At 40.6% G+C, this 57,671-nt stretch carries 53 protein-coding genes and 2 riboswitches (1 of these 55 running past the window's edge); of the genes, 19 read left to right on the top strand and 34 right to left on the bottom strand.

Translation table 11 applies throughout. From position 1 onward, the window contains the following. A protein-coding gene (locus ICL16_RS34250; protein WP_190836046.1) for an MFS transporter crosses the window boundary here: on the bottom strand, window positions 1–3,015 show its 5' portion. 117 nt of this gene lie to the left of the window's left edge; 3,015 of the gene's 3,132 nt are visible here — the first part of the coding sequence; the start codon lies at window positions 3,013–3,015; the stop codon falls past the left edge of the window. A 497-nt stretch (window positions 3,016–3,512) separates the two neighbouring features. Here ICL16_RS34250 and ICL16_RS34245 point away from each other — a divergent pair, with 497 nt between their 5' ends. Further along, a complete protein-coding gene (locus tag ICL16_RS34245; RefSeq protein ID WP_190836045.1) occupies window positions 3,513–3,713 on the top strand; it encodes a chlorophyll a/b-binding protein in 201 nt (66 codons plus the stop codon). A 32-nt stretch (window positions 3,714–3,745) separates the two neighbouring features. Further along, window positions 3,746–3,949: a chlorophyll a/b-binding protein gene (locus ICL16_RS34240; protein WP_190836044.1), complete on the top strand. Its 204-nt coding sequence runs from the start codon at window positions 3,746–3,748 to the stop codon at window positions 3,947–3,949. Between the two features lie 27 nt (window positions 3,950–3,976). Here the strand turns inward: ICL16_RS34240 and ICL16_RS34235 are convergent, their stop codons facing one another. The 9 genes from ICL16_RS34235 to ntrB all read right to left on the bottom strand — a co-directional run bounded on the left by ICL16_RS34235 (window position 3,977) and on the right by ntrB (window position 12,843). Further along, complete coding sequence (locus tag ICL16_RS34235) at window positions 3,977–5,092, bottom strand: sensor histidine kinase (protein ID WP_190836043.1); 1,116 nt, start codon at window positions 5,090–5,092, stop codon at window positions 3,977–3,979. 11 nt (window positions 5,093–5,103) lie between these two features. Continuing rightward, window positions 5,104–5,499, bottom strand: a complete 396-nt coding sequence (locus ICL16_RS34230) for a hypothetical protein (RefSeq protein WP_190836042.1) — start codon at window positions 5,497–5,499, stop codon at window positions 5,104–5,106. After that, window positions 5,500–5,997, bottom strand: a complete 498-nt coding sequence (locus ICL16_RS34225) for a Rab family GTPase (RefSeq protein ID WP_190836041.1) — start codon at window positions 5,995–5,997, stop codon at window positions 5,500–5,502. A gap of 22 nt (window positions 5,998–6,019) precedes the next feature. Next, window positions 6,020–7,753 (bottom strand): OmpA family protein, encoded by a 1,734-nt coding sequence (locus ICL16_RS34220; RefSeq protein WP_190836040.1) that lies wholly within the window; start codon window positions 7,751–7,753, stop codon window positions 6,020–6,022. Between the two features lie 6 nt (window positions 7,754–7,759). Beyond that, window positions 7,760–8,359 (bottom strand): hypothetical protein, encoded by a 600-nt coding sequence (locus ICL16_RS34215; RefSeq protein ID WP_190836039.1) that lies wholly within the window; start codon window positions 8,357–8,359, stop codon window positions 7,760–7,762. A 279-nt stretch (window positions 8,360–8,638) separates the two neighbouring features. Further along, entirely contained in the window at window positions 8,639–9,328 is a 690-nt protein-coding gene (locus ICL16_RS34210; RefSeq protein ID WP_337907183.1) for a universal stress protein, read from the bottom strand. 158 nt (window positions 9,329–9,486) lie between these two features. Then, window positions 9,487–9,629: riboswitch (cyclic di-AMP (ydaO/yuaA leader) on the bottom strand. 17 nt (window positions 9,630–9,646) lie between these two features. Continuing rightward, complete coding sequence (locus ICL16_RS34205) at window positions 9,647–10,486, bottom strand: ABC transporter ATP-binding protein (RefSeq protein ID WP_190836038.1); 840 nt, start codon at window positions 10,484–10,486, stop codon at window positions 9,647–9,649. A 48-nt stretch (window positions 10,487–10,534) separates the two neighbouring features. Continuing rightward, window positions 10,535–11,962 carry an ABC transporter substrate-binding protein gene (locus ICL16_RS34200; protein ID WP_190836037.1) on the bottom strand — a complete coding sequence of 476 codons (1,428 nt, stop codon included), beginning with the start codon at window positions 11,960–11,962 and terminating at the stop codon, window positions 10,535–10,537. 29 nt (window positions 11,963–11,991) lie between these two features. Continuing rightward, entirely contained in the window at window positions 11,992–12,843 is an 852-nt protein-coding gene (ntrB, locus tag ICL16_RS34195) for a nitrate ABC transporter permease (protein ID WP_190836036.1), read from the bottom strand. A 131-nt stretch (window positions 12,844–12,974) separates the two neighbouring features. Continuing rightward, a riboswitch (cyclic di-AMP (ydaO/yuaA leader) is annotated at window positions 12,975–13,161 on the bottom strand. A 651-nt stretch (window positions 13,162–13,812) separates the two neighbouring features. Between ntrB and ICL16_RS46305 the strand changes: the two genes are divergently transcribed. Both ICL16_RS46305 and ICL16_RS34190 read left to right on the top strand, forming a co-directional pair. After that, the gene (locus tag ICL16_RS46305; protein ID WP_238361081.1) at window positions 13,813–14,037 is read left to right on the top strand and encodes an FAD/NAD(P)-binding protein; all 225 of its coding nucleotides are present in this window, start codon (window positions 13,813–13,815) and stop codon (window positions 14,035–14,037) included. A 21-nt stretch (window positions 14,038–14,058) separates the two neighbouring features. Continuing rightward, window positions 14,059–15,309 carry an MBL fold metallo-hydrolase gene (locus ICL16_RS34190; protein WP_238361080.1) on the top strand — a complete coding sequence of 417 codons (1,251 nt, stop codon included), beginning with the start codon at window positions 14,059–14,061 and terminating at the stop codon, window positions 15,307–15,309. Window positions 15,310–15,362: 53 nt separating this feature from the next. Here ICL16_RS34190 and ICL16_RS34185 read toward each other — a convergent pair whose 3' ends face one another. Next, window positions 15,363–15,665: an acylphosphatase gene (locus tag ICL16_RS34185; RefSeq protein WP_190836035.1), complete on the bottom strand. Its 303-nt coding sequence runs from the start codon at window positions 15,663–15,665 to the stop codon at window positions 15,363–15,365. A gap of 70 nt (window positions 15,666–15,735) precedes the next feature. Here ICL16_RS34185 and ICL16_RS34180 point away from each other — a divergent pair, with 70 nt between their 5' ends. The 4 genes from ICL16_RS34180 to ICL16_RS34165 all read left to right on the top strand — a co-directional run bounded on the left by ICL16_RS34180 (window position 15,736) and on the right by ICL16_RS34165 (window position 23,051). Further along, entirely contained in the window at window positions 15,736–16,107 is a 372-nt protein-coding gene (locus ICL16_RS34180; RefSeq protein WP_190836034.1) for a DUF1823 family protein, read from the top strand. A 254-nt stretch (window positions 16,108–16,361) separates the two neighbouring features. After that, window positions 16,362–18,017 carry an alpha-amylase family glycosyl hydrolase gene (locus ICL16_RS34175; RefSeq protein WP_190836033.1) on the top strand — a complete coding sequence of 552 codons (1,656 nt, stop codon included), beginning with the start codon at window positions 16,362–16,364 and terminating at the stop codon, window positions 18,015–18,017. A 426-nt stretch (window positions 18,018–18,443) separates the two neighbouring features. Further along, window positions 18,444–22,049 (top strand): pyruvate:ferredoxin (flavodoxin) oxidoreductase, encoded by a 3,606-nt coding sequence (nifJ, locus tag ICL16_RS34170; RefSeq protein WP_190836032.1) that lies wholly within the window; start codon window positions 18,444–18,446, stop codon window positions 22,047–22,049. Between the two features lie 108 nt (window positions 22,050–22,157). Then, window positions 22,158–23,051, top strand: a complete 894-nt coding sequence (locus ICL16_RS34165) for a hypothetical protein (RefSeq protein WP_190836031.1) — start codon at window positions 22,158–22,160, stop codon at window positions 23,049–23,051. A 51-nt stretch (window positions 23,052–23,102) separates the two neighbouring features. Here the strand turns inward: ICL16_RS34165 and aroF are convergent, their stop codons facing one another. The 4 genes from aroF to ICL16_RS34145 all read right to left on the bottom strand — a co-directional run bounded on the left by aroF (window position 23,103) and on the right by ICL16_RS34145 (window position 27,429). Beyond that, on the bottom strand, window positions 23,103–24,161 hold the full coding sequence (gene aroF, locus ICL16_RS34160; RefSeq protein WP_190836030.1) for a 3-deoxy-7-phosphoheptulonate synthase: 1,059 nt from the start codon (window positions 24,159–24,161) through the stop codon (window positions 23,103–23,105). A gap of 222 nt (window positions 24,162–24,383) precedes the next feature. After that, window positions 24,384–24,851 (bottom strand): PAM68 family protein, encoded by a 468-nt coding sequence (locus tag ICL16_RS34155; protein WP_190836029.1) that lies wholly within the window; start codon window positions 24,849–24,851, stop codon window positions 24,384–24,386. An 11-nt stretch (window positions 24,852–24,862) separates the two neighbouring features. Further along, window positions 24,863–25,129, bottom strand: a complete 267-nt coding sequence (rpsO, locus tag ICL16_RS34150) for a 30S ribosomal protein S15 (RefSeq protein WP_190836028.1) — start codon at window positions 25,127–25,129, stop codon at window positions 24,863–24,865. A 1,016-nt stretch (window positions 25,130–26,145) separates the two neighbouring features. Further along, window positions 26,146–27,429, bottom strand: a complete 1,284-nt coding sequence (locus ICL16_RS34145) for a purple acid phosphatase family protein (RefSeq protein WP_190836027.1) — start codon at window positions 27,427–27,429, stop codon at window positions 26,146–26,148. 85 nt (window positions 27,430–27,514) lie between these two features. On the opposite strand from ICL16_RS34145, the gene ICL16_RS34140 reads away from it, so the two are divergent. Genes ICL16_RS34140 through ICL16_RS34130 form a run of 3 tightly spaced genes read left to right on the top strand, consistent with a single transcriptional unit; the run spans window position 27,515 to window position 31,702 of the window. Then, on the top strand, window positions 27,515–29,026 hold the full coding sequence (locus ICL16_RS34140) for a thymidylate synthase (protein ID WP_190836063.1): 1,512 nt from the start codon (window positions 27,515–27,517) through the stop codon (window positions 29,024–29,026). 43 nt (window positions 29,027–29,069) lie between these two features. Beyond that, window positions 29,070–31,202, top strand: coding sequence for a GNAT family N-acetyltransferase (locus ICL16_RS34135; RefSeq protein WP_190836026.1), 2,133 nt, complete (start codon window positions 29,070–29,072; stop codon window positions 31,200–31,202). 5 nt (window positions 31,203–31,207) lie between these two features. Beyond that, on the top strand, window positions 31,208–31,702 hold the full coding sequence (locus ICL16_RS34130; protein WP_190836025.1) for an ASCH domain-containing protein: 495 nt from the start codon (window positions 31,208–31,210) through the stop codon (window positions 31,700–31,702). A gap of 31 nt (window positions 31,703–31,733) precedes the next feature. Here the strand turns inward: ICL16_RS34130 and ICL16_RS34125 are convergent, their stop codons facing one another. From ICL16_RS34125 to ICL16_RS34105, 5 genes are all read right to left on the bottom strand, one after another. After that, complete coding sequence (locus ICL16_RS34125; RefSeq protein WP_202895857.1) at window positions 31,734–32,618, bottom strand: restriction endonuclease; 885 nt, start codon at window positions 32,616–32,618, stop codon at window positions 31,734–31,736. Window positions 32,619–32,706: 88 nt separating this feature from the next. Next, window positions 32,707–33,186 (bottom strand): dUTP diphosphatase, encoded by a 480-nt coding sequence (dut, locus tag ICL16_RS34120; RefSeq protein WP_202895856.1) that lies wholly within the window; start codon window positions 33,184–33,186, stop codon window positions 32,707–32,709. Between the two features lie 60 nt (window positions 33,187–33,246). Continuing rightward, window positions 33,247–34,932, bottom strand: a complete 1,686-nt coding sequence (locus tag ICL16_RS34115) for an alpha-amylase family glycosyl hydrolase (protein WP_190836024.1) — start codon at window positions 34,930–34,932, stop codon at window positions 33,247–33,249. Between the two features lie 112 nt (window positions 34,933–35,044). Continuing rightward, window positions 35,045–35,899: a cyanophycinase gene (locus ICL16_RS34110; protein ID WP_190836023.1), complete on the bottom strand. Its 855-nt coding sequence runs from the start codon at window positions 35,897–35,899 to the stop codon at window positions 35,045–35,047. A 351-nt stretch (window positions 35,900–36,250) separates the two neighbouring features. Then, window positions 36,251–36,466, bottom strand: a complete 216-nt coding sequence (locus tag ICL16_RS34105; RefSeq protein WP_190836022.1) for a hypothetical protein — start codon at window positions 36,464–36,466, stop codon at window positions 36,251–36,253. A gap of 379 nt (window positions 36,467–36,845) precedes the next feature. Here ICL16_RS34105 and ICL16_RS34100 point away from each other — a divergent pair, with 379 nt between their 5' ends. Further along, complete coding sequence (locus ICL16_RS34100) at window positions 36,846–38,756, top strand: acetate--CoA ligase family protein (protein ID WP_190836021.1); 1,911 nt, start codon at window positions 36,846–36,848, stop codon at window positions 38,754–38,756. 113 nt (window positions 38,757–38,869) lie between these two features. Here the strand turns inward: ICL16_RS34100 and ICL16_RS34095 are convergent, their stop codons facing one another. Beyond that, window positions 38,870–40,456 (bottom strand): FAD-dependent oxidoreductase, encoded by a 1,587-nt coding sequence (locus tag ICL16_RS34095; RefSeq protein WP_190836020.1) that lies wholly within the window; start codon window positions 40,454–40,456, stop codon window positions 38,870–38,872. Window positions 40,457–40,687: 231 nt separating this feature from the next. Continuing rightward, the gene (locus tag ICL16_RS34090) at window positions 40,688–41,266 is read right to left on the bottom strand and encodes a pentapeptide repeat-containing protein (protein ID WP_190836019.1); all 579 of its coding nucleotides are present in this window, start codon (window positions 41,264–41,266) and stop codon (window positions 40,688–40,690) included. A gap of 349 nt (window positions 41,267–41,615) precedes the next feature. Between ICL16_RS34090 and ICL16_RS34085 the strand changes: the two genes are divergently transcribed. Continuing rightward, window positions 41,616–41,918, top strand: coding sequence for an RNA recognition motif domain-containing protein (locus ICL16_RS34085; protein ID WP_190836018.1), 303 nt, complete (start codon window positions 41,616–41,618; stop codon window positions 41,916–41,918). 238 nt (window positions 41,919–42,156) lie between these two features. Then, window positions 42,157–42,519: a pentapeptide repeat-containing protein gene (locus ICL16_RS34080; protein ID WP_190836017.1), complete on the top strand. Its 363-nt coding sequence runs from the start codon at window positions 42,157–42,159 to the stop codon at window positions 42,517–42,519. A 168-nt stretch (window positions 42,520–42,687) separates the two neighbouring features. Here ICL16_RS34080 and ICL16_RS34075 read toward each other — a convergent pair whose 3' ends face one another. From ICL16_RS34075 to ICL16_RS34065, 3 genes are read right to left on the bottom strand one after another with little or no spacing between them, the layout of a single operon-like run. Further along, window positions 42,688–44,088 (bottom strand): toprim domain-containing protein, encoded by a 1,401-nt coding sequence (locus ICL16_RS34075; protein ID WP_337907182.1) that lies wholly within the window; start codon window positions 44,086–44,088, stop codon window positions 42,688–42,690. Further along, entirely contained in the window at window positions 44,058–45,788 is a 1,731-nt protein-coding gene (locus tag ICL16_RS34070; protein ID WP_190836016.1) for an asparagine synthetase B family protein, read from the bottom strand. The genes ICL16_RS34075 and ICL16_RS34070 overlap by 31 nt, the downstream gene beginning before the upstream one ends. Before the next feature lie 5 nt (window positions 45,789–45,793). After that, window positions 45,794–46,417, bottom strand: coding sequence for a DUF3859 domain-containing protein (locus ICL16_RS34065; RefSeq protein ID WP_190836015.1), 624 nt, complete (start codon window positions 46,415–46,417; stop codon window positions 45,794–45,796). A gap of 186 nt (window positions 46,418–46,603) precedes the next feature. Between ICL16_RS34065 and ICL16_RS34060 the strand changes: the two genes are divergently transcribed. After that, window positions 46,604–47,635: a VOC family protein gene (locus ICL16_RS34060; RefSeq protein ID WP_190836014.1), complete on the top strand. Its 1,032-nt coding sequence runs from the start codon at window positions 46,604–46,606 to the stop codon at window positions 47,633–47,635. 55 nt (window positions 47,636–47,690) lie between these two features. Here the strand turns inward: ICL16_RS34060 and ICL16_RS34055 are convergent, their stop codons facing one another. From ICL16_RS34055 to ICL16_RS34035, 5 genes are all read right to left on the bottom strand, one after another. Beyond that, window positions 47,691–48,503: a DUF1838 domain-containing protein gene (locus ICL16_RS34055; RefSeq protein ID WP_190836013.1), complete on the bottom strand. Its 813-nt coding sequence runs from the start codon at window positions 48,501–48,503 to the stop codon at window positions 47,691–47,693. A 22-nt stretch (window positions 48,504–48,525) separates the two neighbouring features. Further along, window positions 48,526–48,912, bottom strand: a complete 387-nt coding sequence (locus ICL16_RS34050) for a hypothetical protein (RefSeq protein WP_238361079.1) — start codon at window positions 48,910–48,912, stop codon at window positions 48,526–48,528. A gap of 33 nt (window positions 48,913–48,945) precedes the next feature. Beyond that, complete coding sequence (locus tag ICL16_RS34045; RefSeq protein WP_190836012.1) at window positions 48,946–49,308, bottom strand: papain fold toxin domain-containing protein; 363 nt, start codon at window positions 49,306–49,308, stop codon at window positions 48,946–48,948. 61 nt (window positions 49,309–49,369) lie between these two features. Next, window positions 49,370–50,563: an AbrB family transcriptional regulator gene (locus ICL16_RS34040; RefSeq protein WP_420485320.1), complete on the bottom strand. Its 1,194-nt coding sequence runs from the start codon at window positions 50,561–50,563 to the stop codon at window positions 49,370–49,372. A gap of 31 nt (window positions 50,564–50,594) precedes the next feature. After that, complete coding sequence (locus tag ICL16_RS34035) at window positions 50,595–51,635, bottom strand: Rieske 2Fe-2S domain-containing protein (protein WP_420485319.1); 1,041 nt, start codon at window positions 51,633–51,635, stop codon at window positions 50,595–50,597. Between the two features lie 127 nt (window positions 51,636–51,762). Between ICL16_RS34035 and ICL16_RS34030 the strand changes: the two genes are divergently transcribed. Continuing rightward, the gene (locus tag ICL16_RS34030) at window positions 51,763–52,425 is read left to right on the top strand and encodes a TetR family transcriptional regulator (protein WP_190836011.1); all 663 of its coding nucleotides are present in this window, start codon (window positions 51,763–51,765) and stop codon (window positions 52,423–52,425) included. A gap of 180 nt (window positions 52,426–52,605) precedes the next feature. Beyond that, entirely contained in the window at window positions 52,606–54,399 is a 1,794-nt protein-coding gene (locus tag ICL16_RS34025; protein WP_190836010.1) for an ABC transporter ATP-binding protein, read from the top strand. Window positions 54,400–54,461: 62 nt separating this feature from the next. On the opposite strand, the gene ICL16_RS34020 is transcribed toward ICL16_RS34025, so the two are convergent. The 4 genes from ICL16_RS34020 to ICL16_RS34005 form a co-directional block, all read right to left on the bottom strand. Next, a complete protein-coding gene (locus ICL16_RS34020) occupies window positions 54,462–55,094 on the bottom strand; it encodes a Uma2 family endonuclease (RefSeq protein WP_190836009.1) in 633 nt (210 codons plus the stop codon). 152 nt (window positions 55,095–55,246) lie between these two features. After that, a complete protein-coding gene (locus tag ICL16_RS34015) occupies window positions 55,247–55,849 on the bottom strand; it encodes a CBS domain-containing protein (RefSeq protein WP_190836008.1) in 603 nt (200 codons plus the stop codon). 80 nt (window positions 55,850–55,929) lie between these two features. Continuing rightward, window positions 55,930–56,259, bottom strand: coding sequence for an ATP-binding protein (locus ICL16_RS34010; protein ID WP_190836007.1), 330 nt, complete (start codon window positions 56,257–56,259; stop codon window positions 55,930–55,932). Then, window positions 56,249–56,395: a hypothetical protein gene (locus ICL16_RS34005; protein WP_190836006.1), complete on the bottom strand. Its 147-nt coding sequence runs from the start codon at window positions 56,393–56,395 to the stop codon at window positions 56,249–56,251. Before ICL16_RS34005 ends, ICL16_RS34010 begins: the two co-directional genes overlap by 11 nt. Window positions 56,396–56,817: 422 nt before the next feature. Between ICL16_RS34005 and ICL16_RS34000 the strand changes: the two genes are divergently transcribed. Beyond that, window positions 56,818–57,213: a hypothetical protein gene (locus ICL16_RS34000; protein WP_190836005.1), complete on the top strand. Its 396-nt coding sequence runs from the start codon at window positions 56,818–56,820 to the stop codon at window positions 57,211–57,213. A gap of 9 nt (window positions 57,214–57,222) precedes the next feature. Then, on the top strand, window positions 57,223–57,671 hold a 449-nt coding region (locus ICL16_RS33995), incomplete at its 3' end, for a hypothetical protein (RefSeq protein ID WP_202895855.1).

The raw sequence follows: 57,671 nt of genomic DNA, 5'->3' as shown, positions 1-57,671 counted from the left end.
ACGTTGTGCTTGAAGTTTCACTTCTTCAAGGCGTCTTTGTGCTTCCTGCTGGATGCGTTCTGCTCGTTGCAGTACACTATTTCTTGCCCGCTCAACTTGGTCGATGATACGGTTAGCATCTTCTGGGGAAATATCCTCACGGGAACTCATGAGTGCAACTAGAGTTTCCCGGTTGAAGGAACTCAGGCGATCGCGCAGTGCATCAAATCCTGCTTGGGGATCGTCAAACAAGGAGCGCACATCCCGCTTAATGCCGTCATAATTTAGCTCTGGACGATCTAAAGAGTTGAGGTAATAGCGGATGCGAGCAAAAACACCATCTACCACATCTTGAATGCGCCGTTGAATGCCGCGCACTTGTTCCACAAATTGCTCTCGAACTGAGAATATACTATCGGCAATTCGTGCCGCTTCCTCATCCGAAAGATCTTCCCGCAGTTTGAGCAAGGCGATGACTGTAGAACGATCAAAATGAGAAAGGCGATCGCTTAAACTTTCCATTCCTACCCGTGGATCGCGCAACAATAACTGTAAGTCACGTTTGATCCCTTCTGGGTTCAATTCTTCCTTACCAGTTAAGCGCAAGTACTCTTCTAAATAAGTTTGAAAGTTTTGTACTCTTTGTTGTGTTCTAGAAGCTAAGCGACGAGGTGTGCGGACAATGTTGCGAATTTGATTTTGTACTGAGTCAATGACTTGATTGACTTGTTCTTCACTCAAGTCTTGACGTTGACTGAGCAATTTCACCAACGTATCTCTATCTACCTGAGACAAACGTCGGCGCAGCGCCAAAGCACCTTCTTTTGGATTTTCAAACAGTCGATTAAAGTCTCTTTGAATACCTTCTGGGTTGAGTTCTTGTTTGCCCGTGTTACGTAAGTAATCAGCAATTGTGGTTGTTACAGAGTCATATTGTTCCTTAGCTTTATCCGCCACAGCTTTTGGAGCTTGGCGAACATTACTCCACGAATGCTCAACATTATCAATGATATGATTAACTTGGTCTTCACTCAAGTCTCGCCGTTGACTCAGTAATTGCACCAAGGTATCTCGGTCAAAGCGCGACAACCGCGCTCTAATTGCGGCAACTCCTGCTTGGGGATCGTTGAGGAGGGTTCTTAGCTCACCACGAATAGCATCAGGATTCAGTTGCTCTTTGCCTGTATTGCGTAGATATGACTCTAAATTCAACCACAGCGTTTCTGCTTGATATTTGGCTTGATCTGCTAGTCCTTTGGCGGCGACTAAGACTTGATTGCGTTGTTCTTCTAACTCATCAAGAATGGTATCTGCTTCCTCTGGATCAATGTCATTGCGCTGTAGCAGAATCTCTCGCAACTCTTGGCGATCGAACTGAGATAAACGCAAAGACAGAGTTTCATAGTCTGCGTCTGAATCTTCTATAAGCGGTTTAAAGTTTTGCTGAATACCTTCTTTTGTCAATTCTGACTTTGGTGTAACCAGCAAATAACTTTCTACTCGGCGTTGCAAGTCTTGAACTATTTCTCTTTCTTCTTCTGCGGTGACTGCTAAAAGTACTTCTAAGCGAATAGATTCAAGTTGATCGGCAATGCGGCGAATTTCTGCTTGGGTGAGCAGACCTCGCTGTTGTAAAATATTAACAAAATCACTGCGTCCCAGTCGATCTAACTCTCGCCGCACAGTTCCCGGATCGGCTGCTGAATCGTAGATAACGTCACGAAACTCTCGATCTACTCGCTCCGGATTTAGTTGCCAAGCATAAGTGTTGAGCAGGTAATTTTCTACATCAATACGAATGGGGCTGTAGGGTTGTTGTGGTGTAGGAACTCCTAGCTTGTCGGCTTGTTCAGTTACTTTGTCTTTGGCGGTGGAAAGAGTACTAATAATTTTTTCCACATCCAAGTCTGATAAATCAGCCCGCCCTAACACTATACCAGTTAACGCCGAAATTCCCTGTTGCAGGGTGCTTTGAATTGGTCCTGGAGTTGCTGCTGCGGCTTTTTGATCGGCTTCTTTTCCAGAACGCATTTCTGCAATTACCCGATCCAGTTTGGCGTTGAGTTCATCTGTCTTAGTTTGTCCGGGTGGAAGTGTTTTCAGATAATCAACTAACTCACCTAAACGATCTTGGGCAGGTTGTTGACTGACCACTTGCTGCCATACGTTATATAATGTATCAGCGAGGCGGTTAATGTCTCTTTTGGAAAGATCTGTACGACTGCTGACTAATTCTATGAATTTTTGGCGATCAATATTGCGTAGATCTGCACTACCTGCTATGGCTTTCAGTTGTGGATCGTTAAGTAACCTTTCAAATTCACCGCGAATTTTGCCTAAGTCTAGTTCCGGGGGACGCAGCATTTCTAGGTAATCTTCAATATTATCCCGGATACTAGCAGGATCAACAGCGCTGCCTAGTTCCCGACGCACAGCCGCAGCTGCTGCTTCAGCAGTTGCTACCACTTGCTGATTCACAACTTTTGCGCCCAGCGCTGCAGTGGCTGTCCCCATAATTGCTTGAAAGCCAGAAGTGGCAGTGTTTACTACCGAACCAATTAAGGAACCAACCGTTGTTGAACTTATCAATACCAACAGCAGAAAGTACGCTCCCCAAATCACCAACCCCAAAATTGCCCCCACCCCAGGACTTAAAATTACCAGACTGAGTTTTACGGCGAGGAAACTAGCAATAGCGAGGGCGATAGTCACGGTGATTACTGTCCAAAGCCCGACTGCTGTGCCAATTTTGCGAATTGTGCCTCCAAAACTTCCTACCTCTCCATTACCCTGACTAGAATCGGAGTCAGAAGAACGCCCCAAATAGGAAATACCAAAAGCAACTGAGAGGTTTGTTAAAACCAATTGGAGGGCAAAAGCCAGGATTACACCAGAGATTAAAGCGACAAAAAAGTGTGGTCCTGAAGTCAGAACCGATGCTTGAACTGGTGTAATATTTGGTGGGTTTCCTGAGATTTGTGCCACCCAAAAGAGCGACTTGTATAGTCCCAGTGTTATGTGCGTACCTTGAAACATTCGTTTTCCTTCCTCGTAGCTGAATGCGCTGGGGATTAAAAATTACGTGATATTTAAAGATAAAGAGATTTTGTATCTTTTGCAATACCTAACTCTTTAGATCAGAATCGTGGAATTAAGGTGTTTTTAGCATCCCTCCAAAGTTTGAAACTAGCATCCAGCGTGGGATAGAAGTTTTTTTACCTACTTAAAATCTGCTGTATAGATATATAAGAATGAACACTGTATAAAGTTACAAAGTAAGCTAATTTTACCGAGGTTTTCTGAATTTTAAGAGCGAAAAATCAGGTTTTTCAGTTAGTTAATAGTTAACAACGTTACATTTATTTACAAATATTCTTTTTATCACCCTCTCTAGGTGGATTTAGTGAAGCAAAAATAGTGCGTGAGAATCGTCCAAAAGAGTTTTGTAGTATGTGCCTACAGGCAGAAAGCAGATCTGTTTTAAACAGCTAAATTAGAGTTAACACAGAGAAAAAACAGAACAGGATAAAACAATGCAGACCCGCCCTACTACCGATTTACCACCAGTAGCAAGAGAATATAACGGCATAGATCGTAACGCATTTATCTTTGGTTTCAATCCCCAAGCTGAACTTTGGAATGGTCGCTTGGCAATGATTGGCTTTTTGGCATACCTGTTGTGGGACTTGGCTGGCTTCAGCGTCCTGCGTGACGTACTACATTTAGTAGGCTAGTAATTTCTTGATTATTTTGGAGGCAAAAAAAAATGGAATCTCGTCCTTCTACCGATTTACCACCAGTAGCAAAAGAATATAACGGTATAGACCGTAACGCATTTATCTTTGGTTTCAATCCCCAAGCTGAACTTTGGAATGGTCGTTTAGCTATGATTGGTTTTTTAGCATATCTTCTGTGGGACTTGGCTGGCTTCAGCGTTCTACGCGATGTATTACATTTGATTGGTTATTAATTGTAGAGACGTTCCGGCGGAACGTCTTTACGGGTTTGTGGGTTTTGGTAAGCGCAACCAAAACCTTGAACCACCTTGAGGGCGAGGTGAATAACCGACATCTCCTCCCCAACGTTCTACAGTAATCCGACAAAAATAAAGCCCTAACCCCAATCTACCTGATTTGTCTTTTCCTTGGCAAAACTTTTGGAATAAATTACATACCATCTCTTGTGGTACGCCGGAGCCTTCATCGTCTACAGTGATCACAATGTAATCTCCATCTGGGTGTAAACCTAAAGTTACAGTAGAGTTGGTAGGGCTGTAACGTAAAGCATTTTCTACTATATTGGCGATCGCTCGCTCCAAACGCGATTTATCACCTACTACTTTCCAATCTGTAAATTCATCATTTGTAACAACAAGTTGCAACTTGATCTTATTGAGTGTAAATGACGGATTAAGAAGCTGAATCACATCTTGCGCTGAAGCCAATGCATCCGGTGCTATTTGTGGAGCGCGAGTAAAAGAGTTTAGATTCACCTCAGCAGAAAATGCATCTAATATCTCTCTAATCAACATTTCTTGCTTCAGACTTTGCTTTTTACCCGCTTCAAGATATTCTTTTCCTTTAACAGATAAGTTCTCCATTTCCAACAAAGCAAAACAGTAATTAATCCCACTTAATTGTCCTACTATATCATGTAGAATGCAGTGGATTAATACTTCATTTTTCTGGTTTTCTTTTTGTAATTGCTGATATTTTAATTGATTTTCCCTAGCTTTTTGTAGTAAATTTTGCTTTTCTTGATAAGATTGTTCAAGTAATTCTACTAATAAAATTTTCCTTTCATTTAAGCAAATTGCTGAAGCCTCAAAGTAACCTTCCTTCCCAAATAAATCAGGATGACAGCATATTCCTGATTTTAAAATAGTTGGAAAATTCGATTGCCAAAATTCCTCTGCATCAATTAAAAAATTGGACAAAAAAGGTAATTTATCTTGAGGTATGAATAGACTGCTTTGTGATGAAACCTCTATACTACAAAAGCGTTCCAGCCAATTTGGTATAGTTCCAATTATTCTAAAGGTGTTGACATTTAATCTTTCTAATACTAATATATTTAAAGCAGCAAATAAGTCAGATGTGATCGAGTCACTCATAATCGAGACAGCTATTTATTATTACTTACTATTCTACTTAAAAGACTAACATCGTTTACGTATTGTTGAACTAAGCCAATTTGCATTTCATGGGCAGATGCATCTAATAATAATACCCAATCTCCTTCCGTACTAGGGAAAATATGGACATCAGCACAAATCCCGTACTCAGTTTTCAAACAAGGTAGAAATAAGGGAGAATCATCTAAAGGTAATAAGCCTTCTAGAAAGAAAACTTGCTGTTTCACATTTTCCCCTTGCTGTAAATTTGTTACACCGTAAGCTGATAGCTTGCCACCCCAAGCTGACAAACAGCCATTTTTACTCACTAAAAGATATGCAAGAGAACGATTATCAATTATGAAGTTGAATAAATAATTGATAATGGGAGCAGGTATATCTAGCATCTACTCCTCCAATAGCTTAATCGCCAAAGTTTGAAAAATTTCCTCTACACCTATACCATTTTTAGCACTAGTTTTAACAATATTCCACTCTTTTTGCAGCAATTCATCTATTTTGACAGTTTCAATTTCCCATTCATCCTGTAAATCCCATTTATTAAGTACTAAAATGAAAGGTACTTGCCCAATAACTTCCTCTACCCTATTTTGTAATTCCAAGGCTTTTTCTAAAGTTTCACTTCTAGTTCCATCTACTACTAAGAAATATCCAGAAGAACCCCGGAGATAGGACATTCTTACTTTTTGAAAATCATCTTCACCATGAATATCCCAAACAATTAGATTTAATTCCTTGTTGTTAACATTTACTGTTTTTCTATCTATTTTTACTCCTACGGTTGTGAGATATTTTTCTGAGAAAATGCTATGAACATATCTCAACACTAAACTCGTTTTACCTGTGGCGAATGCGCCTACCATACAAACTTTTTTCTGCAACATATATTTATTTTACGGGAGTTCATCATTTGCCCCTATCAGTGATTACCTGAAAAGATACTCTACGGTTAGATTGTTTATTTTTGATATTTGCACCTATTTGCTTGGAGCCAACTCCAGTGGCAGAGATTTTGTTTGTGTTAATTCCTGATTTTGCTAAATAAGATAATATTTTATTAGCACGGGCTTGGCTAAGTATTATATTGGTTTTTTCTGTTCCAGTTGTAGTTGCATGTCCGATGATTTGAATTTGCCAATCTTTATTCAGAGATTTCGCAGTTTGCAAAAGCTTTTGTATTGTTAATATTAAATTTTGTAGTTTATTTCCTTCACTAGGTATAACATCTGTTGTCCCATCACTAAATAAAATAAATGTTTGTTCAATTTGCTGTTTATATAAATCTAATTCCCTCAGTTCTAGGGCAATTAAATTATTATCTTGATATTGAATAATTCCCGGAATAAACCGCCACAATCTTCTTGCCATTAAAATCCAATTACGTGGAGCTTTACCGCTAACCTCAAGCACACCTTGTGTATCAACTTTCATGGATACGGTTGTTGGGGGTTGAAGTAATTTGGCGGATCTTTTGGCAGTAAATTGTGGTTCAAATGATAAGTAAGGTTTCCATTGAGTAGTAACTGTTTTAGGATTAATATTTGTTTGTTGTATGAGCAGATTTGGATCTACTGCTAAAGGATCGCGCATTCCCCAAATAAAATGTTTCCCCTGTTGCTTATTCACTGTAAGTACAATAATTCCTGGCTGAGAGTTAAGTTGTTGCAAAAGGTTATTCCATTGCCACTGTTCTTTAATTGTCAAAAAACTCCACATACCTAAGGCGATCGCTATTATACCAAACAAACCCCATGCATAAGAATAGTTCTGTTTTTTTGGTAATTTATATTTGTATTCTAAGCAAGCTTCTAGATAAGGTTTACTAGCTGTAAATGGCTCTGTTTCGCCTGTAAAATCATAAATTTCTTTACCAAATTTAAGGTGAATTTTTTCTATTGCTTCTTGAAAAACTAACCTTAATTCTTGGGGCGCATTTCCCCGAATAATTCCAGCCAGTACAGCCTGTGGACTTTCTTCAATCCAAATTGTTAGTTCTCCAAACTCAAGACTTTGCAGCGTATCACTTTTTTTCACACTGAAAGAGTCTTTGACAAAATCTTGAATAGCCGTTAGCATAGCCGAAACTAAGTCGGGATCTTGAGCTGCCACCCTTGGTGCTACCGTATGTTGTAGTAACAATCCTGTTTTTTTATGAATCAGAAATACCTGTTCTACGCGATAAATTAGTGTACGCAGCATGACAACTTCAGCAAATGACTTTCCTGTTTGTCTGGCTTCTAATCTCCATTTAAAGCTTTGCGGCGACACACTATGTTCTAAAGTTTGATTGAGAGATTGAACCATTTCATCAAAAGCTGTAGCTACAGCTTTGCGTATTGCTGGTCCTATAATAGGGAAGATAGCATTGGCAAGAACATTTAGATCTTGTTTAACAGAAGCTTGAAGAGCGTGTTCAACAGTTGGTACTATTGCCTCTCCCAACTTTTTATCTTGTATTGTACGTAAAATAACCGCTTCTGGTAATATACGGCTGATATCCTCGGCTGTAATCTCCGAGTTATCTAATCGTTCATAGAGTAAATTAAGTTTATCTGGCTCACAACCAAGCAGTAAACTGCGAAGTTCACTCAATTCATCACTAGTATCATGATTATTATTTGAGGAATACTCATTCGTCATTTGTCATTACTTTTCCTCATTAAGACGTACAGCTAATTCTGCAAAGAGATTAGCCAGAGTAGAGCGGTTAGTTTTCTCTAATCTTAGTTCTTGAGACTCTTTTTGCAGCAAAACTAAGATTTCTGCTGATTTTTGCTGGATATCATCATATAAATTTTTGGATTGGTGAAGAATTTGTTCGCGTAACTCTTTTTGGCTTTGATTATTTTTTTCTTCTATTTGAGATAGCTTTTTTTCTAATGACAGTGTTAAATTTTTCTGCTCTTCAGTTAGTGATTTTACTGCCTCATCACGTCCTGTTTGTTCTAGTTTTAGCCGCTCAGTTAAAGAATCTACTTCTTTTTTGATATACATTTCTAAAGAGTCTAAACGTTTTCTGGTATCATCACGTAAGTTAGTAAACTCTCTTACTAGGCGTTCCTCTATACGGGCAAACCTATTTTCCACTTCCCGCATTTGATTACCAAAGAGAATATCTCTGACTTTCTCTAAACTATGAATTTCACCAAAATTTGTACTAATGTGAGGCTTGGATTGATCTTGACGTGATTTTGGTTGAACTGATTCTATAGAGTTATTGTGATGTTCTCCTTCTGGTAAAATCATACAATCAATCCTTTTCGTACTTTTATTGGCTTAACTTTAGTTGTTCTATCACATCTTGTTGATACATAATTTGCCTACTTGAAAAATTTACAAAATTATAAGATAAAAAGCAGGGTGCGTTAACTCTTGTGTAACGCACCCAAATCCAAATTTTGACTCTTTTACTACAATACGCCTGCCCGCAGGCGCGAGATTCCTGGGGTTAGTAGAGCAAAGCCTGCCGTAGCTCCGGCTTTGTGCGTGTAGCCACACCTTTGAGGGTGTTGGTGCTCCGCGTTGCTACAACAGTGCGTCTTCAAAGCAAGGAGGTATACCCAACACTGGAAAGGGGAAGTTGGAACCTAGTTGTTGAATTAGTGGATGGTGAGAAGAGTCACAACCTAATATAAGTAAAGATGCAGCTTCTAATTCAGCTACTATCTTAAGTTCAGTTGCCACACAACCAAAGCGAAGATGAGCTTTGAAAGAACTCTTCCATTCTTCAGCTAAACAAATTGCTTGTCGTAAGATTGTCTCTGCTTGGGCAAACTCCTGTGCTGATGTTTTTTTTGGATATGGTACGGTTGCTTGCAATTTTACTTGGCTAGAGATGCGTGTACCAACTTCTTTAGATGCTGAGGGCTGCGGAAAATAGAGTGGAACCTGAAAAGTTAATCTACTACTGGAAGCCGCATCAATTGATAAAATATCTTGATAATCATTGCGGAAACTATCTTCTAACACATAAACAACTTGAACAGTTACTTGCTCTTTTGTGGCTAACTGTGTTTGGTGAGCCATCAATAAAGCAACATCTAATGCTGTATGACTTTTAGGAGAACCGTTATAGCCCACAACTATGTTAACTGATTCAAGGGATTTAGCTTGTTCAAAACAATGAGCTTGTGGTGTTTGGAATAACACCTGCTCTAGCAAATTATCTCTACCCATTGCGTTTTGTAAACGCACTAACATTGGCTTAATATTCACAGCTTTAACTTCTCGTAAATAAAACTAATGACAACAGAGAAGCGGGCTAAAATTCATAATTTACAATTTGTAACTCGTGATTAAGTTTTTCAATTACGAATTACGAATTACGAATTATTAAGGAACCCCAAGAACAACTGCTGTTACAGCCAAGTTTTGGGGGTTCCTTCCATTGCCTACGGAGTTAGCTGACGGGCTAAGACTGGAAGGTGTCTCTCTCATTACAGTGATGAAATTAGCCCCAAATATTGGTTCCTCCGCTCCAAACCCCATCGGAATTTGAATTAGGCTACCCACTTGAAAAGATCATTATCTATTCTACTCGTCTTGGGTAAAATAGCGATCTAGAAAATTCAAAGCGTAGTTACGCAGTTCGTAGTATTCTTTTGAGTTGCGCATTTCTGCGCGATCACGTGGATGGGGAAATGGTACTTCTAAAATTTCCCCAATTGTAGCAGATGGACCATTGGTCATCAACACAATCCGGTCTGACATATAAATCGCTTCATCCACATCATGGGTAATCATCATCACCGCTTGACGATGATTTTCCCATATATCTAACACTTGGCGCTGCAGTTTACCCCTTGTGAGGGCATCAAGCGCCCCAAAAGGTTCATCCATCAGCAACATTTTCGGACGAATTGCCAATGCTCTGGCAATACCTACCCGTTGCTTCATCCCCCCAGAAATTTCATCTGGGTACTTATCTGCTGCTGCTGTTAAATTTACCATTGCCAAATGTTCATTGACAATGCTAATTTTTTCAGCACGATTGGCATTCTTCAGCACTTCATCCACAGCTAAGCGGATATTTTCCCTTACCGTTAACCAAGGTAATAAAGAGTAATGTTGAAAAACCATCATGCGCTCAGCACCGGGTTTGCGGATTTCTTTACCATCCAGTCGTACCGAGCCAGAACTTGCTTTTTCTAAACCTGCTACAATTTTTAACAGTGTGGATTTTCCGCAACCAGAGTGTCCTATTACGGAAATATACTCATCTTCGCCTACTGTAAGATCTATGCCATTAAGGACTACAAACTGATCTCCATCAGCTTTCGGATATGCCTTGACTAAATTTTCAACTTCTAGAAATGGTGTACCACGGATGTTATGACCATTGATGTTAGTGGAGAATGAGGTAGATTTAGTCATGAATAACTCCTGATATTACGATTTGTACAGACGCGATATATCGCGTCTCTACGATAGGTAGAAACGAGTAGGAGCATTGGCTCTAATCTCAAAACTGTTGAGATAGCCCACCGGATCGCTGGGATCAAACCTTTTGTTATCTATGAATACTTCCGGGGGTTCAACTTTGTAATCATCCTTGGGGGACTTAATACCCATTTCAGCCGCAATCTCACGATAAAGATCTGCTCTCCAGCCTTGTGAGGCAAGTTTTTCAGCATCTTTGGGAAATTCCTTAATTTGTCCCCAACGAGCCGCCTGCGTCATTAACCAAAGACTTCTCGATCTCCATAAGAATGTTGAGTGTTCTCCTGGCTGTTTGAGAATGTTGTCAGGAATATCATAAAATATTGTCGTGTCTGCTGCTTTTTTTGTCCGGTCTTTACCATCAAACCCACCGTAGTTATAGTTGCCTACAATAGCAGGACCTGTAAACTTAGTTACAGGAGCATCTTTCTTTTTCGGTTTTGCACCAGTAAAAGAACGATCTGTCAGCAGCGTGGCAACTTCAAGGCGGTTTTCTGGTTTGCTGCAATACTGGCAAGCTTCAATCATCGCCTTCACCAAAGAACGATAGGTTTTGGGGTAATTGACGATGAAAGATTCCATCACTCCCAAAAGTCTGTCTGGATGCCCCAGCCAAACTTCTTTACCTTGAGCAAAGGTAAAGCCGACGCCCTCGTTACCTTTAATGGCGCGTGTGTTCCAAGGTTCTGCCACCATGTAAGCCTGCATCGCCCCAATCCGCACGTTAGTTACCATCTGCGGTGGTGGTACGATAATTACCCGAAACTCTTTGAAAGGATCGACACCAGCAGCGGCGGATAGGTAGCGGATAAAGTATTCGTAAATAGCAGAACTTAGTACTACTGCCCAGACTTTGCGTTCCGGCGGTTGCTTGTCAAAGTAAGCACGAAAATCACGCCCAAACTCTTCTAAAGCACGATCGCCATACTGTTCCTTATACTCATACCAAGGACGTAACCCAAAATCCCACATGGATTTGTTCATCGTCATGGCATTACCATGACGGTGAATCGTCATCGCTGCACACAATGGAGCGTGACGTGCGCCTTCTGCTCCGATTCTAGCGTTAGTCACGGCTCCTGATACCACGGGTGAGGCGTCAAGACGACCAAAAATTATTCCATCCCGGGAAGTTGCCCAACTTGCTTCGCGATTGAGTGTCACATTTAAACCGTACTTGCGAAAAAAACCTTTTTTCCAAGCGATCGCAAATGGCGCACAATCATTAACAGGAACATACCCAACGGTAAGATTTGGTTTTTCTAACGTTTTAGAATCTACTACAGGTTGAATCGCTGCTGCTTCATCAGTCACTCCTTTTGCCGAGCGATTACCACTAATTTCACAAGACGACAACGCTACTCCTGCTGTCGCTGCCCCCATTCCTAAAAGAAATTCTCTTCGCTCCATAATCTTCCTCTGAGTGCTTGTAGTAGCGTTTAAGTGCTAGTTATCGGACGACGAGTTACTAACTGTTGAACTTTGCTTACAGCAAAGTCAAGCAGTAGCCCGGTTACGCCTATCACAAACACTGCGAGGAAGACTGAACTCAAGTTTAAACGGCTCCATTCATCCCACACAAAAAAGCCGATCCCAATCCCACCTGTCAGCATTTCTACTGCCACAATTACTAGCCAAGCAATTCCCAAACTGATGCGCAACCCTGTAAAAATGTATGGCAAACTTGCGGGCAAGATTATCTTGGTAATTCGCCGCCATCTGGGCATTTCTAGTACCCGTGCCACATCTATGTAATCCTTGGGAACACTCGATACACCAAGAGCTGTGTTAATAATTGTTGGCCACAAAGATGTAATAAAGATGACAAAAATTGCTGAGGGGTCTGCTAAATTAAAAATCGCTAAGGCGATCGGTAGCCAAGCCAAAGGTGAAACAGGTTTAAAAATCTGAATGATTGGATTCAACGCTAGCATTGCTGCTGGGGACATGCCAATTAAAAAACCTACCGGAATCGCCACTAATGCACCCAATAAAAAACCCAGCAGTACTCGGCGCAGACTTGCCAACAACAACCAACCAATACCCAAATTTCCCGGTCCTCTTTGGTAAAATGGGTTGAGGATATAATCTAGGTTTGCGGATAGTGCTTCGGGAGGGGTTGGCATTAACTCATGGTTGGCAAGAGCAACAATCCACCACAGCACAATGATCCCCAAGAAACCAAGTAATGGTAGCAAAAAGTTATCTCTAAAAATAACAGGTTTTGCCTTTTTCCAAGCTACTTGTCCAGCAACGGCAAAAATTGCAGCTAAATTCAGTTGCAACAACATTATTTAACCTCAACAGCGATAATCGTAGAGACGTTCCGACGGAACGTCTCTACATCCAGGTACAAAAAAACCTGAGCAGTACCAGCCAAGATTACTGATGAGATCAGAACATTATACATATGCCGTCTCTTCAGTCTTCTCTCATTGCCTACGAAGTTAGCTGACGGGCTAGGGCTGAGAGATGCCCCTCTTTGATCAATTTGGATTTTAGATTTTGGATTATGCGCTAATCTCAAATCTTAAATCTTCCGTTTGTTTGATCAAAGATACGCCCCTGGGTATGGTTCCTCCGCTCCAACTCAAAGACACTTGAGTATCGCGTCTTTTATGACGATTTGTCGGATTAAGCTGACTTACTCTGATTTAAATTTAGTGTAACATTATAGCACAGTACAGTCAATATATCTAAAGATTGAACGACTGTAATATGTTCTAAATTCTTTACAATTATGACCTGAAGTTAAACATACGTCTCTACTGGCACAAATACCATATTGTCAGTGCATATGTATATGTGTTCATAGCCATACTGTAGAGACGCTCCGACGGAGCGTCTCTATGGAATATGTGGTTTTAAGGTACAAATATGGTAAATATTAAAACCCCGATATTTGCATCGAATTACTTGTAAATACATGATATGTCAGAAAATATTGACATTATAATTAGTAAATTTACCGGAGTGAAGTAATAAATTAAGAAATAAATCGGAAACCCCGATATTTACATCGAATTGCTTAGAAATAAACCAGATAAAAGACTAAAAAGCTGAATTGGTATAAGTTTCAGCATTTATAATCAAGAAAAATTTACTACCTGAATTACGAGAATTTAACACATACATTTAATTACCGGTTTTACACATAACTAACTGGGATTTAAATTTAATTATTCTATATTAATACGACTAAAGAAACATAGATTAAGAAATATTTGTTATAAATTTGTAGAGATATAGAAATACTATTTATGAATAATCACATGATGAATTTGAAGATTTCTCCAAATACGATCGCTATCATTGGCGGCGGCTTCAGTGGCACTCTTGTAGCAGTAAATATGATGCGCAATGCCACAATGCCACTGTTGATTAAGTTAATTGAACGCAATCAGCAAATAGGTAGAGGAGTAGCTTACGGTACACCAGTTAATTGTCATTTGCTTAATGTTCCAGCAGGTAAGATGAGCGCTTAAGAACTTTGGCAAACACTTCCCTTGAATGAACAAAAAAGATTTCTGCGCCACGTCAAAGCGTATTGGGAAGTTCACCGTCATAGAATTGCCCCAGAAATTGCCTCTGTATTAGATGCTGCTGTGCAATCCGGTCAACTCACATATTATGCAGGTCGGATTCAAACTTGCCAAGAGTCTGAGGGCAAGGTAGCTGTAACAATCAAAGAACGACACACACAAGCAGAAATTGTTTTGCCAGTAAACAGAATAATCAACTGTACAGGCTCCAACTGTAACTACCGCTCCATGCAGCATCCGTTGCTTGCCAGTCTACAAGAACAACGCCTAATTCGTCCGCACGCTCTATCAATAGGAATAGACACTACGAATAACGGTGCACTACTTGATGCAGATGGAAATGCTTCTAAATTGTTGTATACATTGGGGACTCCACGCAAAGGCAATCTTTGGGAAAGTACTGCTGTTGGGGAAATTCGCACCCAAGCAGCTAATTTGGCTATTGAGTTACTAAAATCTCTCCATCCCATACCCTATGCTGTAGGAGAAAATTGCGCTTCCACAGCTATGCTATTTCGTCAACTGTTTGATCGAGAGTCAAGTACTTACACGTACTTGATTGCCGATACACAAACTAAAGAAGTCCTTTTAGTCGATCCTGTATTTGAGCAAGTCGAACGCGATATTCAAATCATCCGAGAACTAGGGCTGACTTTGCGCTACTGTATGGAAACTCACATTCATGCCGATCATATTACTGGTACAGCTAAACTTAAGGAGCTGACTGGTTGTTTGAGTATTATGCCTGAACATGCTGAGACTACCTGTGCAGACAGCTACATTAGCGATGGAAATATTTTACATCTAGGTAACGTGCCAGTTCAGGCGATCGCTACTTCCGGACATACCAACAGTCACATGGCTTACCTAGTTAATCATACTCATTTATTAACTGGAGATGCACTATTAATCCGGGGCTGTGGTCGTACCGACTTCCAAGATGGTGATGCTGGACTATTGTATGATGCTATTACGCAGAAAGTATTCACATTACCAGATGCTACCTTGGTATATCCTGCTCACGACTACCAAGGACGAACCGTGTCTACCATTGGTGAAGAAAAGTGTTGGAATCCCCGATTTGCTGAACGCAGCCGCAGCCAGTTTATCACGTTAATGAATAACCTAAACCTGCCTTATCCGAAAAAAATGTCTGAAGCTGTTCCTGCAAATCAACGTGGAGGTATTCTGATGGTATTGGACTATCAAATCTAAAAATTCAATTTAAGCATTTTGATACACATACAGGGGTGAACAACTGTTCGCCCCTACTCAACACGCCGGACTTGAAATCCTCGCAAACCTTCTGGTTCCTCATACTCTACCACAACATCTTTAACTAAAGCGGCTGGTGGTCCTTGGTAACACCAACGAATCATTTCTTCCACAACCTCTCGGCTACCTTCAAAGACTGCTTCTACACGATTATCGGGAAGATTGCGCACCCAACCACTTAATCCCATCTGGCTGGCTGTATCCACAGTAGCGTAGCGGTAGCCTACGCCTTGGACTTTGCCAGAAACAAATACATGAGCGCGGATTTGCTCTGACGGTGGTGTAGGTTTATCCATCGGTTGGATGATAACTTGACTATTTACAGTTTACCTTGTTTATGATGCACAAGGGAATTTTAAATTGCTTATGTCTAATTTGCGACCTTTAAATACGGAAACTATTTGGGCAATTTTGAACGAGGAAATAGATGATGAAGGAGTTAATCAGTTAGTATGGCACTACTTGGGCTATCGCTATGACTCCTCAATTGGGCAGTGGAATACTCAGGAAGTTTCACCCGAATGGCGCTCTGAGTATCCAGAACCACCTGATTTTATTGAAAGTCGTCCTGCCACAGTTAAACTCACTCGTTCCATTCCTTCTGAGCATAAACAGCTGCTGAAAGAACAATTGGGTTTCAAAGGTTACAAAATTGGTGAGTTTGGTCCTCGACAAACTCGTAGGGCAACGGCAGCTAATTGGTTGTTGAGTTATATGCAAACCGCGCATCATCAGTGAGCAACCATATCCTCAGATCCCCGACTTCTTAAAAAAGTCGGGGATCTGTGTACATAATAATTACTTATAGTTACTATTTGATTTCACCTTTACTATGTTTTTTATCAAAATTTATTTCTAAAGATAGAAGAAAAAAATACTTTATTCTTTCTAAAGAACGATTTTCCTTTATTGCCAAAAATCAGACAATACTGATAAAGAGCGTGATTAAACACCATCTCCTCACGAGTAGATAATTCATAACACTTAATTTTATGGCATCAATTGAGTTTAATCTGTTTGCACCATATAACGAAAGAGCAGCTTTAATTGGTTCTTTTTCTAATTGGGATCCAATTGAAATGGAAAAAGGAGAAGATGGTTATTTTTGCACAAAAGTAGAACTAGAAGACGGTGTTTATTCATATAAATTCCGCGTGCAATCAAAATCATGGTTTTTAGAACCAGATCAATGGGTAGATGTTACAGATCCCTATGCCACTGATATTGATGAATTAAGTGGAAATGATGATGGTGTTGTGCGCATCAAAGATGGGCAAAGAATTGTTGATACCTATGTTTGGCAACACGACGATAAACCTTTACCAAGCGATCGCGAATTAGTAATTTACGAATTACACGTAGGAGACTTTTCCGGTGGTGAAGACGATCCTTATGCACGCGGAAAGTACAAGCACGTTGTGGAAAAGTTAGATTATTTAACAGAATTGGGCATCAATGCTATTGAGTTAATGCCTGTAAAAGAATATCCAGGAGATCATAGTTGGGGTTATAACCCACGGCATTTCTTTGCCACAGAATCGAGTTACGGTTCAACTGAAGGATTGAAAAAGCTGATTGATGAGTGCCATGCTAGAGGTATTCGCGTTATCATGGATGGTATTTACAATCACTCAGAAGCATCATCTCCACTTACCCAAATCGATCACGATTACTGGTATCATCACTCTCCCCGCGATCCTGATAATAGCTGGGGACCTGAATTTAATTATGAACTCTACGACGAAAAGTTAGATACCTATCCTGCACGTAGATTTGCTGGCGATACAGTCCGTTTTTGGATTGAAGAATATCACATTGATGGTATCCGCTACGACGCAGCGCGGCAAATTGCTAACTACGATTTCATGCATTGGATTGTCCAAGAAGCTAAAAATACTGCTAGCATGAAGCCATTTTACAATATTGCCGAACACATTCCTGAAACCCCCAGCATCACTAATGTCGATGGACCAATGGATGGGTGCTGGCATGATAGTTTCTATCATTGCATTAAAGAACATATCTGCGGTGAGAACTTTGATTTAGAACGGCTCAAAGATGTAATTGACTGTAAACGCCAAGGCTTCTTGGGTGCTACCAATGTTGTGAATTATCTTACTAACCACGACCATAACCATTTAATGGTAGAAATGGGAGATCACAATATTTTTGATGAAGAAGCCTTTAAACGGATTAAGTTAGGAGTTGCCATCTTGATGACCGCTGTTGGTGTACCTTTAATTTGGATGGGTGAAGAGTTTGGCGAATACAAGCCGAAAACACCAGAGTCAGCTAAAATTGACTGGACTTTGCTTGGCAATGACTTAAATCGAAACTTGTTTGATTACTACAAAGGTTTGATTAACCTGCGTAAGAGTAATCACGCTCTCTACACAGAAAATATTGATTTCATCCACGAAAACCCAGAAGCAAAGGTACTAGCATATACCCGCTGGAATGATGAAGGTTCTCGTGTTGTAGTTGTTGCAAATTTCTCAGAAAACTTCTTAGCAGGTTATCACGTTCCCAACTTCCCTGCCAGTGGTAAATGGCACGAGTGGACGGGTAATTATGATGTTGAAGCTGGTGACGAAGGTATTATGGTTGATATAGGACCATACGAAGCCAAGGTATTTGTTTGGCAGTAGTTAAAAGACAAATCAATTTGACAAACGTAGAGACGTTCCGGCGGAGTAGAGACGTTCCGGCGGAACGTCTCTGAGAGCGTGAAATACCCGCACCCATACCCCACTAAAAAAAAATAAATTGCTGAAAGCCTTGCCACTAGGGTATTTCTCACCTTGAGTACATTAGTAATTAACACTAATGAACGCGAGTGGCAGGGTGAGATACTGATATTGGAAATCCAAGGAACCGGGTTTATGAACTTTGAGAAACCCGGTTTCTGTATAGGTCAAGTTTTTTCTTACTTGCTGAATTGAAGCTAGTACAAAAACTTTCAACGTAGCTGATTATTTGTAATTATTTTAGATTATCTCCACAACTACGACTGTTGACAAAATCGCATCAATAAATGCAGCATACTTCTGCATCAGGTATAACAGGAGGAAATAATGAAAAAAACCTTTGCCACGATTGATGGGAATGAGGCTGTTGCCCGTGTTGCTTACCTTTTAAATGAGGTGATTGCCATATATCCCATCACCCCTTCTTCATCCATAAGTGAATGGGCAGACACATGGTCTTCACAAGGTCGTCCCAATCTATGGAATACTGTTCCTAATGTGATTGAGATGCAAAGCGAAGGTGGTGCGGCGGCGGCTGTACATGGGGCATTGCAAAGTGGTTCATTAAGTACTACTTTCACTTCTTCCCAAGGATTATTATTGATGATTCCCAACCTGTACAAAATTGCAGGTGAATTAACTAGCGCTGTCATTCACGTTGCCGCTCGTACACTAGCCACCCAAGCTTTATCCATTTTCGGCGATCATAGTGATGTCATGGCAGCCCGTGCGACTGGCTTTGCTCTACTATGCTCGGCTTCAGTGCAGGAAAGTCAAGATTTTGCCCTCATTGCTCAAGCTGCTACTCTCCAAGCGCGAGTACCGTTTATGCACTTCTTCGACGGCTTCCGCACTTCTCATGAAATTCAAAAAGTTCAATTGCTTGAGGATAGCGATTTACGATCGCTCATTAGTGATGAATTAGTATCCCATCATCGCGATCGTGCTTTAACTCCAGACAAACCAGTATTACGAGGAACAGCCCAAAACCCCGATGTCCACTTTCAAGCCCGCGAAAGCGTTAACCCATACTACAATGTCTGTCCGGAAATAGTTCAGCAAGTGATGGATCGATTTGCACTCCGCACAGGACGCCAATATCAAATCTTTGAATATCATGGCGCTACCGATGCCGACAGGGTAATTGTACTGATGGGTTCAGGCTGTGAGACAGTGCATGAAACTGTTGATTACCTTAACACTAGTGATGAAAAAGTAGGTGTTGTGAAAGTCAGACTTTACCGTCCTTTTGATGCCCAAAGGTTTATTAATGTGTTGCCTAAAACTACGAAAGCAATTGCCGTTCTTGATCGCACTAAAGAACCTGGTAGTGTTGGTGAACCTCTATATCTAGATGTAGTAACCGCTATCCACGAAGAATGGCTGAATGCCAATGGGGGAGATGACGATGAAAGAGGAAGTGGCAGAATTTTCCCCAAAATAGTTGGTGGTCGTTATGGTCTTTCTTCTAAAGAATTTACCCCAGCAATGGTGTTGTCTATCTTCGACAACCTCGCACAAGTCCAACCGAAAAATCACTTTACTATCGGCATTGATGACGATATCTGCAATACTTCCTTAACATTTGACCCTAACTTCTCCACCGAGCCAGATAACGTCATTCGGGCAATGTTTTATGGCTTGGGTTCAGATGGTACTGTTGGGGCAAACAAAAACTCTATCAAGATTATTGGTGAAGAAACAGACAACTACGCCCAAGGCTACTTTGTCTATGACTCCAAAAAATCAGGCTCTGTAACTGTTTCTCACCTACGCTTTGGGAATAAACCTATCCGTTCTACCTACTTAATCAATCAAGCCAATTTTATCGGTTGTCATCAGTGGGTATTTTTAGATCGTTTGGATGTTCTCAAAGCGGCTGTACCTGGAGCAACTTTCTTGCTCAATAGTCCTTATGATGCTGATACTGTTTGGCAACATCTCCCCCTAGATGTGCAAAAACAAATTATCGCCAAGCAGTTGAAGTTCTATGTCATCAATGCCACTCAAGTAGCCCGCGATAGTGGTATGGGAGGACGAATCAACACAATCATGCAGGTGTGCTTTTTTGCACTGGCAAGTATTTTGCCCCAAGAAGAAGCTATAGCCAAAATTAAGCAAGCAATCGAAAAAACCTACGGGAAGAAAGGGGCGGAAGTCGTCCGGATGAATTTGCAAGCAGTAGACAACACCCTTGCCAACTTACAAAAAGTCGATGTACCCTCAACTGCTAGTAGCACTATTCAAAGACAACCCCTCATTTCCATCAGTGCGCCAGAATTTGTGCGCGAAGTTTTAGGTAAGATGATGGCATGGCAGGGAGATGACTTACCTGTAAGTGCCATGCCTGCTGATGGAACTTATCCTACTGGTACTGCTAAATGGGAAAAGCGTAATTTAGCACAAGAAATTCCCGTTTGGGATGCCGATGTTTGCGTACAGTGCAACAAGTGTGCGATCGTTTGTCCCCACGGAGTGATTCGCAGCAAGGTTTATCAACCGCAGGAGTTAGCTCATGCACCTGCATCTTTTCAATCAGTCAATGCCAAAGATAAAGACTTTGCTGGTTTAAAGTTTACTATTCAAGTTTCTGGAGAAGACTGTACCGGTTGTGCTATTTGCGTGGATATTTGCCCTGCGAAAAATAAATCTTTCCCAGAGCGCAAAGCAATTAACATGGAACCACAGCAAAAACTACAACAGCAAAGGGAAAATTGGCACTTTTTTTTAAATTTACCAAATCCTGACCGACGCCAGCTTAAGGTTAACCAAATTCGCCAACAACAACTGCAAGAACCTTTGTTTGAATTTTCTGGTGCTTGTGCTGGTTGTGGCGAGACACCTTATTTAAAATTACTCACACAATTATTTGGCGATCGCGCTATGATTGCCAATGCCACAGGTTGCTCGTCAATTTACGGTGGCAACTTACCCACCACACCGTGGACAAAAAATGGTGAAGGACGTGGACCTGCATGGTCTAATAGTTTATTTGAAGATAATGCCGAATTTGGTCTAGGCTTTCGTCTATCTATAGATAAGCAAGCTGAGTTTGCTAGTGAACTTTTGCAACAATTGAGTAGTGAAATCGGTGACAACCTAGTTCAGTCTATCCTGAAAGCTCAACAAAAAACAGAAGCCGATATCCACAACCAACGCCAACGTATCGCTATTTTAAAACAACGATTAAATGATCTAATAAATTCTGTAGAGACGTTGCAGGCAACATCTCTACAAAAAATACAAAATTTAAAATCCCTTGCTGACTATTTAGTTAAGAAAAGTGTTTGGATTGTTGGCGGTGACGGTTGGGCGTATGATATAGACTTTGGTGGACTAGATCATGTGCTTGCCAGTGGACGCAATGTCAACGTCTTAGTCATGGATACAGAAGTGTATTCTAATACTGGTGGACAATCATCCAAAGCTACTCCACGCGCTGCCGTTGCTAAGTTTGCCACTAGTGGTAAGCCTGCTCCGAAGAAAGATTTAGGGCTAATTGCCATGACTTACGGGAATGTGTACGTGGCAAGTGTAGCGATCGGTGCTAAAGATGACCACACTCTCAAGGCATTTTTAGAAGCCGAAGCTTATGATGGTCCATCTTTAATTATAGCATACAGTCATTGCATTGCCCACGGGATCAACATGACTACGGCGATGAATCACCAGAAGGCGTTAGTGGAATCAGGGCGTTGGTTGCTGTATCGTTATAATCCAGAGTTGCAGCAAACGGGTAAAAATCCCTTGCAGTTGGATATGCGATCGCCTCAAAAACCAATAGACCAGTCAATGTACCAGGAAAATCGTTTTAAAATGCTAACTAAAAGTAATTCTACTGTTGCCCAGAGCCTATTGAAAGAAGCTCAAGCTGAAGTAGATGCGCGTTGGCAGTTGTATGAATATCTTGCTGCACGTCTAACCAGAGACTGATTGCTTCCTTAAGCTGGTTTTTTTCATGCTTCAATTTAAATGGAGTGTTATTACGAATGGCAATTGAATATAAATTTAGATTAAGCTCGGAGTAGGAAGCATAATCAAATGGTGATGACAATTTTGCGTAAATTCACAGTTATTTTTTTAGCATTGAGTTTGTGCGTAACAACTGTTGCTTGCGGTGGCGGAGGACAGCAAACTACGTCATCTCAAGCTAGGAATGTTAGCCAAACTTCCAATGCTACCACAAGGTTGAATGATGGTCAGTATCCTGTGCAGCAGGCTAGCTTTGACGATTCGACCGGGGAGTACACACTGTTTTTAATTAACAGTACACCCCCTACTTTTAAAAGCCAAAATTTACAAATGGCAAGGCTGACTGACGAGCAGATCAAGCAAGGCCAAAAAAGTTACTTAAAGGTAGAAAATGGGCAACCTGTTTTATACCTGACGGAAGATTTCAAAATCGAGTACGTCCATAACGTTACCGAAAATAGAACCAATCCCCAAACAGGACAACAGGAAACAGTTGTAGTCCGGCAGCAAAATGGCTTCTGGGCGCCGTTTGCCGGCTCTTTAGTTGGTAGCGTGGCAGGTCAAGCAATTGGTAATGCGTTGTTTAGACCCCAGTACTATGTACCACCAGTTTATCAGCCTGGAGTATCGGTACTGAATGGGTATGGTGGCTATGGCAGTAGCTATGGTGCTGCAGTTCAAAGTTATCGTCAGCGCTACAATGCGCCACCTGCGGTAGAGCGCAATCGTACTTCGTTCCGCTCTACAGGTACGATTAGAAGATCTTATCCTGGTGGTTCATCTTCGTTCGGTACTACACCACGTAATACTACGACAAACTCACGTCCTAGTGGTTCTGGGTTTGGCGGTAGTACTTTAAGACCTTCGGGAAGAACAACTACTATTAGACGCCCTTCTGGTAGTGGTTTTGGTAGTGGAGGTCGTTCTCCAAGTCGCAGTTTCGGTAGCGGTAGACGCCGTTAGTTTTGATCCCCACCCCCCAACCCCCCCTTATGAAGGGGGGGCAAGAGGGGGTTAAGCTAGAGCAACAGCTGGTTGTTGCCAACGACCAACAGCTTTACCAATGACTGCTAGTTCTTGCATCAAACTGTCGAAACGCTCTGGAGTAAGAGATTGAGGTCCGTCGGATAGGGCTTTGGCGGGGTTGGGGTGAACTTCGATCATCAAGGAGTCACATCCAGATGCGATCGCCGCCATTGCCATTGAAGGTACGAATTTTGCCCAACCTACGCCATGACTGGGGTCAATCATGATGGGTAGGTGAGTGAGTTCGCGTAATACTGGCACTGCTGATAAATCAAGAGTATTGCGCGTGTACTGGCGATCAAAGGTGCGGATTCCACGTTCACATAAAATCACATTTGAATTACCCGCTGCCAAGATATACTCTGCTGCCATCAACCAATCCTCAATTGTCGCCGCCATTCCCCGCTTGAGTAGAACTGGTTTCGATTGCGCTCCTACTTTTTTCAGCAGCGAGAAATTTTGCATATTTCTTGCCCCTACTTGGATGACATCTGCCACTTCTGCGATTTTCTCCAGATCGGCGCTATCCATTACTTCGGTAATAATACCCAATCCTGATGCTTCTCGTGCTTTTGCTAACAATTCCAAAGCACTCTCGCCGTGTCCTTGGAAAGCGTAAGGTGATGTCCGGGGTTTATATGCACCACCACGTAAAAATTTCGCTCCGGCTACTTTAACACGCTGCGCCGTCTCCACAATCATTGCCTCATTTTCTACCGAGCAGGGACCAGCAACTACTACCATAGGGTGGTGTTCACCAAAAGTAACTGGTCCGTTGGGAGTATTTACCACTACTTCAGATGCTTCCCCGTGGCGATACTGGCGGCTAACCCGTTTGAAAGGTTGCTCTACACGCAACACTTGCTCAATCCACGGGCTAACTTCTTGAATTTGCAGCGGATCTAAGTCAACGGTGTCACCAACAAGACCAATGACTACCTTATGCTTACCAACAATTTGTTCTGGTGTCAGTCCCCTAGAGCTAAGTTCCTCGTTAATGCGGTTAATTTCCGCCTGGGGGGAACCTATCTTCATTACTACAATCATGCTAAATTCCCTGCTTGGTTGAGTGCTGAGTGGAAATTTTCTTGTAGAGACGTTACATGTAACGTCTCTACTACAAATAAATAAATATAGCGCTCAGTAGTTGTGCTACTCAAATCGGTATACAAAAATTTTTAATGTAGAAACACGAAATTTCGCGTCTCTACAACATTTTCTTTAGAATCTACCCAATGATGTGGTAGTTACATATTTTCTGAGCGCTGGTTATGATGCTTTTTTTTGCCTGGTTTCGCGCCAAACTGCTACCATCCGTCCCCAGTTAGTAGTAAACTCACTCCAACCAAACCAATGCCCCACTCTATCTTCATCCCAGGAGGCAGAGAGGACGCCATAAGTTATTCCCAACACCCCTAAACCAAAAAGTCCCATGTTTACCAGTAAAACTGCCATAGCAGGTATTTTGATTTTGGCGTAGGAAATGATTAGATAGCTGACAATCAGGGTGCTAATGCCCAACGCTGTTGGTATTCCACAGAAGGCAGCTACTCGACGAATCATTCTTTGGCTGACAACTTGGGGAATTGCCGTTTCTTGTTTGGTAAAAGGTGGTTTTTTTTCTTCCTTTTGACCAGATTCTTTGACCACTGGTGGTTTGCTTTGGGCTTTTGCTGGTTTTTGTCGCTTTTTGTTTGGTTCAAAAGGCAAACGATTGCCTTCAGATTCAGAAGACATAGGCGTTGATCCTATCCACGAATACCAAGACGACCAATCAAAGCTAGATATTTTTCCCGGCTTTCCTGTTGAACATAAGCGAGCAGACGTTTACGCTGACCAATCAGCTTCAACAATCCCCGTCGGGAAGAATGATCTTTTTTATTTGCCTGGAGATGTTCACTGAGGCGGTTAATCCGCGCAGTCAACATCGCAATTTGGACTTCAGATGAACCAGTGTCAGTTTCGTGAACCTGGTACTGTGTAATGATCTCTTGTTTGCGCTGTTGCGTTAGCATGACCCAATTAATTTTTAAATTATGCAGCAGTTTCTCATAATATCACAGCCTAATGACTAATGACGGTCTTCGCGAAACAATGTCCCTTACTTTGTCTGCTGCCCGGTCAAAGGAAATTGTTACCATCTTCGGTAACTATCTGGTGACTACAAGCTTGGCTCCGGTATCCGTAAAACCAGTGCTATTATATTAAATCAAAAATTTACCCAAAAAATTTATGCCCCAGGAAAACACTTGGACTACTATCTTGGTAGTGTTAGTATCTATCGCTACGGTTAAGATCGGCGTTAATAATTTGGAGTGGTTTTTAAACACTACGGGTTTGATACAGACTAAGCATAGCTGTACACCTTACACAGTAGCGTTAACCACCGAAGTAAAATTTTGCCAGAAGGGATGAGGAGGCGTATGCTGTTGATCTACTTTGTTGCTTTCTACTCATCAATCAGTTGTGAACTGTACCTGTTCAAATGACACATGAAGATGTATTGATTGTCATGTGTCATTTTTCATACTTTCATTCATTGTTGACTAAGAACATTAGATGAACGTACTCTTTGTATCACAACTAGCATAATTTGTGATGAGTTCATGTTATTAATTAAATCTACCGCTGCCGCGATCATTATCAAATGTCATATGATGCTCCCTGATAATCAAAACTGTCTTAATTTCATCTACAGCTATGAAACATATCAACAGGAAAAAATAGTAGTTAATTAAAAAATTTGGCATAAATACTATTTAGTTTGATTTACACTCTTAGTACAATTGAATAAAGTAAAGCCCCAGGCTAATTACCTAGACTAAACAGACGGGTATGAAGGCGGCACAGATGAGTGTGTCGTTTGTTAAAAAGAACCCCGGTTATTCACCGGGGGAGGAGGTTGTGAAATTCACAACAGGATGGCATTTATGAGTCAATAATAAGCATTACTAAATTTGAATAGTTGCCAAAATGCCAAATATTTATTCACAAAAAAGGGTTTAGGGGGTAATAATTTTTTTCGCCAAGGTTAGCATTTTCTCAACGTAAAGTAATCCTGTACCTCCCCTTGAGTGTCAATAAATGTAACGTCAAGCTTTTTGCTTTGTACATCCAACACCAGCGATCCGGGAATACTCAGTGATGTATACATTGCTGGATGAGGTGATACCACATCGGCTAGAGCAGATGTTCCAGCCACTATATATACTGTCCCTGTATGTGAACCTGAGTGAGGTTTTTGATACGATCCCAATTCATCTTCTCGTCCACTTCCACTATCCTTTTTCATTTGGGTAGTAAAAGAGTCTGAAGTTCCATAATGTCCGTTAATGAGGTAAGAACGTTCATAAGAGTGGCTGTGACCACCTAGTACAATATCTACACCCGCCTCTTCTAAGATGGGAAGAACGTGTTCTCTCATTTCGATGAGCTCAATCTCAAAATCTGAATCGTGGGAGCCTTTGGTGTAGGGAGGATGATGCCAAAAAGCTATCTTCCAATCGTGATTTGCTAAAGCTAAGTCTCGCTTCAGCCAAGTTAACATCTCACCTTCAGGCTCGCGCTCACTTCCATAAGAATCAAGACAGATGAAGTGGATATTGCCATAATCAAAAGAGTAATACGCCGCAGTTCCAGACGGTACACCGCCCGCCTCTCCATTTGAGGGGAGAGAAAAAAGCTCGTAGTAGGGGCCTGTTTGCAATACAGAATTAGCACACCCACCATCATGATTACCGATTGCCGTCCAAAGGACACTGGTACGTAGCAATTGGGGATACATCTGGAATATCCCGCGCTGATACTCCTCATAAGTGCCAATGTCATAAGCATTATCACCCAACATCAGCCACAAATCTGTATGACGCGATCCCGTAAATTTCAGGTATCCATCCCGCACTTGGGCTGCGATTTCGTTGCCTCTTCCCGCATCTCCTAAAACTAAAATCCGCAGTGGTCGAATTTCCACAGCTTGAGCGGATGGTGCTGTGACAAAAAAGTAATTTTCAGTTCCGCACGTTTGTATTTCTGCTTGTGTTCCAATTGCGTAGTAATATTTAGTGTCGGGCGTAAGTTCGTTGAGTTTGACTATGTGGTTACAGGTAATTATTGTTTCTTCTTGTGTTAAACAAAGTTGGTCGGGATCTTTGCCATACCAAACTTTACCTTGAACAGGAGTATCAGTAGTCCAACGGATAATTATGCTAGACTCAGTACCTATTTGCAAATATGGACTTGTGGCTCTTTTTGCTGGTTCTAGCAATTGAGTGGAGATGCCCTGGAGATCTTGTTCTTTATTTTCTATAACTGACATAGGAAAAATGCATTTTTTTCTATTGTCGCCTAGTGGCTTTGATTTTTTCTGCCAGTGTTTATAGTAGAATTTGCTTGATAAAAACATGACAGCGATCGCGTCTCAATTCCAATACACAGCACTGCATAAGCCGAATCAACTTATTTATGGTCAGGGTCAAACGGCTATAATTACGGGATGGACTGTGAAAGCGAATGTGCAAAAGCACTTGCAAGCGCAGGATTATGCGGTGATTGGTCAGTTATATTCTCCCACACGGGGACTTTCTTTGCTGATTCGCAATTTGCTTTTTAACCCCCATGTCCGGTTTTTGGTTGTTCTCAACGCTACGAAGGAAGATAAAAATGCGGGTGCATGTCAATGCTTGCTGGACTTTTTCCGCAATGGGTTTGTAGAAGGTGTGAGTGATACAGGGCGGCGCTCTTGGGTAGTTTGCTCGTCCATTGTAGGATACATTGATCTGGAAATTCCAGAAACTATCCTGCACAATCTACGCCAGAGTATAGAGGTTACGGAAGCGCGATCGATTGCTGAAGTTTGTACTGTAGTTAAATCTTTTGCACAAAGAGGAATCATACAACCGTGGAGTTTACCGTTGGAATATCCCCTCAAAGAGGTTATACCAAAGATTTTACCAGGACCACGTTACGGACACAGAATAGAAGGTAAAACAATCGCTGAAACTTGGGTAAAAATAATTCATCGCATTAAGACTACAGGAACAATTCGCCCCACTGGATATGATGGTAAATGGCAGGAATTAATAGATTTAACGGCTGTTGTTACTGATGAGCCACCAGATTTCTTTTTTCCTGAACCGAATTACTTGCCTATTGATCGATCTTTCCTTCAAGAATATATTTCTCAGATTTTAGATGATGCACCACACCAAGAAGGAGTTAAATATACATATGGTCAACGTTTACGTTCTCACTTTGGAATTGATCAAGTAGAGCAAGTAATTAATCGGCTAGTACGAGATATTGATTCAGCTAGAGCAGTTATGTCTTTATGGGATGTGAGGATTGATACTAACGAAAATCCTCCTTGCCTTAACCATATTTGGGTGAGAGTAGTTAATCAAGAGCTATCAATGACTGCGACTTTTCGTAGTAATGATATGTTCTCTGCATGGCCTGCTAATGCCATGGGTTTGAGAGCTTTGCAAGCGGTAATTATGGATGAGATCTGCCAACGCTCATACTCTAAATTAAAAATGGGACCATTAATTACTATTAGTCAAAGCGCTCATATATATGATGATTGCTGGGAAAATGCCGACAATTTGATTAAATCACAATATACCAAGATTTGTGGAGCAAGAGATTACGCCGATCCTGCTGGCAGTTTTGTGATTACTGTGCAGGAAGACAAGATTTTGGTTGAACACATGACTCCAGGATCTGGAGAAGTAGTTAACTGCTATTCCAGTAAATCTGCTACTCAACTTTATCGGCAAATAGCAACAGATTGTCCTAGTTTACAAGTCGAACACGCGATGTATCTAGGAGCAGAATTGCAAAAAGCAGAAATTGCTTTGTCATCACAGCAAAAACTCACATACCATCAAGATCAACCCTTAAAAATCAAACTTTAACCAAAGGTATTATAATTTCCATACATTGTTCAAGGTAGGTTAAATGGAATCAAATGAGCCACAACAGTTCACTATTCAAGAAATTAGTCAAAACTCCAAGCATCTGGAAACCATAATACAGTTAGGAGATGCTAACTCAACAACTCTTGGTTTTTTGCCTTATGGCGCATTCCGTAGGCTGGCAGCAGAAGGTCGTATCCTTGGCTACATAGTTCCAGAAGCAGGTTGTGTTGCTTACCTTCTCTACGATATTAGTGGCTATAAAGTGAAACTTACACATCTATGTGTAGATAAGATGTGGCAAGGTCGAGGAATTGCTAGGGCACTGATTAAACATTTAAGCGAAAAGACTCCTCATTTACATGGTATTCTCGCATCCTGCCGTCGTGATTACAAGCTAGATGGAATGTGGGCTTCTCTTGGGTTTGTTGCCGTACATGAAAGACCAGGGAGAAGTAAGGATGGAACTACTTTAACTGAGTGGTGGTTGAACTATGGTCATCCCAACTTATTAACTACCCTCACCCAGCAAAAAACTGAGTCTAGGATCTGTGTAGCAATGGATACAAATATTTTCTATGACTTAGCAAACAATGAAACGTCTAATGAGGAAAGCAAAGAATCTAAAGCTCTAATCGCTGATTGGTTAGAGCCCGAACTGGAATTGTGTCTAACCGATGAAATCAAAAATGAGATCAACAAGAATAAAGATAGTGAAAAGAGGAAAAAACTACGTCTAACTGCCGATAAATTTACATTTCTTCCTTGCACACAAAATGCATTTAATGAGGCTTGTCAGGCTATACGCAAATTTTTTCCAGAAGATATGAAGGAGAGTAATGCCTCAGATTTTCGTCAATTGGCAAGAGTGATTGGCTCTAGTATTAAAGCCCCATTTTTTATAACACGAGAACAACGATTATTAGAAATAGAAGAAGAAATATATAAAGAATTCAATGTGCTGATAATCCAGCCTATTGAGCTGATTATTAGGCTAGACGAACTGCGTAGAGAAACTGATTATCAACCTATTCGTTTAGCTGGAACTAGTATAGAAAAAAAGCGCGTACAGAGCGGAGAACAAGAGTCAATAATTGATACATTTATCTGCCATGAAACTGAAAATAAAGATGATTTCAGGAAAAGAATTCGCCAATTTATTTTAAATCCAAAGCAGTTTGAATGTTTTACAATTGGTCGTAGAGAAGAACTAATAGCCCTAATAGTCTACGATAGAGCAAAAAAACATGAGTTAAAAGTTCCTGTTTGTCGCTTCAAAGATACCCAGTTTACACCTACTATCATACGTCACTGTATCTTTCAGTGTTTTTCTACTGCTGCTAGTGAACAAAGACAATTCACCCGAATCTCTGAAACTAATTTGCAAGAACACACTGCTATTGCACTTCAGGAAGATAGGTTTTTAAAAACAGAAGATGGTTGGTTGAGAACTAATTTAGCAATTACCTGTAGTTCAGCCGAGATCTCCTCGTATATCTCTAATTTGTGTAAAGAATTGGGTAAAAGCTACGAGCAATATCTTTCTTTAGTGGAAATCTTAACAGATCAAGATTTAGTTAGCAACATAAATCTGATGGCTGATATTGAAGGTATGCTTTATCCTGCTAAAATTACTGATGCTGAAATTCCTAACTTTATCATTCCCATTCAAGCATGGTGGGCTAAAGACTTATTTGATAAAGAATTGGCAGAGCAAGTTATATGGGGAGCCAAGGAAGACCTTGCCCTAAGACGTGAAGTTGTGTACTATCGCTCAAAGCAAGCTTCTGGTGGACTAAAAGCTCCAGGTCGAATTTTGTGGTATGTCAGCAAAGCTGGTAGTGGTAGAAACAATTCTTCTATTCTTGGAGCCATTCGAGCTTGTTCTCGACTTGATGAAATTGTGATTGATAAACCTACAGATTTACATAAAAGGTTTAGAAGGCTAGGAATCTATAGCTTTAAAGACGTTATGAGAACAGCTAGAGACGATTTCAACAGAGAAATCATGGCTGTCAAGTTTAGCGATACGGAGTTATTTAAAAAACCAATAGAGTTGAAGGAGATTGAACAGCTTTTAGGAAAAAAGATTTCTGTTAGAGCACCCTACAGAATAACGACAGAAGCTTTTATAATGATATATAATTTAGGGACTTTAACTCCTAAAGAGAGATGAGTATAATGTCGCCAAATATACTTTTGCTATCTATTCAGCATCAATACGCAAGCATGATATTTGACGGTGATAAGCAGGTTGAGCTTCGTCGAGTCAGACCTCGCCATTTACGTGAGGGCGATTTGATTCTCGTTTATGTTACATCTCCTGAGAAGGCATTGTTTGGTGTACTTGAGGTAGAAAAAGTTGTCGAAATGGTTCCGGAGAAGCTTTGGCAATTAGTTGAAGATAAAGCTGGAATTAGTTATGAAAGTTTTCAAAAATACTATGAAAATGCATCTGTTGGCTTTGCTATTTTTTTAGGAAAAACATTTAGTTTTGATTCACCAATAAAACTTGAACGTTTAAGAGAGAAGTGGGTAGATTTTCGACCTCCTCAATGCTACCGCTATCTGAAAGATAAAGAATTAAATCTTGTTCAATCTATAGCGCAGCATGATATTTTAAGCCTATCTAACAAACCTAAAGCTTATCAAATAGAACTATTACCGCAAAAGTAAAAATAAAATTATTAGCATAAATAATTTTTTATTACAATTCTTCATTGAAATAGTCATAATCAATTTTTTTTACTATGTACCGTTCAGCTTCTCCAACTCCCGTATTGTACTCAATCATTAGTTCAGCAAGCTGATCTCCATCTATCAGTACAATTTTTTTCTCTATTAATTTGATATATTCATAAGCTTCCTTGGAAAATTTAGAGGTAGTAATTAGTACACCTCTCTTTGCTCTCATACCCTCTAAACTTCCAGCAAAAGCTTGCACTATCGGTCTTCCAACTGTAGATTCCCATCTTTTAGCTTGGATATAAATGATATCTAAACCTAGTCTATCTTCCTTAATAATCCCGTCTATTCCACCATCTCCAGTTTGACCTACTGCATGACCTGCATCTTCTCTTGAACCACCATATCCCATTGCTATTAGCAGGTCTACAACTATTCTCTCAAAAAATCTCGGCGAACAATTTTTTACAATATTCAAGATTTCTTGAGCCAATTGCTTTTGTAAACTTTGATAACCTAGCTCCAATAATTCTTCGGGTGTTTGAGCTAGTATTACACTTTCATTTACTTGCAGTTGAGGAGACAACGGTAATGAATTTTTAAACTCCTGAAACTCCGGAAATTGCTCCAAAAGCTTTTTAGTAACTTTTTCCGGATTAGTTGCCAATACTTCTAATCCACGCTGAGTTATGCAAAATTTTCCTCTTCCAGTACTTTCAAGTAAACCTGATTTCTTCAGGTAGGTTCTAGCCCAACCCACTCTGTTATCAAATTTTGCCTGTTTGCCACTGGGTAACAACTCTTTTCTATCCTCATCAGTGAGATGAAATTCATGAGCAAGAGTTTCAAGAACCTCACTGAGAGTATGCTCTTGTCTATCTTTTAAAATTTTTAAAAGCGGAAGCATTAAATTTTGATAGTCTGGGATCACAATTTATAAATACTCCATTCTGATGCCATTTATCTAAGCAAAAGCTTTTTTACTCAATACTTAATTAATGCTGCGATGAATCGCCTACTTCAATGTAATTGATCCCTGTTGAACCAAAACCACCGCTACCACGTTGGGATGGAGATAATTCGTCAACTTCCTCAAATTGTCCTGACATAACAGGGGCTACTACAAGCTGAGCGATCTTTTGCCCTTTACTTATATTAAAGGGTTCAGATCCAAAGTTAATTAAGATGACTTTGATTTCTCCTCTGTAACCAGCATCAACTGTTCCAGGAGAATTTAGCACCGTTACACCATGCTTAAGTGCCAAGCCACTTCTAGGGCGAACTTGTAATTCATAACCCATCGGCACTTCTGCTGATATACCAGTTGGCACTGGAAACCATTGCATCGGTTGTAGTGTACAATCAGTGACAGCAACAAGATCAGCTCCTGAATCCCCAGGATGTTCATATCTAGGCAGTTTTGCTTCTGGTGTCAGTCGCTTAACTTTTACAATCACTCGACTATCGGGAGCCATGTAACTCTCTAATTAAATATTCAGGTTTTAGATTATACCATTGAGATGGCTTTGAAAACATTAAATAAACACCCTAGCTGTAAATGCTGGTAAGTCAGTAACTAAACCATTTTCTGTTGCAGCTATCTCAGTGTTGGTAAATAAATCTTGCCAGTTTTGTATCGACATATTTTGTAGAGACGCGACATGTCGCGTCTCTACATTGTAACCAGAGAGGTTTTGGTCAGAGAAATTTGCGATAACGAGGACGCGATCGCCTCCATCATGCCAACGAAAATATGCTATTACTTTAGCATCTGCATTCTCATGGAAAAACTCAATGTTGTCGCTTTGCAAGGCAAGATTTTGTTTACGTAAGGCGATGAGTTTCTTATAATACTCAAATAAATCACGATTCTGGTCGTTTTCTAACAAAGCCCAAGCAATTTTCTTCGGCTGAGTCACAGTTTTACTTTTGCGCTTATGTTCACCAAATTCTTCACCCATCCAGAGCATCGGTATACCTATTGCTGTCATTAATAAAACAGCGCCTAACTTAACTCTTGTAAATGCAGCTTCGTCAAAGATACCGCGATCGCCTAGTTCTCGTAAAGGACGTTCGCGATCGTGAGTTGACAAATAATTGATTACATTTGTGGCAGTTGCATAACCCTGCTTTCTCGGATCTAAAACTTCCTTCAGTTGAGATAACTCAAACGTCTCACCACAAATATGGGGAATTATAAAGTAGCGAAAACTTTCATGCCAACAAGCATCTAGCGGTCCTTCTGGTGTCGTAATCTTACTTGTATCTGGAATGTGTTCAGCAATATTATAGAATGGCTTAGGTGCAGTATTCTTCTTTGATTGATGAGCAAGCCACTCGAGAAAATCATCGTTAGCTATTTGACGCACCGCATCAAAGCGAATTCCATCTATGTGATACTCCTGAACCCAAAAACGTACCACATCCCCTATATATTTCCATGCTGGTTTAACGTCTAACTTTTCATCATAGTTATCGTAGTTAAATTCTGGTCCCCAGTAATTTCGAGGGTCTTCAGGATAATGCTTATGCTCATAATACCAGTAATTCCGGTCAATCAGTAATAAAGGACATTCTCCATCTGTATGGTTATATATTCCATCAATAAAAACGCGAATTCCTCTACTGTGACACTCGTCAATAAACTGCTTTAAATCTTCTGTAGAACCGTAACTTGATTCTGTAGCGAAGTAGTGGCGAACTGTGTATCCCCAACTATAATCGCCAGGATACTCGTTGACAGGCATTAATTCAACTGCGTTGATCCCCAATTCCTTCAGGTAATCTAACTTTTCAATCGCATCTAAATATTTTCCTTTTTGATCTGAGTCAACTTCTCCCTCAGTAAAATCTGCCACATGCATTTCATAGATTACTAATTCATGATTTTCTGCCAATAGCGTGTCATCATGTTGCCAAACATAACTATCAACAATACGCTTGCCATCTTTAATTCGTACTATACCAACTGTTCGGGTTTCATCAACATCTGTTGCGTAAGGATCTATCACATCCACCCATTGAGCTGGTTCAAAATTTGGACTCTTAGTTTGAATACGAAACTTATACTGATAAATATCGTCTTCTAGTTCTACAGATGTGCGAAAATAACCATCATCACCTTTTGTCATGGGGATCTCTTGCCAATCGGAAAAAGACCCGATTAAAGCAGCTTCTTTGTTACGGGGAGCAAACAAATTAAATTCTATTTTCGAGGTCATTTCCACACCTGAAGACAATTACCATAATTAAATTTATATATAAAGAAGTAGTCAAGAGCCATGAGTAGATATTTGTGCCTCCTGTACAGACGCTCCGGCGGAGCGTCTCTACTTAGATATTGGTTTCCTCTGTTACATCAGTTGCATTCATCACTGATTGACCATTTAGGATCGGCTTACGAGTTTTTAAATCAAATTTGTAGCCGTGTGGTAGAATATGAAGCTTTGCCCCACAAATTGCCAAAGGTTCATCCTTAAGAATTTGCTCAACATTGCTGTGTATAGCTTCTGATTCATCAACAACTGTCACAGAACCTTCGCCAATCACTTCAATTTGGTTATCAGTAACAACCATAGCTGTGTTTTCATCGATCCCGAATCCTAAAACAGCAGGTTGCTGCGCTAAAGCCGAAATTAAGCGTCCCAAACGTCCACGTTGTGAGAAATGTTGATCAATTACTACCCCAGGTAGAAAAGCCATACCAGGACCCATGTCTACAATTTCAATCCGGGGGTTTGTTTCTGAGTCACCTTCAACTATCATTACATCTGGCATTACAGCAGCCCCAGCGCTTGTACCTCCTATAGTCGCGCCTTCAGAGTGGCGTTTGTGAATAGCTGCATCTACTTGCGTATCTTTTAAAATACTTGTAATTCGAGCTTGATCTCCTCCGGTAAAAAATATACCTGTAGCTTTATCAATTGCTTCTAATGCTGAAGATGAAGAGCCATCATCACGGTTTGTCGTGTCTACAATCCGAACATCCTCAGCTCCCAACCGCTCAAAAACTCTAATATAATTTTCTCCTACTTCTCTTGGTAGTTCTGTAGCTGCTGTCATAATGACGATTCTAGCCTTCGTACCTCCAGCACGGCGGACAAACTCCCGTAGGATCTGACAATCTCCTTCTTTGTCTTCCGCTCCGCCTATAATTACTAAAGGTCCTTTATTTTCACTGGCAGACATAATGCCTCCTGATATGAGTTAATTATTTTCAATTAATCATGACAATTAAAACTTAAAAACATTCATTTGGTAGATTAAACTACAAAAAGTCAATAATTTTATTTTTTTAAGCATTTATACTTAATCAGTTTATAACTATAGCAGTCTAAATGAATTAGAAATGTATTTTAATGTATGAATAATTGTAGAATAAAAAATTCAGATAAATTGCGACTTAATTTGAATAACAAAAAACTCCCATGTGAACAAAAACGGGAGTTTTGGCTAGGGGCAGAACAATTTTGTCTCCCTAGCAAATATTGCTTGTAAAAAGTGCGATCGCTATTAATTAAATGCCTTTCATTTTTTTGATTAAATGTTTACATTACTAACTTGGTTATCAAAAAGTAATTCACACAAAAATGAACGGGCTTGTTCTAAAGAAAAATGTCTTGGCTTGCCTTGAAACACTATTTGATACTCGTTTTGATCTGGACCATCTCCGTAACCCGAGATTAGCTTACGGTGAAAAGCTTCTTCAGCAAGATGTTCTACTTCATTTCTGAGAACAGCTTCTGTGCTATTCATAACTGGCTGTCTCCTTTGTTTTGCCTAATTATTAACATTTATAAACAGTAAATGTGTTCACTCACACCTTTCAAAGGGTATATATTTATTCTTCTATCCCAAGTTAAGCTTCAAATTCAAATCTTTTTAGATATTGACTAAATTATAAAAATATGCATTTGGAATGATTATACCTTTAGATAGCTGGTAATGTTTTGCAATCAATGTAAAATACAAGGAAAGTATAGATTGCCACCAATACTTAGAGAAAAAAAAGTGTATATGTAGCATTTTTTCTAGCTATTGTTTTGAAAATAAAGTAAATTAATAGACAAGAATCAACAGAAAGCGCTTTCGAGAGCGTCCAGGATCTAGGGTGTTTAGACAGGGGTTAGAATCAATGGTGAGAGAAAGAATACTTGATGCAGTCCGTGTAAATGCAAGAAAAACAGATGCATTTGATATCTTTAACTTCAAGCATTACAATGGTCCAAATCCCTACTTAGAGACAGGGGCGCTAGTGTTTGATTTTGCATTGACTGGAAACACTAGAACTTTGCCAATAGAAGAATATATCTCAGTAATAGGCGATCGCTACTCCCACCTCCGAGACGAGACATACGAATCTTATGCCCATTTGTTTGCGCGTACTGCGTCAGAAGTAGGAAAGCTAGATATGGGTTTACACCTCAACCAATGGGATGTAAAGCCACATCTAAATTACGCCAGAATTAGCGTACAATCACTTCATGAACGTACCACAAGGGCTGTACTGTACTTAGTGTGGGATTGGTTTGAAGCCATTACGCAAGATGAAGACATTGCTTTAGGGGATCAGATTGCAACACTTCAAGCTAGATTCAGACAATCTGCTTACGGTGGTCCGACTGTTTATGCTTTACTACGTACAGCATCTCAAAAAGGTATTCCCACATTTTACCTGTGGGATGAAGGATTGATGCAATACGGTTATGGGAAAAAACAAGTCAGGGGTGTAGCAGCAACATTTAATTGTGACAGTCATCTAGATTCCGACTTCACCACTCGTAAAGATGACTGTAAAGCATTTTTAAACAATTTCGGCTTCCCAGTTCCTCAAGGAGATATCGTCTTTACAGAAAGAGAAGCTTTTGGAGTGGCTAAAGAAATTGGCTACCCAGTAGCAGTCAAACCTGTATCCGGGCATAAAGGAATTGGCGTAACGGCTGAAGTGCGCGATGATGATGAACTAGAATCTGCTTTTAATCGGGCAGTCAAAGCAATTCCAGAGCAGGAGCCAACACGAGTAATTGTTGAGCAAAGTATTTCTGGTGCTGATTTTCGCTTGCTGTGTGTCAACGGCAGATTTGTTGCTGCAACCGAACGTCGCCCAGCATGGGTTGTCGGTGACGGTGACTCTACAATTGATGAGTTAATCCGTGAGGAAAATCGACAACCAAAACGTTGGGATACACCCACATCACCAATGAGCAAAATTCAGTGTGATGACGCGATGGAACAGTATCTCGAACAACAAAGATTATCATTAGATAGTGTTTTGGAGAAAGATCGCACTGTTTATTTGCGCAAAGTGGCTAATCTCTCGGCTGGAGGTGTAAGCATTGATGCAACACGCACCGTTCACCCTGACAATATTATTTTGGCACAAGACATTGCCCAGCACTTCAACCTCACTTGCTTGGGTATTGATGTTATCACCCCAACTCTTTCTAAATCATGGAAGTCTGGGAACTTTGCCATTTTAGAAATCAATGCTGCACCAGGAATTTTAATGCACCTTAACCCGGCGATTGGTGAAAGTGTTGATGTACCTTCACATATTCTAGAAACCTTCTTTAAATCAGGTCTAGAATCTAGGATACCCATTATCACCTTCAACGATATCTCAGTTCAAGAGCTTCAAGAAACGATCGATCATATTCTTCTACAACATCCCGACTGGACAATTGGTGCTGTTTGCCGTGACGCAGTTTTTGTCAATCGTTCAGAAAAAATCTTGAACAAAGACTATAACAACAATGTCCAAAGTTTACTACGCAATCCTAAACTAGACTTGTTGATTGCTGAGTATGACGAAGACATTCTGGAGCGCGATGGGATGTTTTACTACGGTAGCAACATGGTAGTTTTGAATAAACCTACTGATATCGAGATGACTTTAGCACGAGACATCTTTGATGACTCTACTGTTGTCATTAGAAGAGGAGACAATATTTCTATTCGACGTAGGGGTTTAATTGAAGAGTACAGCCTGGGCGAAGGTGAACCATTTACAAGGGTTTATTTGAAAGAAATCGGTACGGTAGTTTAATACCATTTCACGTTAATGCCGAAATAAATGAATTTTGTAGAGACGCGAAATTTGAGCCAGCGCTGCAGGAGGGTTTCCCTCCGTAGGCGACTGGCGTCGCGTCTCTACTTCTTTTATGCTGCCATTTCACGCTCAAATTTATCTAAATCCGCTGCTAGTTCATAGTTCTTACCGTAAATTTTAGATAATTGCCCTGTAGTTTTCAAAACATTTTGTACTTCTTTGTTAGAAATATCAGCTAAGTTGCGATTTTCATTGAGTGCGATCGCAGCGGCAATTCCCACACCTTGACCTACTCCACAATTAAATTCTACTATTCTTCCTGCTGAACAAGCATATCCTTTAAATCCAGAACCTGGGCTAATCACTGCCAAGTTAGGTACATCTTGAACTAAAGCGTGTTGGATCCCAATGTTAAACAAGGGAGGAACAAGAAACTGAAGATTATCAACATTGTACCCTTTGGTAGATGCTTTTGTACCCAAACCTGATATACCACCACGCACATCAAAATGGTATCCAAAAGTTCCTAAAGCTTCACTTGAAGGTACGCCTCCGGCTAGCATTCGAGAGCCAGTGAGGGGATCAACTGCACCTAAAATATTACCTGCGTGACGAATGTATAATTCAGAAGCACCTTTTACGGTAGTTGCACCAATACTTTGAAACCACTTACTAATATATGCAAATTCCTTCAGCATTTCTGGTGTTGGCAAAGCTTTACCAAGTGCTAATGCTTCTGCTTGATCGGCATTTACATCAAATAATAATGCATTCCAAGACAACCGACCTCCGGGCAGAATTGCCACGTTGCCATTGTCAAGTATAGTACCGCTAGTTTCTAAAGATAAAGTTGTGCCTCGGAAAGAGTGGTAGGCGATGGAAAGAGCTTTGCTGCGGATGTCAATGTAGTCTTTGCCTACATACATATTCTTCGGATTACCGTTTTTATCAACTAAATCTTTACGCAGTTGATTTGCTAACTCAGCATTTTTCCCGGCAGCGACATTCAGCCAACTTTGTGCGATCGCATCTCCTGTATTTGTAAAGCGTTTGAGATATAAATATTCAACATTCCTCAGTCTGTCGATACTTAATCCTTGAGTTTCAAACACCAGAGTGACAGAAAGTTCTGCATCTGGTAAACCAAAGGTTTCAAACCCTTTAAGTTTTCTTACTCCAGCAGCTTGTGCTAGTTCTGCATTTACAGTACTATCTATAAAATATTTACCGAAATAAGTATCACCATTAACAAGCTTAATTCCAGTAATTTTCTGCTCCCACCTGTTTGCCGACTCAATTTCAATATTGCTGACGATCTCAGCACCAATTTCTCTTAACATTTCACGTAGTGCTGCATCAGCCTTACGTGGATCTAGGGCTATTGCCAGCACACCTGCCCGACGAAGAAACTCTTTATATATAGCTGCAGGATCACCAAAAGTATCTAGATTGTGAGTTTGACGAATAGACAGAGGCACAGCGGAACGATCAAGATATGATAAGCCGCCCCGCACTAAATGACCTCCGATCCCTAACAGGGAATTACCCTTTAAAATCAGTAAAGTCCGTGGGTGCTGGTTTTTTCTGCGATAATATTCCCTTGCTGCACAGACTAAGGCGAGAATACCGGGAACTTCATCGCCAAAAGCAATAATGTCATAAGACTGAACTAAGGGCGCAGATGAAACTGATCTCATTGCATTTTCTCCGTGATTTCCACATATCTTACAGAGAACCAACAAGTCGCAACGTTGTAATTACTGAAATTTTACCATAATTTATGGACGCTTTATAAATTGTCCACCGGAATGAAAGTAGGGGTAAACAACCCTTCGGGTTCGCAGTCCCCTACGGAGGGAAACCCTCCTTCAGGGCTGTCTCACCGTTCACCCCTACAGTAGTGTATTGAACTGCTAATAGCTGTGTAATTATCGAACAGTTAATCCTTGGGGTACAATTGCATCTTCAAAATCTGCCCCAAGCACATTTGCTCCTTCTATGTTCGCATCTGTGAGATTGGTTTTCTGCAAATCTGCTTTCTGTAAATTTGCTGCTTGTAGATTTGTTGCTTGTAAGTTTGCCTTCTCTAAATCAGCCTCAAATAAATTTGCTCCCTGTAGGTTAGCTCTGGCTATATTTGCCTTGCCCAAATCTGCTCCCTGTAGGTTTGCACCTTGTAGATTTGTTTCCTGTAGGTTTGCTTTCTCTAAATCAGCATTTTCTAGGTTTGCACCTTCCAAATTTGCTGCTTGTAAGTTTGCTGCTTCTAGGTCTGCTCCTACTAAGTTACATCTTATACATTCATTAGTTTCTAGTAAACGTCTAACGTTTGCTGTTACTGACTCTGTTTTTGGTGCTAACTCTGTTGTTATGGGCGCAGGTGTGGAAGTTGTTTGTGTTTGAGCTAGTGCGCTGGGCTGGTTAAGCAAGGAGAATCCTGCTACGAATACTAAAAATGCTACGCTGAGAACCCAGGAAGTGATTTTTTTGACAATTAGTTTAGGCATGGAACTTCGGTAATGTGTTGTTCAAGTGCTTAATTTGTACTTTAAATAATTTGACTGTTTAGATCAAACATTATTTTTGTTTAAATTGATAAGTTCAGATGATGGAAAGTCTGCCAATCAAGGATGATGTGGGCATCCTGAGCGCTCTATCAGTTGGGGAAAAATGGACGACACTTTTTTTCATAAATTTTCCCCACAATAGTATTCCGCTATGTTATATTAAGAGGTGAGAGTTAATTCGGTGACCGTGTTTGTTTTTATTATTGACAGGCTTTACCCCTTTTGGTATGGACAGGCTTGTCTCCGAAATCTACATCTCTACACAACTTAATGATTTTGGAGACAATACATGTCGCTATATGTAGGTAATCTATCTTACGAAGTTACACAAGACCATCTGAATACTGTTTTTGCAGAGTATGGTACTGTAAAGCAGGTTAAGTTACCAACGGATCGTGAAACAGGTCAGTTACGTGGCTTTGCTTTTGTGGAAATGAATTCAGAAGCTGAAGAATCAGCAGCTATTGAAGCACTTGATGGTGCTGAATGGATGGGGCGTGATCTTAAAGTGAATAAGGCTAGACCAAAGGAAGACAGAGGTTCATTTGGTGGTGGCAACCGAGGAAACAATAGTGGACGCAGCCGCTACTAAGTAAAATTAATTTTATTTTTGTCAAGGCTCAAGTAGTAATGCTTGAGCTTTTTCTTAGGGGCGGTTATTATTGGCGATCGCCGATCATCACTGTGTTTATCTTCTACTTAAGCCTAACGGCACTACTTATTTACGAAATAGATGAAGATCATGTATTGCTACTATAAAAGCTAAAAATTGTGAAGTACAATTAGGATTAGTAAACAGCGATAACGCTACTCGTTGCGAGGCAGCCGATATGGATGCCAATGAACTTTTAAGTCGATATGCAGTTGGGCAAAGAGATTTTAGTAAACTGAAATTGGTAGCTTTTAATCTCAAAAGTGCTAACCTCAGTGGTGCTAACCTCAGTGGTGCTAACCTCAGTGGTGCTAACCTTACGAAGGCAAATTTAAGTCGGGCTAATCTGACTGGTGCCATTTTGACAGGAGCAAAATTAACTCAAACCAACTTGACTCAAGCCAACCTCCAAAATGCTAATTTGAGTGCTGTAGACCTAAGTGATGTAAATCTCAGTCAGGCTTACATACGTGGGGCAATCATGACTGATGAGAAAAGTCCTAGTTCTGTATCTAATCAAATAAAATCATCTCTAAATTAAGAGTAATTAATACAATTCCCTACCAATAGGGTATGGTATTAATCTAAGCATTGTTATCAATGCTGGATAATGCTCTGTTTAGAGCATTATCCAATATTTGAATATCAGAAATAAAGATAAATATTCCCATATTTCTAACCAAAAAAGAGCTTATTTGTTCAAGTTTGCTTAGCCAAAATTCTCAACGGCATATATACCGCTACCTGAATCGCCGACTAAAATAAAACTACTATCATTACTGTCTAACTCTCGACTACCAGCAATACTTCGATGCAAAATTTGAATCAATGTTTGGGGTGTGAAGGATTCTAACTCAACAAAATTTCCAGATTCCAACCATTCTAATTCTTGAGTAGATAAACTTTGCCTAACTTCTATCGGCAATTGCTTAGCTTCTTGGGCTAACTCCTGAGAGGTTTGAATGAACATTCCTCGCTTAGCAGCGATAATTTGGTGTGGTAGTATTCCCACATCGATAATCATAACATTACTATTGTAAAACCAATTAGTACTAGTTCGTAATTGATGTACTAAACTAATACCTCTAGGACTACAATCATGCAAAGCATATACATTTAAATCTGGATTGCGACGCAACATTTGCATAGTAGTAGCAAAAATACTTTGCGGATAGCCAGTGATGCTGAGAATTGCACAATTATTTTCAAAGTGAAAGTTGTTAGCAATTAAAAGTTGAGCGATCGCTGCACTATCACATACAATTAAACGATCAAAACTGTAAGCAGTTACATCAGGATTCACAGCAGCAGGTAGTATACGTTCTTCACGGAGAGACGGTAACATTTTTACAACCGAACCATTCACTTTACTCCAAGAATTCATCCAATCTTGAAACTGGTTTTGAGTGAATAAAAATTCTTGTGTTAATCCTGTTTGTCTTAGCTGTTTAGTTCCCAAGTAGATCGACAACATTCCTAAAATAACATAAATGACAAATAAAATGAAGGATTCGTAGACTGCTACACTAGCATAAATTCCCACAACTAAAATAATTACGCCAATTATTTGTAATGATCTAGCACTTGCTTTACGACTTTTATTGTTGAGTTTATGAGAGTTAGTATTGGAATATAAATAATAGATATAACAGATTTGAAATATTAAATTAACCACAACATTTCCAGAAATTTTTATGGCGGCAAATAACCATCCTAAAATACCACCAAAAAAAATCGTTACCCAGATATTAAAAAATAGATAAGTAAGTAACCAACCCCATACTGATGAAAATGACTTACTTCTTAAACGATGATCTAAAAAATAAAGAAGTTGCTTGGGTGTGAAAAATAAACTATGATGAGCAGAAAGGTCAGCGATCGCCTTGGCAAACATCGGATCGGTAATCTTAACATTACCCATAGTTGTTGGTTCAAAAACAAACCGATGATTACAGTTTGTACACCGCCCTTGATTAGCGGTTCGATCTTTTAAATTATTGTCAGTGCCACAATTAATACATTTCATAATCATTCCCTCACAGATTAATTGATTTGTAGAGACGCCGCGCCGGAGCGTCTCTACGGTTGCCATTGTCGGTAATTTTTCCATAACCAATTTGGCAAACAAAACGGGTAGTTCCAAGATGGTGTACCTAATTCTTCACCTAAAACTTGTATTCGCCAAAGTTGCCACATAATTAGTAACCAAAGAATCTCGCCAATGCGACGCCCAGAAATTGTACCTCCGAGTTTACCAGAAACGATTTGTGCTGCTAGGTGAGGAGAAAAGCGGTTTTCAGCGCGGAGTATACTTGGATTTAGCCAGAAACCAAGCTGATGCCAAAATTCATTTAAACACCAAGAGGTTAAGGGAACCCCCATACCCCGTTTTTGTCGCCAAACAATTTCCTCAGGCAGCCAGTTTTCCACTGCTTTCTTCAGAATGTATTTTTCACAAGCTGCTTGTAAGCAAAGTTCTCCAGATAGCTGAAAAGTCCAATCAGTCATAGATAAATCGCAAAAAGGCGATCGCACTCTCAATCTATGGGCAAATCCCAAAGAAGTAGCGCGAGGATGAATATTTTGCGCCCCTTTGAGCATCAAGGAAGCACGACGGAGGCGATGAAGAATAGATGTGTTACTATAATCTAGTGCTTCTTGCAGCCAATCTTGGGGATGCAAATTCTGTATCTGTGCGTATACTTCTTGTTGATATACTTGAGCTTCTAAACCCCAAAGACGGTGAAAAGTGCGCAGGTACTGTTGCATAAAACTTTCTTGCCCTGGATGTTCGCATTGATATACACCTGCCGCAATCAAAGGTTTATTCGTCCAACCAGCAAATAACTGATCCCCTCCTTCACCATTAAAAATTACCTGAGTTTCAAGACTTGCCGCTTGAGCAAGTAGAAATAGCGGCACTGTAACCCCATCACCAAAGGGCATATCCAGTGCTTGCACGGTAGGAATTAGAGCTTTATATATATGACGTGGAGTTACCTTTACTTTCACAAGTGGTATCTTGAGAAAAGATGCAACTTGTTCGGCATACGGATATTCAGAAATTCCACTGTCAAAATCCAGAGTGTAGGCACGCACTTTCACTCCTGCTTTTACTAGCAACGCTGCTACAACCGCAGAATCTAACCCACCGGAAAGTAATACCCCAACAGGTTGCTCAGTTAAATCAGCAATTTGGCTTTCAATTGCATCTTTAAGCAAGTTTTGTAGTTGAGCAACTGCTGTTGTCTCGTCTTTTAACTGTTCGGTTGCTTCACGCCACTGAAATAATTTTCTGGATTGGGGTGTAGAGAGTTTACCATCATCTATGTGCCAGGTAAGTTCTGTTCCTGCTGGGACAGTATATATACCGTCCACAGGCGTGAGCGGAGTGGGTACGTAGGAAAAACAGCTATAACCGTATAAGCCAGGAATGCTGACTTCAGGTTTTTCCAGTATAGGTAAAAGCAATTGCAGTCGGGATGCAAACCATATTACCTGTCCTAATTGAGTCCAGTATAACGGTACTCGCCCGAAAGGTTCTCTGCCTAAAATTAGTAGAGACTTCGTATTTCGCGTCTCTACATTTACCCACGCATCTGGTGTCAACAATCCCGATACTGAAATCGCTGCTATCTGTTTTGAGCCATTCGGTTGTATTGGCAACACAGAATCATGTCCGATGTACGCAATATTCCAGGTGGTGTTCTTTTGTAGAGACGTTACATGTAACGTCTCTAAATTGGTTAACAGCGCCTCTTCTCTTTCTGAGGCGTAACCCCAATATCCTAAAAATTGGTAAATACCCATGTTATCTACTTTACTTGAAACTCAGCATCACTGAGCTGGCGATCGCCATTAAACATGCGTACCTGCCAATTTCCTGTCGGCGCACCAGAGCCAATCGTATTGCGGCAATGAGTATTCCACACAGACGTATTAATCTCGTTAGTTTGATAACGGTTTTGCTTGACAATTTGACCGTTAGGAGCTAGCCAATTGCAAGATAGATCCAGCTTTTTGCCCACAGGAGCATCTTTTAACGTGACGCGGTAGAATATTTCTGGATTGGATTGGCGATCGACACTATTAAGATTACCACCATCATCTTGACTCAGAGTAATGCGGTCTTGTATGGCAAAAACACGACCAATTGTAGAATTATGCTGTTGAATAAAAAACACTGTACCTGCTGTTGCTACAACTAGTGCAGCAATCGCACCCAAAGCTATCTTGCGATTTCGTCGTTGCTGCACCTCCAAGACTTGACGACGATGCAACTGAATTAAAGCTTCATCAAGTAACTCTGGTGATAAGTTCAATTCTTGTAAAATTTGTTTTACCTGCTCAAGATCGAGTTCCGCTTCTTGTCGCTGCTGAAGTCGTTCTACTTCAGCCACAATTTGCCCTAATTGCTCTTGATTTAGTCGCTGCACCATATTAGATTTTGGATAGGGGAGATTCTGTTGTTAAGTTCAGAAATTTAACTGTTGCCAAAATTAAAATAAATGGTATAATCTTTGCTGCCAATAATTGGGAGTATCCTGTTTAATTTTAACCACAATAGCAAACAGTAAATTTCCAGAAATTCAATCTCCCGATCGCCCAACTTGTATGGAATAATTATGGTGCAGGGACAACAAACGGCAATCGAAGGTATCTATGAAGTATGTATTGGCGTCCCAGAACCAATTTCTGCAATTCAATACTGGGAACAATTTGGTTACCGCATTGCTCAGGTAGGTGAATTACCTGCAACAGCAGCCAATCAATTATATGGCGTAAATTCCTCTTTACGCTCAATTCGTCTTTACCACCAAAATGCCGATCATGGTTTGATTCGGTTAATGATTTGGCAAAACCCCGTCAATGATGGGTTAAGGTTGGGATCGATGAAAGCGAAGGGAAATCGCTGGGCAACAACTTTAACGACTGATGTATTGAATATATTAAATCATGTGGAAGAGGCAAAAGCAGCAGGTTGGGTAATTAGACACACAATCCCTTATTGGGAAGTTATCTACAACAAAGAGAGAAAAAGCCGTCCTTTCTTAGATTCAGTAATTGGTGTAAGAGAAATGCTCTTACTACAACCTTTTACCAGACAGGTTTTATTTCAGAGATTTGGTTATACTTTACCACATTATGGAAATATTCACGAAGGTTCTCTACTCAAGACTAGCCAGTTTACCCATATGGGAATGGTAATTCAAGATGATAGCAAGGAAACTCTTAAATTTTATGACGAAGTTTTGGGTTTATTACGTGTGCGCGATCATGTAGAGACTAGCTATGAATCTTCCCTTGCCGGGAGAGAAATTTTTGATTTGCAGCCAGGAGAAAAGTTTATTGTCACCGCTTTTGACGATCCACGTTCATCTGTGACTGACCTGAGTGCTGCTCGTTCTGGTAGACTTTATATTCTTCGGTTTCCTAGTGCGATAAAATTAGATTCGCGGTTTGAAGTAGCCCAACCCGGCAGCTTGGGAATGTGCTTGTATACCTACCGGGTAAGACAATTGGATTGGTATTGCGATCGCATCAAAATGAGTCCCGTGCAAAAATTCACAACCATCGTTACCAACGAGTTTGGCGAACAAAGTTTCTCTTTTGTTGCACCAGACGGCTACTTCTGGACATTAGTTGAAGGAACGTAGGATTTGAACACCTCTTCTCTCTGCGCCCTCTGCGCCTTGACTCGGTTCCTTTCTTCTAATCTTCCCTTGCCACCAGCGGAAAAACCTCCCCAGCCAAATACTCTTGAAAGTGCTGCTGAAAATAAAGCCAAGAAGTCATATCCTCCCCATCCAAAAAGGATTTTGGGGCATCCTTATACAAAGGAACACGAGTATTAATTTCATCCTGAAGCAGTTGTGGTAACCCAGACAAACCATCCACTTTACTACCATAAGCACTGTAAATAAGATGACCGGGAGTAGCACCCATCTTCATCCAGGGAAGCCATTGACCAATCCTATCCCAGCTTAGCCTAAGTTGAGAAACCGAAGGTAAGTCAGCATTCAGTAAATCTGCTGTTGGGACAGTAATTTTAAATAACTCCGCCGCTTGGTAAGTAGGATGGGGGCAGTATTCAGCAAACTTGGGTTCTTCTGCTAAAGGATTAGGGTAAGTAGGAAATATATCAAACACGAAAGTTGTACTATCTCCTTCTACTGGCGCGGGAAACTTACCCTTAAAGTGTCCTTGCACGGGACTATTTGCTACATGCATCACCGGAACTGTTTGTCCCGTCCAAGGATTATCCCACTTATGCAAAGTATCGCCTGTTTGTGGGTTAAGGTAGTAAGTCAGTTCTCGCGAGGTAAAATCCCAGCTACCTTCTTCTGTAGGAATACACCTGCTAACGCTCATACCCACTATTTTAAACAGAAGTTTTTTCTTCTCACCAGGGATAAAAGCGTAAATGTTACCCGTCCAAGTGAGAAACGAGGATTGGCTAGGATCAAGGGAGGAACGGGTTTTTACCCAGTGCTGGGCATCAAATTCTTGGATTTGGGCAACCATCTACAGTATCCTTTTATGTATGCTAACTACCTGTAATTATCTCAACATTCTTTTTTTCATCCTGTTTTCTTTTCATTTGCTCAAACCAATCGCCGTCTAAACTTTTATCCCGGTGTTGAAACTCTTCTAACAACCGATAGAAAGCATTAAAACCCTCTTGCTCATTGCCACAATGAAGCATAATTATCTTTGCCCAAGAGTTAGAAGTTGACACATGATATTTTTTCTGCACCCAAGGCTGAAAATTCTCATGGAAATCATCCTCCCACACTGTGGGTTCAATATCCAACTCTCCCCTAGCAAATTCATATCCAACTAGAAAATGAAATAAATCACTCACAGAAGCCCTACCAATATACATCCCTGGCTTTGTCTTAATTTTTTGCAAAACTTCACACAGTCCGCCCATATCAAACCTCCCATTATGATTGATGGAACTATTTTATAACTCCGGCAATTCCTCAATGATAAATTGTTCACTTGGACAGTGAAAATCATTAATCCAATCTTCTCTTGTTAATCCATCCGTTGAGAGATTATCAAATACTTGACCGCGAACCTCTACACCGTAATGTTTACCATTGAGTGTAATTGACTGATTTATGCCGCGTCGTTCTAAGCGCGTACTCAGAATATAATACTCCTTACGCTTTTTCGTTTTAATGAGAATAACTTTCCCCTCAATACCATTTTCTTGTAACCACTGCATCACAGCAATAGCACATTCGTCACATTTATACAGGTCAAACTGTGCGACTATTTTACCGATTTTCTGATAAATCTTATCATCTGATAACAGAGTCACTCACCTATCTCGTTATAAAATAAATACATCAATAATAGAATAGTATAGGTAGGGACTGCGCTCAACATTTCTGTTCAAAAACCTCAGCTGGTTCTGAAGCTTGGTTATCAAGATGGCGAAATAAAAATACCCAAAGTGGCAGAGAGGCGTTAATAGCGATGAGTCGGACTAAATGACCACCTGTCACTATTTCTACATTATGATCCAATGCCAAGGCAACTAAAATCATCTCCGCAGAACCACCTGGTGCTGTTACTAATAAGCAGGTTAACCAGTCCCAAGATGTTAATTCCCAGGCAAGCGTAGCAGCAATTAACCCAGCGACGAGCGTCATTGCTACAGATAAGAATGTATAGCCTATGATCTTCTTATCTAAAGTGGGTTTTTTACCCCAATACTCACCAATTGTAATTCCTAGCAGCATTTGTCCAATTAAGTTGACCAATGGTGGGGGACTAAAGTTGATAGCGTCTACAAACGGCAAGCTACTAACTAAAGGATTAAACGCTATACCAATTACTAATGCACCAAAAAAATCGCTGGCCGGAATTTTTAATGATGTGGCAAGATAAATTCCTAATCCACCTATTAGCAGTGCGAAAAAGAGTAAGCCCAGATGAGAAAGGTCAAGATTGAGTAAAGCGTTGCTCAGGTTGAATGTTTGTGGTATAATCTGTGTGCCTGAAATTGTTCTGGCAAGTAATGGAATGAGAAGAACTACTGTAGTAACGCGCAGTGACTGAACTAGAGCTACTAGGGTGACGTTTTTGTTATAATCGGCGGCGATCGATGACATCGGTCCTACGCCACCAGGTACTGTAGCCAACATTGCTGTTAATATGTTGGTTTGGCTGAGGCGGGAGTAAAAATATCCAATTAAGCTACCACACAGCAGTAGGAAAAAGGTGAGAACGGCAAAAATAGGAATGGCAGAAACAACACTGGCAAAATTACCATGAGCGATCGCAAAGCCTACATTCAACCCTACTAGTGCCATTCCCACTTTTCTAGCGGTTCGGTTCTGTTTGGGTGAATAGTCATAGAATCGACACCCCTGAAACACCATTGCACCAGCAGCAATCCCGCCAAATAACCAGGCAATACCGCCACTGTTGAATCGTGTCAAGGCTAAACCCAGAGGAAATGCCAAAAGCATCTCTAAGCTCAGGACAATTAATTGCTTGACTAATATAGGTTTATCATGTAAAATATCATCTTTTGGAGTTGTGGCGCTTAAGTTTTGATTGAACAACACGGGCTTTACGAAAATTAACTTATCATCCAAATTAGCGCGATCTCGTTCCTACATGCAGCTGCTCAAAGTTATAGTTAACTTCTGCTCGAGAAAGATTTGGTTGCACCACCGTCGGGAAACTTTCAAAATTTCGCCGTACCCATTCCATCCCCACTTCGTTATTGAGCTTAATGTGTTGAGGTGTGTTACTATAAAGTTTCTCTAAAATTTCAGCATCCTGCTTAACAATTACAGAGGCAAGATGTAGAAGATTTCTTTTGAATAGATGAAAGATGGGATTGTGTACCTTCATAAACACAAGAACGTAGGTGCGCGTGTGATTTGGTGATTCTGGGACAAATAAATGACATTCTCTAACGGTTGCCATTGGACTGTGTGCATGTACAATTACCATTGACGGGAAACAGTTTTCTAAATGTACCTGAATCACTTTGGGCAGTACAAGAAGTCCTGGGTTTTTAAGGATGTCGCTCAGTGTAGGTTTAGTTCTTGGCAGATCAAAGTAGGCATGTGAATGATGTCCATCGTCAATAAACTGGTTAAATTGCACTTCTTCAATCTCGAATAAGGGGCGATGAGTGCCATTTTGGTGGTTGTAGTCGTGCATGTTCAGCAGCATGGTGAGGAGATCGGTTTTGACGCTGATATCTGCTACATAACCAACAAATTCGTATTCAGATGCAATCTCATTTAGAGTTGTTGGGATGGGGGCTTTCGGCTCCTCTCCTCCGTAGGACCAAATAAAGTCTCCTTGAATGATTAACTCTAATGGTTCGATTAAGGATTTAGTTGGTTTGTTGGAACCCGGTAAAACAGTGCAACCAGCGCTATCAAACTCCAACGCATGAAAGGGACAAGCCACTACACTACTTCCATCTGGTTTGGTTACACACCATCCTTCCGAAAGCATTGCACCCATGTGGGGACAGGCGTTGGGCAGGCAACTGATTTTACCGAGGCTGTCTTGCCAGAGAACGTAGTCATTAGCGTAGAGCGAAACTTTCATGGGCTGATTGGGTTTGAGCATGGAGCGATGTGCTAACAGCCACGGTACGCCAGGAAGCATAGTCATAAATACCTCAGATTTAACTTACTAATTAATTAGTAAGTTTAGCGTTAGGTTAGTACGTAGTCAACTGGCGTCATACTCAAGCATCTGTTGGTAGTATTGAAAAGGCAAATGGTATGATTGTGATGCTGTGGTGAAATCGGGAAATTCGCGGAAGTTAAAATCGGTACGGCAGGTTCGGGATGCGGATGTAACGCAGCAGCAGATTCTGGATGCCGCAGAGTTGGAGTTTGCTCGGCACGGACTTAAAGGTGCTAGGCTAAGTGCGATCGCCGATGCCGCCAACATTACAAATGCCACAATTCATTACTATTTCGAGAACAAAGAGAACTTGTACAAAGCGGTATTGCAGCGTCCGATTGATGAAGTTCAAGCAATGGTTAGTCAACTGAACCTCGATCATTTATCGCCGGAAGACGCAATCGCCCATGTGATTCAGACAGCGATCGCTTACGAAGCCACCAATCCCCATCGCCAGATGCTCTGGTTTCAAGAAGCCAGTCAAAATCAAGGTTTGTATTTCAAGCAAGGTAACTGGTGGAGTTTATATGAACACATGTTCAAAATTTTAGAACGTGGGATGGCAACAGGATGTTTTCGTCCTCTCGATCCACTCTTAACTTTAAATCATATCCTTGGCGTTTCCATTTTCTACTTCACAGTACACGAAAATTGGAAACACTTGACCCCTGAAATAGATCGTCTTAGCCCAGAAATGGTAGAAAAGCACAAAGAAGCAGCAATTCAATTTGTGTTGGCAGCGATAAAGAAAACCGAACATGACGCTATTTAGTGTCAACCAAAAATTGAGGGGTAAAATGAGTTTGTAGTAAGCGCTACTCTCCGAGAAGCCGCTCCGCGTCTACAGCGCTAAAGCCCCGACTACGAACTAGCGCCGATTCTTCAGTCCGAAAAAGAGGTAGCTAAAGTGGTATCAAATTTGCTATGAGTAGATAGATTAAATCATACCCTAATGAACGGACTAAAAAGCGCTCAACAATCTGACGAAACACTGCTATTATCATCCTATCGCAGTGATGCTCCTTTTAAAACGCTACTTCTGCTCTATCGCTATGACTGGCATAAGCTGGTATTGGCGATGGTGTACTATGTGATCAAATATAGTCCGGAGTGGATTCGTCCGGTTGTTGTTGCTAATATTATTGATATTATTTCTCGCCCTCAACAGCATACACTAGGACAACTGTGGCTAAACGGGGCTATTTTAGCATTATCTCTTGTACAGAATATTCCCATGCAGTATCTGTACATAATGACCTTGAGTGCAGTCACCCGCCAAATGGAAACGAGGTTACGCGACGCTTTAACACGTCAGTTGCAGCAGCTTTCTATTGGATTTTACCAGCAACGCAGTACAGGAGTGCTGCAAGCCAAGCTTTTAAAAGATGTGGAAGAAATTCAGATACTCGCTAGTCACATCTTTCAATTTGTGCCTTCAGCTTTATTGACAATTGTAGTTGCTGTTACAGTCACTGCCACACGCGCCCCTTGGTTCTTGCTATTCTTCGTTGCCACAGTTCCGATGGCAGTGCTTTTAGCGCAGGTACTAAAAGCACCAATTCAAGACTCCAATCACGCTTTGCGCCAACAAAAAGAGGTGATGTCGGCTCACTTAATTGAGATGATTAAGCTAGTGCCGGTGACACGGGCGCATGGGGTTGAAGAAACAGAAATTCAACGAACACAGCAGCGGCTTTACTCTGTCAAAGAAGCGGCAATGCGGCTAGATGGCATTAACGCTTTTACTGGTGCGTGTAGTTGGGTTACTATGCGTCTTTTCAATACAATCTGTCTGGTGAGTTCTGCTTATTTGGCTTATAGTGGTAAAATGGGTCTGAGCGCAGGTGATGTAGTGCTGCTCACAGGTTATTTTGATACATTAGCTAACTCCGTTCTCCAGATACTAGCAGTATTGCCGCAAATTGGTACGGGTTTTGAGTCGTTGCGATCAGTTGGTGAAATTATCGAGTGTCCTGACCTAGAATTAAATCACGGTAAGCACCAAGTCAGTTCTGTTGAGGGAGAGTTTTTCTTTGATGGTGTCAGTTTTATTTATCCTAATCACGAGCGTCCGGCAATTGATAATATTTGCTTGAGGGTTAATGCTGGCGAAACCATTGCCTTTGTTGGACCTTCAGGAGGCGGAAAGTCCACCCTGCTTAATCTTATCATTGGTTTTCTTCGACCAACAAAAGGACAGATTGAGCTAGATGGTCAAGATATGAACACTTTGGATTTGAGAACTTATCGGCAGTTTGTATCGGTAGTTCCCCAGGAAACAATTCTATTTGAAGGTAGTATAAAAGACAATATTCTTTATGGTTCAGTTGGGGTGAGCGAACAGCAATTACAACAAGCCATACTCGATGCTAATGCTCATGAATTTATCTTCAATTTACCTCAAGGACTTGACACCCTCATTGGTGAAAACGGTGCAAAACTCTCAGGTGGGCAACGCCAGCGCCTCGCCATTGCTCGTGCATTGGTTCGCAATCCTAAAGTGTTGATTTTGGATGAAGCAACAGCTTCGGTAGATACCGCATCAGAAGCTATGATTCAAGAGGCACTTGAACGCTTGATGAAGAACCGTACAACTTTTGTAGTCGCCCATCGACTTTCCACAATCCGTAACGCTGACCGAATTGTTGTCTTAGATAAAGGGCGGATTGTTGAAATTGGCAATCACCATCAGTTATTGCAACAGTATAATGGCTTATATACACGTCTAATTGCGTTACAAATATAGTTTTTAACTAAATAACTGATTACTAAGGGGAAGCATCTGGTATTAATGCATGTTTTCCCTTTTTATGCAAATAGGTTTTTCACCCAAGCGCGGAAGGCTTTACGCAAAGCCCTTCTACCAAGATTCATGTTTTGCTGGATAAAATCAGGGATTTCCTCAACCGGAAATTTAGGGAATGCCAAACTGCTAGAGGCAACTTTATATTCTCCTGCTTGCAGATGATAGATTTGTATTATGCCTTGATCGTAACGCCAAATTTCTGGCACACGCAGACGCGCATAAATTGGTTGTCTATCTATTGATTTGCTAGTGATATCAATTTCTAGTGCTAAGTCTGGTGGTGGAGCGCAATCTAAATCGATATTTGGCAACTTACTCCGAATCAAACTTTCACTTTGGATGTAGAAGCAGTTATCTGGTTCTACACCTGCAAGCTGATCAAATCGTTTCCATGTAGTTGAACCTAGACATTCATAATCGAGATCCAGTTCCTCTGCCAGGTCTTTAATTAAGTCGCTGATAATATCTTTAAAGTATTCATGTTCTGGCAGTGGCATAACTATTTCTAAATTTCCTCGGTCGTATGCTATTCTAGTTGGGCGATTATTACCCATTTCAACCAGAATATCTTCAAACTCCTGCCAACTGACGTTTTTAAGTAGGATCTTTCCTTCTTGAGGAATGGTTAGAGACATTTAGTATTTCCTAAAGAATTGGTGGTGATCTGGTTTGATTTCTATAGCTTTATTGTAAAAGGTTGGTTCAACAACCATGCCCATTCCATATTGCCGTTTGTGTAACATTAATGATTTCATGATGATTTTTAGACATCATCAGCTATACTAGATTATCCAGCCTTTACCATCCAAACGAGAAAGCCTAAGATTTGCTCAACTGGCGGGAGGGGGTAATCAGTCAAGTCAATAGATACGCATTGCCCTTCTAACTTCAGAAACCGCCAAACTGTACCACTACTTACGGTTCCGTAAATCGTTAAAATAGGTTGTTGCTTTTTTTGGTTAAAGCGTTGAGCTGCAACCATTTCTGCAAGGCATTGCCCTAAGGCTGGTTTTAAGTCTTCCTTCTTGGCTTCTACAAGCACAACTGCAGGGGCTTTAATATATAGCTGTTCTGAGGAACGACTAATGAGAAAATCAACATAGCCCGTAAGTTCAGCTTCTGGTTCTACATTGAATTCTTCGCCTGAGAAAACGCTAATCTGTCCTTGAAGTTGGCGTTTTACTTCCAGCAATACGGGATTGATAATGCCTTCAGAACGAGCTTTCTCACTACTGACTGCGATCGCCCAAGGGAGTGTTTCTTTAAGAATATCTTGAAGTAAAGGCGTAGGAGTGACTGGGGGAATTTCTGGCAGAAAGCGATCCCCTTCAACGATTGTGAGTTGAAAATCCTCTACAGCTTTGCTTAGAGTGAATTTACTGTAAGGCATAGGTTAATCATTCTTAATAAAGTATTGAGATATATTTATTGACAACTGCTTCATAGTATGTACTCTGTTAAGGTATCTTCTTAGTTGGAAGATACGGGCAAGCAAACGGTAAACTGAGTCTTGCTGGGAGTTGATTCAAAGGCGATCGCACCGTGATGACCGTTTTCAACAATCCGTCGCACCATATCCAAGCCTAACCCGGATCCTTTGCCAACGGACTTAGTGGTGAAGAACGGCTCGAAGACGCGAGATTGAATTTCCGGGGCAATACCCGCCCCAGAGTCAGTGATTTGAACTTGGATGTAGTCTTGATTACAAGCCGTAGCGATTTCAATCATACCTGCTCCGCCAATGGCATCAATAGCGTTGTCAATCAAATTCGTCCAAACCTGATTAAGTTCACTGCCCATGTCCACCCCTTCGCTCAAACGAGTGATGCTGATGCGACCAGATTTCTGTCAATGTCATATCTTTGGTTTGCTCAGAGATTCTTTGGACACCGTGACGCTTCATTTCAACGCAATCAAACTTTTTACTCTTCTTCATAAGAAATTACTTCAACAGCAGAATAGATGTTAATTTCAGCATAGCCTTTGACTATGTTGACGGCGCGATATAATTGTATCTTCTGAAAATGTACAATATACTTAAAGTTCCAACTTACTATTATAGAACAACTAGTCACCGTAGCCAAAGCAACTTAATGTCGTTAAAGTTTTAATGGTCTAGAAAGCTACAATTGTCCTCTTATGTCGAATCCATCGAATCTGAACAGTACCCCTATTCCTCACAAACTAGAGTCAGGTAAGAATAGAGAGCGAATTTTCCAATAATTTCTCGTACTTGCGGCAGTTAATGCGACTGTTGACAACCCAGCATTATTGTATAAAGGTGTGCAAAATTCGCCCTATCAACAAGATATTAATAATTACCCAGAGCGCCTAAAAAATCAAGAAAATCTTGTATAATTGCTCTTTCAACCTTATCCCAAACTTGGAGAATTACCTCAAATTTATTCCCAGGCTTTAGAATTTATACATCCAGATATTAAAGAGGCTTGTATTTGTGTTGGTCGTTTATCTGATGGTAAGATAAAGGCACATTGGATGGGAAGAAATGCTCTGAATAAAAATCAATTTTGGAGTGCAACAAAAATCATACCTTTACTGAATATTATTTCGCAATTAAATACAAAATTTCCTAATGTAGATATTGATAATTGCGCAATTGTAGATCCAGAAAATACCAAAAAATCTGTACCTTTTTTTAACGTTGCTCATGACATAGTTAGTTACCAAAACAAAATAGCTAGTTCCAATGCCTTAGCTGCTATGTGTAAACGATTTGAAACTTGGGAGGGCTGAGAATTATGGGTGAAAAAAATCACCGGAAATCAGGACTTAGTTTTCCGTGGACGTTACGGTGAATTACCCTATATTAATCAGCCAATATTGTATGATTTAAAAACAAAAAATGTCCTGCTCCTTGCTGCTCCAGAAACTACTAGAGGTGACAATCTTGTAACCGCATACGATTTAGTTCGGTTTATCCCCATGTTAGGATGGCATCACCATCTACCAACACAATCTCGATTACCTGGAGCGCAGTGGAACAGTCTAGAAGCTATCATCAGAGCTATGGGTTCAGATGCCTGTCGTTACATTGATCTTGCCATCCTTGCGTTGGGTTTGGAAAAAGTTGTTATCTCCCCTACAATTATCTCAAAATTAGGTAACGGCTTCAGTGGTAACTTTTCACTTCCCCCTAAAAACAAGAGTCAAGAAACAGCAGGAATAGAAGGTGGAGAAAAGCCCTTACGACG

Source organism: Iningainema tapete BLCC-T55 (assembly GCF_014698965.1).
GTDB lineage: Bacteria > Cyanobacteriota > Cyanobacteriia > Cyanobacteriales > Nostocaceae > Iningainema > Iningainema tapete.
The sequence above is the reverse complement of the archived record's forward strand: the minus strand, read 5'-3'. Positions and strand labels throughout refer to the sequence as shown.

Bases quoted from the DNA above. Each gene is read 5' to 3' on its own strand.
- ICL16_RS34070 (WP_190836016.1), bottom strand. From the start codon at position 45,788: ATGGGTATTTACCAATTTTTAGGATATTGGGGTTACGCCTCAGAAAGA.
- ICL16_RS34240 (WP_190836044.1), top strand. From the start codon at position 3,746: ATGGAATCTCGTCCTTCTACCGATTTACCACCAGTAGCAAAAGAATAT.
- ICL16_RS34175 (WP_190836033.1), top strand. From the start codon at position 16,362: ATGGCATCAATTGAGTTTAATCTGTTTGCACCATATAACGAAAGAGCA.
- ICL16_RS34135 (WP_190836026.1), top strand. From the start codon at position 29,070: ATGGAATCAAATGAGCCACAACAGTTCACTATTCAAGAAATTAGTCAA.
- ICL16_RS34075 (WP_337907182.1), bottom strand. From the start codon at position 44,088: ATGGAAAAATTACCGACAATGGCAACCGTAGAGACGCTCCGGCGCGGC.
- ICL16_RS34215 (WP_190836039.1), bottom strand. From the start codon at position 8,359: ATGATTTTACCAGAAGGAGAACATCACAATAACTCTATAGAATCAGTT.
- ICL16_RS34185 (WP_190836035.1), bottom strand. From the start codon at position 15,665: ATGGATAAACCTACACCACCGTCAGAGCAAATCCGCGCTCATGTATTT.
- ICL16_RS34180 (WP_190836034.1), top strand. From the start codon at position 15,736: ATGTCTAATTTGCGACCTTTAAATACGGAAACTATTTGGGCAATTTTG.
- rpsO (WP_190836028.1), bottom strand. From the start codon at position 25,129: ATGCTAACGCAACAGCGCAAACAAGAGATCATTACACAGTACCAGGTT.
- ntrB (WP_190836036.1), bottom strand. From the start codon at position 12,843: ATGTTGTTGCAACTGAATTTAGCTGCAATTTTTGCCGTTGCTGGACAA.
- nifJ (WP_190836032.1), top strand. From the start codon at position 18,444: ATGAAAAAAACCTTTGCCACGATTGATGGGAATGAGGCTGTTGCCCGT.
- ICL16_RS34005 (WP_190836006.1), bottom strand. From the start codon at position 56,395: ATGAAGAAGAGTAAAAAGTTTGATTGCGTTGAAATGAAGCGTCACGGT.
- ICL16_RS34205 (WP_190836038.1), bottom strand. From the start codon at position 10,486: ATGACTAAATCTACCTCATTCTCCACTAACATCAATGGTCATAACATC.
- ICL16_RS34015 (WP_190836008.1), bottom strand. From the start codon at position 55,849: ATGCCTTACAGTAAATTCACTCTAAGCAAAGCTGTAGAGGATTTTCAA.
- ICL16_RS34145 (WP_190836027.1), bottom strand. From the start codon at position 27,429: ATGTCAGTTATAGAAAATAAAGAACAAGATCTCCAGGGCATCTCCACT.
- ICL16_RS34225 (WP_190836041.1), bottom strand. From the start codon at position 5,997: ATGTTGCAGAAAAAAGTTTGTATGGTAGGCGCATTCGCCACAGGTAAA.
- ICL16_RS34200 (WP_190836037.1), bottom strand. From the start codon at position 11,962: ATGGAGCGAAGAGAATTTCTTTTAGGAATGGGGGCAGCGACAGCAGGA.
- ICL16_RS34155 (WP_190836029.1), bottom strand. From the start codon at position 24,851: ATGTCTTCTGAATCTGAAGGCAATCGTTTGCCTTTTGAACCAAACAAA.
- dut (WP_202895856.1), bottom strand. From the start codon at position 33,186: ATGGCTCCCGATAGTCGAGTGATTGTAAAAGTTAAGCGACTGACACCA.
- ICL16_RS34235 (WP_190836043.1), bottom strand. From the start codon at position 5,092: ATGAGTGACTCGATCACATCTGACTTATTTGCTGCTTTAAATATATTA.
- ICL16_RS34130 (WP_190836025.1), top strand. From the start codon at position 31,208: ATGTCGCCAAATATACTTTTGCTATCTATTCAGCATCAATACGCAAGC.
- ICL16_RS34095 (WP_190836020.1), bottom strand. From the start codon at position 40,456: ATGAGATCAGTTTCATCTGCGCCCTTAGTTCAGTCTTATGACATTATT.
- ICL16_RS34115 (WP_190836024.1), bottom strand. From the start codon at position 34,932: ATGACCTCGAAAATAGAATTTAATTTGTTTGCTCCCCGTAACAAAGAA.
- ICL16_RS34090 (WP_190836019.1), bottom strand. From the start codon at position 41,266: ATGCCTAAACTAATTGTCAAAAAAATCACTTCCTGGGTTCTCAGCGTA.
- ICL16_RS34230 (WP_190836042.1), bottom strand. From the start codon at position 5,499: ATGCTAGATATACCTGCTCCCATTATCAATTATTTATTCAACTTCATA.
- ICL16_RS34165 (WP_190836031.1), top strand. From the start codon at position 22,158: ATGGTGATGACAATTTTGCGTAAATTCACAGTTATTTTTTTAGCATTG.
- ICL16_RS34060 (WP_190836014.1), top strand. From the start codon at position 46,604: ATGGTGCAGGGACAACAAACGGCAATCGAAGGTATCTATGAAGTATGT.
- ICL16_RS34050 (WP_238361079.1), bottom strand. From the start codon at position 48,912: ATGGGCGGACTGTGTGAAGTTTTGCAAAAAATTAAGACAAAGCCAGGG.
- ICL16_RS34025 (WP_190836010.1), top strand. From the start codon at position 52,606: ATGAACGGACTAAAAAGCGCTCAACAATCTGACGAAACACTGCTATTA.
- aroF (WP_190836030.1), bottom strand. From the start codon at position 24,161: ATGATTGTAGTAATGAAGATAGGTTCCCCCCAGGCGGAAATTAACCGC.
- ICL16_RS34100 (WP_190836021.1), top strand. From the start codon at position 36,846: ATGGTGAGAGAAAGAATACTTGATGCAGTCCGTGTAAATGCAAGAAAA.
- ICL16_RS34085 (WP_190836018.1), top strand. From the start codon at position 41,616: ATGTCGCTATATGTAGGTAATCTATCTTACGAAGTTACACAAGACCAT.
- ICL16_RS34065 (WP_190836015.1), bottom strand. From the start codon at position 46,417: ATGGTGCAGCGACTAAATCAAGAGCAATTAGGGCAAATTGTGGCTGAA.
- ICL16_RS34110 (WP_190836023.1), bottom strand. From the start codon at position 35,899: ATGTCTGCCAGTGAAAATAAAGGACCTTTAGTAATTATAGGCGGAGCG.
- ICL16_RS46305 (WP_238361081.1), top strand. From the start codon at position 13,813: ATGAATAATCACATGATGAATTTGAAGATTTCTCCAAATACGATCGCT.
- ICL16_RS34080 (WP_190836017.1), top strand. From the start codon at position 42,157: ATGGATGCCAATGAACTTTTAAGTCGATATGCAGTTGGGCAAAGAGAT.
- ICL16_RS34220 (WP_190836040.1), bottom strand. From the start codon at position 7,753: ATGACGAATGAGTATTCCTCAAATAATAATCATGATACTAGTGATGAA.
- ICL16_RS34035 (WP_420485319.1), bottom strand. From the start codon at position 51,635: ATGACTATGCTTCCTGGCGTACCGTGGCTGTTAGCACATCGCTCCATG.
- ICL16_RS34055 (WP_190836013.1), bottom strand. From the start codon at position 48,503: ATGGTTGCCCAAATCCAAGAATTTGATGCCCAGCACTGGGTAAAAACC.
- ICL16_RS34010 (WP_190836007.1), bottom strand. From the start codon at position 56,259: ATGGGCAGTGAACTTAATCAGGTTTGGACGAATTTGATTGACAACGCT.
- ICL16_RS34245 (WP_190836045.1), top strand. From the start codon at position 3,513: ATGCAGACCCGCCCTACTACCGATTTACCACCAGTAGCAAGAGAATAT.
- ICL16_RS34125 (WP_202895857.1), bottom strand. From the start codon at position 32,618: ATGCTTCCGCTTTTAAAAATTTTAAAAGATAGACAAGAGCATACTCTC.
- ICL16_RS34105 (WP_190836022.1), bottom strand. From the start codon at position 36,466: ATGAATAGCACAGAAGCTGTTCTCAGAAATGAAGTAGAACATCTTGCT.
- ICL16_RS34020 (WP_190836009.1), bottom strand. From the start codon at position 55,094: ATGTCTCTAACCATTCCTCAAGAAGGAAAGATCCTACTTAAAAACGTC.
- ICL16_RS34140 (WP_190836063.1), top strand. From the start codon at position 27,515: ATGACAGCGATCGCGTCTCAATTCCAATACACAGCACTGCATAAGCCG.